Origin of the sequence: Pseudomonas sp. BF-R-30 (assembly GCF_019956175.1) — a bacterium.
In the GTDB taxonomy this organism is placed as follows: domain Bacteria; phylum Pseudomonadota; class Gammaproteobacteria; order Pseudomonadales; family Pseudomonadaceae; genus Aquipseudomonas; species Aquipseudomonas jessenii.
On sequence record NZ_JAHBDE010000004.1, the window covers coordinates 111911 to 168414 of the forward strand.

54 protein-coding genes (2 of these 54 running past the window's edge) are annotated in these 56504 nt (G+C 61.0%); 31 read left to right on the top strand and 23 right to left on the bottom strand.

What is annotated here, in order from left to right:
* The 4 genes from KGB20_RS03110 to KGB20_RS03130 form a co-directional block, all read left to right on the top strand.
* On the top strand, positions 1-158 hold the final stretch of the coding sequence (locus tag KGB20_RS03110) for an LrgB family protein (protein ID WP_057713153.1). It extends 559 nt beyond the left edge of the window; only the last 158 of its 717 coding nucleotides appear in the window; its start codon lies off the left edge, out of view; its stop codon occupies positions 156-158.
* 10 nt (positions 159-168) lie between these two features.
* Positions 169-759, top strand: coding sequence for an LON peptidase substrate-binding domain-containing protein (locus KGB20_RS03115; protein ID WP_046041675.1), 591 nt, complete (start codon positions 169-171; stop codon positions 757-759).
* Between the two features lie 203 nt (positions 760-962).
* Positions 963-1331 (top strand): hypothetical protein, encoded by a 369-nt coding sequence (locus KGB20_RS03120; protein WP_154910635.1) that lies wholly within the window; start codon positions 963-965, stop codon positions 1329-1331.
* A gap of 491 nt (positions 1332-1822) precedes the next feature.
* Positions 1823-1984 (top strand): hypothetical protein, encoded by a 162-nt coding sequence (locus tag KGB20_RS03130; protein ID WP_191628334.1) that lies wholly within the window; start codon positions 1823-1825, stop codon positions 1982-1984.
* A 90-nt stretch (positions 1985-2074) separates the two neighbouring features.
* Here KGB20_RS03130 and KGB20_RS03135 read toward each other — a convergent pair whose 3' ends face one another.
* Together KGB20_RS03135 and KGB20_RS03140 are read right to left on the bottom strand one after the other, a co-directional pair.
* Entirely contained in the window at positions 2075-3391 is a 1317-nt protein-coding gene (locus KGB20_RS03135; protein WP_150814343.1) for a bifunctional DedA family/phosphatase PAP2 family protein, read from the bottom strand.
* Between the two features lie 158 nt (positions 3392-3549).
* Complete coding sequence (locus KGB20_RS03140) at positions 3550-4248, bottom strand: DNA-3-methyladenine glycosylase (RefSeq protein WP_150814341.1); 699 nt, start codon at positions 4246-4248, stop codon at positions 3550-3552.
* A gap of 189 nt (positions 4249-4437) precedes the next feature.
* Between KGB20_RS03140 and KGB20_RS03145 the strand changes: the two genes are divergently transcribed.
* The 13 genes from KGB20_RS03145 (at position 4438) to KGB20_RS03205 (ending at position 17020) form a co-directional block, all read left to right on the top strand.
* A complete protein-coding gene (locus KGB20_RS03145; protein WP_102670774.1) occupies positions 4438-5709 on the top strand; it encodes a glutamate-5-semialdehyde dehydrogenase in 1272 nt (423 codons plus the stop codon).
* A gap of 1 nt (position 5710) precedes the next feature.
* Positions 5711-6400 carry a nicotinate-nucleotide adenylyltransferase gene (gene nadD, locus KGB20_RS03150; RefSeq protein ID WP_150814340.1) on the top strand — a complete coding sequence of 230 codons (690 nt, stop codon included), beginning with the start codon at positions 5711-5713 and terminating at the stop codon, positions 6398-6400.
* Positions 6401-6473: 73 nt separating this feature from the next.
* Positions 6474-6968 carry a ribosome silencing factor gene (gene rsfS / locus KGB20_RS03155; protein WP_007975896.1) on the top strand — a complete coding sequence of 165 codons (495 nt, stop codon included), beginning with the start codon at positions 6474-6476 and terminating at the stop codon, positions 6966-6968.
* Between the two features lie 9 nt (positions 6969-6977).
* Positions 6978-7445: a 23S rRNA (pseudouridine(1915)-N(3))-methyltransferase RlmH gene (gene rlmH, locus KGB20_RS03160; protein WP_008052376.1), complete on the top strand. Its 468-nt coding sequence runs from the start codon at positions 6978-6980 to the stop codon at positions 7443-7445.
* Between the two features lie 10 nt (positions 7446-7455).
* On the top strand, positions 7456-9351 hold the full coding sequence (mrdA, locus tag KGB20_RS03165) for a penicillin-binding protein 2 (RefSeq protein WP_102670775.1): 1896 nt from the start codon (positions 7456-7458) through the stop codon (positions 9349-9351).
* Between the two features lie 31 nt (positions 9352-9382).
* Entirely contained in the window at positions 9383-10486 is a 1104-nt protein-coding gene (gene rodA / locus KGB20_RS03170; RefSeq protein ID WP_173677931.1) for a rod shape-determining protein RodA, read from the top strand.
* 17 nt (positions 10487-10503) lie between these two features.
* A complete protein-coding gene (gene mltB / locus KGB20_RS03175; protein WP_223532014.1) occupies positions 10504-11514 on the top strand; it encodes a lytic murein transglycosylase B in 1011 nt (336 codons plus the stop codon).
* Positions 11514-12524, top strand: coding sequence for a septal ring lytic transglycosylase RlpA family protein (locus KGB20_RS03180; protein ID WP_057713159.1), 1011 nt, complete (start codon positions 11514-11516; stop codon positions 12522-12524). The genes mltB and KGB20_RS03180 overlap by 1 nt, the downstream gene beginning before the upstream one ends.
* 184 nt (positions 12525-12708) lie before the next feature.
* Positions 12709-13866, top strand: a complete 1158-nt coding sequence (locus tag KGB20_RS03185) for a D-alanyl-D-alanine carboxypeptidase family protein (protein ID WP_056728857.1) — start codon at positions 12709-12711, stop codon at positions 13864-13866.
* An 83-nt stretch (positions 13867-13949) separates the two neighbouring features.
* On the top strand, positions 13950-14225 hold the full coding sequence (locus KGB20_RS03190) for a DUF493 domain-containing protein (protein ID WP_008052383.1): 276 nt from the start codon (positions 13950-13952) through the stop codon (positions 14223-14225).
* Entirely contained in the window at positions 14225-14872 is a 648-nt protein-coding gene (gene lipB / locus KGB20_RS03195) for a lipoyl(octanoyl) transferase LipB (RefSeq protein ID WP_150814338.1), read from the top strand. Before KGB20_RS03190 ends, lipB begins: the two co-directional genes overlap by 1 nt.
* 25 nt (positions 14873-14897) lie before the next feature.
* Entirely contained in the window at positions 14898-15896 is a 999-nt protein-coding gene (lipA, locus tag KGB20_RS03200; RefSeq protein WP_162130289.1) for a lipoyl synthase, read from the top strand.
* Between the two features lie 173 nt (positions 15897-16069).
* A complete protein-coding gene (locus tag KGB20_RS03205) occupies positions 16070-17020 on the top strand; it encodes an LD-carboxypeptidase (protein WP_057713161.1) in 951 nt (316 codons plus the stop codon).
* 117 nt (positions 17021-17137) lie between these two features.
* Here the strand turns inward: KGB20_RS03205 and KGB20_RS03210 are convergent, their stop codons facing one another.
* The 5 genes from KGB20_RS03210 to leuS form a co-directional block, all read right to left on the bottom strand.
* Positions 17138-18460 carry a lytic murein transglycosylase gene (locus KGB20_RS03210; protein ID WP_154910637.1) on the bottom strand — a complete coding sequence of 441 codons (1323 nt, stop codon included), beginning with the start codon at positions 18458-18460 and terminating at the stop codon, positions 17138-17140.
* A 61-nt stretch (positions 18461-18521) separates the two neighbouring features.
* Positions 18522-18686 carry an alternative ribosome rescue factor ArfA gene (gene arfA, locus KGB20_RS03215; protein WP_003228536.1) on the bottom strand — a complete coding sequence of 55 codons (165 nt, stop codon included), beginning with the start codon at positions 18684-18686 and terminating at the stop codon, positions 18522-18524.
* 209 nt (positions 18687-18895) lie between these two features.
* Positions 18896-19933 (bottom strand): DNA polymerase III subunit delta, encoded by a 1038-nt coding sequence (gene holA, locus KGB20_RS03220; RefSeq protein ID WP_150814337.1) that lies wholly within the window; start codon positions 19931-19933, stop codon positions 18896-18898.
* 39 nt (positions 19934-19972) lie between these two features.
* A complete protein-coding gene (gene lptE / locus KGB20_RS03225) occupies positions 19973-20578 on the bottom strand; it encodes an LPS assembly lipoprotein LptE (protein WP_150814336.1) in 606 nt (201 codons plus the stop codon).
* 87 nt (positions 20579-20665) lie between these two features.
* On the bottom strand, positions 20666-23272 hold the full coding sequence (gene leuS, locus KGB20_RS03230) for a leucine--tRNA ligase (RefSeq protein WP_150814335.1): 2607 nt from the start codon (positions 23270-23272) through the stop codon (positions 20666-20668).
* Positions 23273-23552: 280 nt separating this feature from the next.
* Here leuS and KGB20_RS03235 point away from each other — a divergent pair, with 280 nt between their 5' ends.
* A complete protein-coding gene (locus tag KGB20_RS03235; RefSeq protein ID WP_057713165.1) occupies positions 23553-23873 on the top strand; it encodes a hypothetical protein in 321 nt (106 codons plus the stop codon).
* Positions 23874-23977: 104 nt separating this feature from the next.
* A complete protein-coding gene (locus KGB20_RS03240) occupies positions 23978-24736 on the top strand; it encodes a YdcF family protein (protein WP_154910638.1) in 759 nt (252 codons plus the stop codon).
* A gap of 139 nt (positions 24737-24875) precedes the next feature.
* On the opposite strand, the gene lnt is transcribed toward KGB20_RS03240, so the two are convergent.
* From lnt to miaB, 5 genes are all read right to left on the bottom strand, one after another.
* Positions 24876-26399, bottom strand: coding sequence for an apolipoprotein N-acyltransferase (gene lnt / locus KGB20_RS03245; protein WP_154910639.1), 1524 nt, complete (start codon positions 26397-26399; stop codon positions 24876-24878).
* Positions 26400-26407: 8 nt separating this feature from the next.
* The gene (locus tag KGB20_RS03250) at positions 26408-27247 is read right to left on the bottom strand and encodes an HlyC/CorC family transporter (RefSeq protein WP_046028710.1); all 840 of its coding nucleotides are present in this window, start codon (positions 27245-27247) and stop codon (positions 26408-26410) included.
* Between the two features lie 5 nt (positions 27248-27252).
* Positions 27253-27747: an rRNA maturation RNase YbeY gene (ybeY, locus tag KGB20_RS03255; RefSeq protein WP_154862122.1), complete on the bottom strand. Its 495-nt coding sequence runs from the start codon at positions 27745-27747 to the stop codon at positions 27253-27255.
* Positions 27740-28747: a PhoH family protein gene (locus KGB20_RS03260; protein ID WP_008022966.1), complete on the bottom strand. Its 1008-nt coding sequence runs from the start codon at positions 28745-28747 to the stop codon at positions 27740-27742. Before KGB20_RS03260 ends, ybeY begins: the two co-directional genes overlap by 8 nt.
* Positions 28748-28975: 228 nt before the next feature.
* The gene (gene miaB, locus KGB20_RS03265; RefSeq protein WP_015096961.1) at positions 28976-30304 is read right to left on the bottom strand and encodes a tRNA (N6-isopentenyl adenosine(37)-C2)-methylthiotransferase MiaB; all 1329 of its coding nucleotides are present in this window, start codon (positions 30302-30304) and stop codon (positions 28976-28978) included.
* Between the two features lie 134 nt (positions 30305-30438).
* Between miaB and KGB20_RS03270 the strand changes: the two genes are divergently transcribed.
* Positions 30439-30768, top strand: coding sequence for a DUF1820 family protein (locus tag KGB20_RS03270; protein ID WP_008052403.1), 330 nt, complete (start codon positions 30439-30441; stop codon positions 30766-30768).
* A gap of 171 nt (positions 30769-30939) precedes the next feature.
* Here the strand turns inward: KGB20_RS03270 and KGB20_RS03275 are convergent, their stop codons facing one another.
* From KGB20_RS03275 to KGB20_RS03290, 4 genes are all read right to left on the bottom strand, one after another.
* Positions 30940-31494 carry a tetratricopeptide repeat protein gene (locus tag KGB20_RS03275; RefSeq protein WP_057713169.1) on the bottom strand — a complete coding sequence of 185 codons (555 nt, stop codon included), beginning with the start codon at positions 31492-31494 and terminating at the stop codon, positions 30940-30942.
* Between the two features lie 224 nt (positions 31495-31718).
* A complete protein-coding gene (gene hemL / locus KGB20_RS03280) occupies positions 31719-33002 on the bottom strand; it encodes a glutamate-1-semialdehyde 2,1-aminomutase (RefSeq protein WP_056728829.1) in 1284 nt (427 codons plus the stop codon).
* 10 nt (positions 33003-33012) lie between these two features.
* On the bottom strand, positions 33013-33636 hold the full coding sequence (gene thiE, locus KGB20_RS03285) for a thiamine phosphate synthase (protein ID WP_150814330.1): 624 nt from the start codon (positions 33634-33636) through the stop codon (positions 33013-33015).
* A gap of 31 nt (positions 33637-33667) precedes the next feature.
* Positions 33668-34465, bottom strand: a complete 798-nt coding sequence (locus KGB20_RS03290; RefSeq protein ID WP_057713171.1) for a hydroxymethylpyrimidine/phosphomethylpyrimidine kinase — start codon at positions 34463-34465, stop codon at positions 33668-33670.
* A 315-nt stretch (positions 34466-34780) separates the two neighbouring features.
* Here KGB20_RS03290 and KGB20_RS03295 point away from each other — a divergent pair, with 315 nt between their 5' ends.
* From KGB20_RS03295 to KGB20_RS03310, 4 genes are all read left to right on the top strand, one after another.
* Complete coding sequence (locus KGB20_RS03295; protein WP_154910640.1) at positions 34781-37165, top strand: hybrid sensor histidine kinase/response regulator; 2385 nt, start codon at positions 34781-34783, stop codon at positions 37163-37165.
* 74 nt (positions 37166-37239) lie between these two features.
* Positions 37240-38889, top strand: coding sequence for an acyl-CoA dehydrogenase family protein (locus tag KGB20_RS03300; protein WP_150814328.1), 1650 nt, complete (start codon positions 37240-37242; stop codon positions 38887-38889).
* Positions 38890-39051: 162 nt separating this feature from the next.
* The gene (gene amn / locus KGB20_RS03305) at positions 39052-40551 is read left to right on the top strand and encodes an AMP nucleosidase (RefSeq protein WP_173677927.1); all 1500 of its coding nucleotides are present in this window, start codon (positions 39052-39054) and stop codon (positions 40549-40551) included.
* A gap of 72 nt (positions 40552-40623) precedes the next feature.
* Positions 40624-41259: a pseudouridine synthase gene (locus KGB20_RS03310; RefSeq protein ID WP_150814326.1), complete on the top strand. Its 636-nt coding sequence runs from the start codon at positions 40624-40626 to the stop codon at positions 41257-41259.
* Here KGB20_RS03310 and KGB20_RS03315 read toward each other — a convergent pair.
* Both KGB20_RS03315 and KGB20_RS03320 read right to left on the bottom strand, forming a co-directional pair.
* Positions 41254-41463, bottom strand: coding sequence for a DUF2788 domain-containing protein (locus KGB20_RS03315; RefSeq protein ID WP_154910641.1), 210 nt, complete (start codon positions 41461-41463; stop codon positions 41254-41256). The two genes, KGB20_RS03310 and KGB20_RS03315, sit on opposite strands and share 6 nt — an antisense overlap.
* 213 nt (positions 41464-41676) lie before the next feature.
* Positions 41677-42156: an Lrp/AsnC family transcriptional regulator gene (locus tag KGB20_RS03320; RefSeq protein WP_007937367.1), complete on the bottom strand. Its 480-nt coding sequence runs from the start codon at positions 42154-42156 to the stop codon at positions 41677-41679.
* A gap of 437 nt (positions 42157-42593) precedes the next feature.
* Here KGB20_RS03320 and KGB20_RS03325 point away from each other — a divergent pair, with 437 nt between their 5' ends.
* Positions 42594-43637: a DUF6515 family protein gene (locus tag KGB20_RS03325; RefSeq protein ID WP_150814325.1), complete on the top strand. Its 1044-nt coding sequence runs from the start codon at positions 42594-42596 to the stop codon at positions 43635-43637.
* Here the strand turns inward: KGB20_RS03325 and KGB20_RS03330 are convergent.
* The gene (locus tag KGB20_RS03330) at positions 43631-44527 is read right to left on the bottom strand and encodes a cation diffusion facilitator family transporter (RefSeq protein ID WP_057713176.1); all 897 of its coding nucleotides are present in this window, start codon (positions 44525-44527) and stop codon (positions 43631-43633) included. The genes KGB20_RS03325 and KGB20_RS03330 overlap by 7 nt on opposite strands.
* 42 nt (positions 44528-44569) lie before the next feature.
* Positions 44570-44989 (bottom strand): hypothetical protein, encoded by a 420-nt coding sequence (locus KGB20_RS03335; RefSeq protein ID WP_057713177.1) that lies wholly within the window; start codon positions 44987-44989, stop codon positions 44570-44572.
* A 109-nt stretch (positions 44990-45098) separates the two neighbouring features.
* Here KGB20_RS03335 and hrpB point away from each other — a divergent pair, with 109 nt between their 5' ends.
* Entirely contained in the window at positions 45099-47615 is a 2517-nt protein-coding gene (gene hrpB / locus KGB20_RS03340; RefSeq protein ID WP_154910642.1) for an ATP-dependent helicase HrpB, read from the top strand.
* A gap of 127 nt (positions 47616-47742) precedes the next feature.
* Here the strand turns inward: hrpB and KGB20_RS03345 are convergent, their stop codons facing one another.
* Entirely contained in the window at positions 47743-48663 is a 921-nt protein-coding gene (locus KGB20_RS03345) for a LysR family transcriptional regulator (RefSeq protein WP_057713179.1), read from the bottom strand.
* A 227-nt stretch (positions 48664-48890) separates the two neighbouring features.
* Between KGB20_RS03345 and KGB20_RS03350 the strand changes: the two genes are divergently transcribed.
* The 5 genes from KGB20_RS03350 (at position 48891) to KGB20_RS03370 (ending at position 54782) form a co-directional block, all read left to right on the top strand.
* A complete protein-coding gene (locus KGB20_RS03350) occupies positions 48891-50381 on the top strand; it encodes an aldehyde dehydrogenase (RefSeq protein WP_154910643.1) in 1491 nt (496 codons plus the stop codon).
* A 21-nt stretch (positions 50382-50402) separates the two neighbouring features.
* Entirely contained in the window at positions 50403-51773 is a 1371-nt protein-coding gene (locus KGB20_RS03355; RefSeq protein ID WP_150814314.1) for an aspartate aminotransferase family protein, read from the top strand.
* Between the two features lie 389 nt (positions 51774-52162).
* Complete coding sequence (locus KGB20_RS03360) at positions 52163-53149, top strand: ABC transporter substrate-binding protein (RefSeq protein WP_057713182.1); 987 nt, start codon at positions 52163-52165, stop codon at positions 53147-53149.
* A gap of 8 nt (positions 53150-53157) precedes the next feature.
* On the top strand, positions 53158-53961 hold the full coding sequence (locus KGB20_RS03365) for an ABC transporter permease (protein ID WP_007990681.1): 804 nt from the start codon (positions 53158-53160) through the stop codon (positions 53959-53961).
* Positions 53949-54782, top strand: coding sequence for an ABC transporter ATP-binding protein (locus tag KGB20_RS03370; RefSeq protein ID WP_150813532.1), 834 nt, complete (start codon positions 53949-53951; stop codon positions 54780-54782). Before KGB20_RS03365 ends, KGB20_RS03370 begins: the two co-directional genes overlap by 13 nt.
* Before the next feature lie 129 nt (positions 54783-54911).
* Here the strand turns inward: KGB20_RS03370 and KGB20_RS03375 are convergent, their stop codons facing one another.
* Together KGB20_RS03375 and KGB20_RS03380 are read right to left on the bottom strand one after the other, a co-directional pair.
* Positions 54912-55991: an endonuclease/exonuclease/phosphatase family protein gene (locus tag KGB20_RS03375; protein WP_154910644.1), complete on the bottom strand. Its 1080-nt coding sequence runs from the start codon at positions 55989-55991 to the stop codon at positions 54912-54914.
* A 66-nt stretch (positions 55992-56057) separates the two neighbouring features.
* On the bottom strand, positions 56058-56504 hold the 3' portion of the coding sequence (locus KGB20_RS03380) for a YciC family protein (RefSeq protein ID WP_057713185.1). It continues 228 nt past the right edge of the window; the window shows 447 of its 675 coding nt (coding positions 229-675); the start codon falls outside the window, past its right edge — the gene reads right to left on this strand; its stop codon occupies positions 56058-56060.

Consider the following 56504-nt stretch of genomic DNA (forward strand, 5'->3'; position numbering starts at 1 on the left):
CCAGGGGTATGGCACTGGGCATGACGGCCCACGCGGTCGGCACTGCAGTGGCGATGCAGGAAAGTGAAGAGTGCGGCGCCTTCGCGGCGCTGGCGATGAGCCTGATGGGTGTGGCCACGGCGGTGCTCCTGCCGTTGGCGGTGTCGATGGTGGTGTAAGGAAATGTCTATGAGTCTGCCGCTTTTTCCGCTCAATACAGTGCTGTTTCCAGGCTGCATCCTCGACTTGCAGATCTTCGAGGCGCGCTATCTGGACATGATCGGCCGCTGCATGAAGCAGGGCGGCGGGTTCGGCGTGGTGTGCATCCTCGAGGGTGAGGAAGTCGGGATCGCCCCGGCGGGTTACGCCTTGGTCGGGTGTGAGGCGCTGATCACCGATTTCAAGCAACAGGACAACGGCCTGCTGGGGATTCGGGTTCAGGGCGGACGGCGTTTCCATGTATTACGAACGGAAGTCCAGCGCGATCAGTTGACCGTCGCCGAGGTCGAGTGGCTGGAAGACGAACCCGAGCAACCCTTGCAGGACGAAGATGCCGACCTGGTTGCGTTGCTCAAGGCCTTGGCTGAGCACCCGATGGTCGAAGCGTTGAACATGGGTACTGAGGCGACCGGGCAACAATCACTGGCCAATCAATTGGCGTACCTGTTGCCTTTCGCGGAACTGGACAAGATTGATCTGCTGCAACTTGATGATCCGCAGCAACGACTGGATGCGATTCAGGCGTTGCTGGATGAGTTGCAGGGGGAGTTGTTTGCCTGAGTGATTTTGGCGAACTTCCGATGGCTTGGCTGTATGTTGTTTTTAATGGCATTGTTTTTGAAGTTTATTGTAGGTTCGCTGGCTGAGTCTGTATTTATTTCTAATAACTAAAAGTGATGGCTTGTATTGAGTGTTCACGCAGTGGCGATTATATTTTCTGCGTCTGCATGAGGCGGGCGTTACATATATAAGGAGCTGTTATTATGAAAAATTTTACTGGTGCTGAGCGTGCTTTGTGGGAGTTGTGTTTTTCTCGAATCATGGTCAACTATGTTTCTGCGCAATCACCGCAGGGCGAAGTTCAGTTTGCCGCGGACTCTGCATTCAATGCGGCCAATGCGTTGATCCTGGTGCGCCGTTCGGGCCTGAATGGTGATCGTGATAATTATGAGCAGCGGCTTTGGGATAGTTATGTAGGGGACGCTATGATCAAGTTTTCGACAGAGGTTCGTTGGAAACTTGAAGACTATGTTGTCATTGCCGGCCGCGTTGCCAAAAATGCCGACACAGCCGTTGCGAAGTATCGCGGCACGGAAGGTTCGGAACTGCCAAGCTTTCCATTCGGGAGCTAAGTCGTAATATGGTTTTCTGGTAGTTGATGGTAAAGCGATTCCTTGAATGACGTGTTGTGGGCTGATGTTCCATTTGCGTCAAGGGACGAATGCAGGCTTCAAAAACTCCATAACACCCTGTGGGAGCAAGCTTGCCCGCGAAGAGGCTCTTTCGGTCGATACTGATATCGCCTGACTCTCCGCCTTCGCGGGCAAGCCCCCCCCCCATACACAGGATTCGTTTTTACTTCAGGTCCGACTCAGTCAGCTCAACACAAAGTAATCGCGATCTTCGAACGGGCTAGTTCGACCTGCTGCAACTCGATGATCCGCAGCAGCGACGGAATGCGATTCAGGCGTTACTGGATGAGTTGCAGGGGGAGTTGTTTACCTGAGCAGCATTTGGCAAACATTGCACACGATTGCCAGCATTGCTGGGTGCCGGTGTTTTGATTAATTTGGGATTGCCCGCATGAAGCGGGTTACTTCAAAATATCAAAAGGATTTCAATGATGACTATTTTCTCCAATGAGCGCGCGGCATGGGAAGCGGCCGCTGTAGGTTACATGCTCAAACATGCAAGTATGGGGCAATCCTTCGAGGATACTGCAATTGCAGCAGGCCGGCTCGCTGATGCACTGATTCTGGAAATGCGTAAACGTCAACGTGCCTGATTACAATTAGCTGAACGCGTTCAAAAAGAACCCCGTCATATTGGTCGGGGTTCTTTTTTTATGAGCGGTCGAGATAAATCTGCACTCTTTTTAGTAGGCATATCGCAACATCGTATGGGGCAAATGCCGCAATACGAAGAAGCCGAACAGGGCCACCAACGCCGGTAGCAGCAGCCACCAGACCTTGGGCGGCATTGCGTTCAGTGGTGCCTGACGTTGATTCAGCCAGAGGCTGGCTGCGCAGACGCAGGCCGCCAGCATTGCACCCGCCAATACATCCGTCGGCCAATGCGCGCCGAGGTAAACCCTGGAGAGGGCAATCGCCAAGGCTGGTATGCAACCCAGTAGTAACCAGGTCAATCGCATCCGTGGCGGTTGTCCACGCCCGGCAAGTACGGCGAGGGTTAGAAACAGCGCGAAAGAACCCGAGGCGTGACCACTTGGCATGCTGTAACTGGTCAGTGGATCGCTCAGGACTTCCGGACGTACGCGAGCGAAGAAGTGTTTGGTCGCGGTGTTGGCCAGTGCTGTGCAGAGCAAGGTGCTGGAGGCGAAGATCGCTTGCGGCCATTGCCTGGCGATCACCAGTAGCACTACGAGCAAAGCACTGAACGCCAGCATGTTGCGGAATTCGCCGATCAGTGTGAAGACTACGGCTACTTCATCGAGCATCGGATTGCGATGCTCTTGCACCAGTGTCATCACGCCCTGATCGAGCGCGCTCAGATGAGAATAGCCGATAAACAACCCTGCCAGAATCAGAAAACTCATGCCGGTGATGAACATCGTGGCATTGCGATGCCGGCGCAGGCTACTGGTTGCGCTCAAACCGACCATCACAGCAATGCTGCCGACAACAACCCCGGCCTGGAGCCAGAAGCCTTCGGGCAATGGCAAGCGGATTGCCGCGCCCGTGGCCCAGCCAGGCATCAGATAAGCCAACGACCAACCCGCGCCAGCCAACAGGCTGACAGCGAAGAAACGCGGGAAAGGCATGTCGCACATTCCGGCCACCATCGGCAGCATTGGCCGCAAGGGGCCGATAAAGCGCCCAACCAGCAGGCTGGCGATGCCGTAGCGCTGGAAGTATGACTCGGCTCCGGCGATCCATTCCGGATGATGGCGCAAGCCCGGCAGGCGCCGGATGTTCTGATGGAAGTGCCGTCCCAGAAAATACGAAATGACGTCGCCCAGCACCCCGGCGATGAAACCCAGCAAGAGCGTCTCACTGAGCGTCAGCGCGCCACTGCCTGCCAGTACCGCCACGGCGAACAGCAGCACCGTGCCGGGAACGATCAGTCCGGCAATCGCCAGGCATTCCACAAAGGCCACGATGAACACCGCTGCCGCCAGCCATTGCGGGTTGGCCGCCAACCATCCGGTCACGCTATCGAGCCATGGGCCCATAAAAACCACTCCATCAAATGTTCAATTTTCTACTTGTAGGCGCGAGCCTGCTCGCGATAGCGCACTTTGAGTCAACGGCGATGTTGATTGTGCTGACCTCATCGCGAGCAGGCTCGCTCCTACAGAAGATTCCTTCAGTTTCAAAATCCGGATCGGTCTCAGGACAGTACAAAATAATCGCGACCTTCGACCTGTCCCCGTCGTAGCGGGTTGCGCGTGCAATAAGCCGCGTAGGTCGCATCGACGAAGCGGTACATCAGGTGTTCATCGCGCCCGTGGGGAATGCCCAGACGCGTGGTCTGGATGATGTGGGCGGGCGTCTGCCCGACGTGTTCTACCAGCAGCACTTCATGGTCGAAGCGTTTGGCGTCCCATACCGGCACTTTCAGGCCCAGCGCCTTGCAGAGCAGGGTTTGCCCGGCACAGAGTTTTTGTGACGGGCGAGGGTGGCCCTGGGAATCGGGATTGTTCAGTAGCATCTGCGCCAGGCTGGCCGGCCCGCTCAATTGATCGACCCACGGGTAGGCGGATTTGATCAGTACCGCGTTTCCCGGCCCTTGAGCACTGAAGTTCAGTGAGTCGCCGCCCCGAGCGTAATACATATAGATGTGGCCGCCATCCAGAAACAAAGCCTTACGCTTTTCTGTGTAGCCGAGGGATGCGTGGCTGCCCTTTTCCGCGCAGTAGTAGGCCTCGGTCTCGATAATTCGGGCGCTGAGCCACAGGTCGCCCACTCGATGGCGAATGACTTTGCCCAGTAAATCCCGGGCCAGAACTTGCGCGTCACGGTCGAAAAACGCGTCCGGGAGGCCCGTGGGCAGGCTCGCGGCGGACGCTCGAACAGTCAGATTGGACATGATGACCGGCATTTGTCAGGGCTGAATGAGTCGTGATGATAACAATTTGCAGCTTAATCCCGGCTGAACATCGGCAATTTGCCCTCCATTTCGACCATCCGCCCGTCACCGCTGTTAGTCGGTGGGCGCGACAGCTATAATCTGTCGCTTTACTCTTTACCAAGACCTAATCAAAGACCACGCCAGACCATGACTGAGTCCGTTCTTGACTACATGACCCGCCTGGGTCGCGCTGCCCGCGAAGCTTCCCGCGTGATCGGCCGTGCCAGTACCGCGCAGAAAAACCGCGCCCTGCAGGCCGCCGCCAACGCGCTGGACGCTGCCCGAGCCGAGCTGACGGCGGCCAATGAACAGGATTTGGCTGCCGGTCGCGCCAATGGTCTTGAGCCGGCCCTGCTTGAGCGCCTGGCTCTGACCCCGGCGCGTATCGACGGCATGATCGTCGGCCTGCGTCAGGTGGCAGCCCTGCCGGACCCGGTCGGCGCAATCCGTGACATGAGCTTCCGTCCGTCCGGTATTCAGGTTGGCAAGATGCGCGTGCCACTGGGCGTGATCGGAATCATCTACGAGTCGCGACCGAACGTGACCATCGATGCGGCCAGTCTGTGCCTGAAGTCCGGTAACGCGACCATCTTGCGTGGCGGTTCCGAGGCCATTCATTCCAATCGTGCCATCGCCGCCTGCATTCAGCGTGGCCTGGCCGAGGCCGATCTGCCGGCCGCGGTGGTGCAAGTGGTCGAAACCACCGATCGCGCTGCCGTCGGCGCGCTGATCACCATGCCTGAATACGTTGATGTCATCGTGCCGCGCGGCGGTCGTGGCCTGATCGAGCGCGTCAGCCGTGATGCCCGTGTCCCGGTGATCAAGCACCTGGACGGCATCTGCCACGTTTACGTGAGTGAACACGCCGATCTGGCCAAGGCACAGCGCATCGCGTTCAATGCCAAGACTTACCGTTATGGCATCTGCGGCGCCATGGAAACGCTGCTGGTCGATCAAACCGTCGCCAGGGAGTTCCTGCCGGCGATGGCGGCACAGTTCCGCGAAAAAGGCGTCGAGCTGCGCGGTTGCGAGCGTACCCGGGCAATCATCGATGCCGTGGCCGCTACCGAAGAAGACTGGAGCACCGAGTACCTGGCGGCGATTTTGTCGATCCGTGTGGTCGACGGACTGGGACAGGCCATCGAGCACATCAATCATTACGGTTCCCATCACACCGATTCGATTGTCAGCGAACACCAGGGCGACACCCGGCGTTTCGTGGCTGAAGTCGACTCCTCGTCGGTGATGATCAATACCCCGACATGCTTCGCAGATGGCTTCGAATACGGATTGGGTGCCGAGATCGGCATTTCTACTGATAAGCTGCACGCCCGCGGCCCGGTGGGCCTCGAGGGACTGACCTGCGAGAAGTACATCGTGGTCGGCGACGGGCAGTTGCGCGGACAGGAGCCGGTCTGACTTGGGCGAATTCGACCCGTCAGCCCCGGTCACCGTCAGCGAGCCAGCCCCTCGCCGCATTGGTGTCCTGGGCGGAACGTTCGACCCGGTGCACATCGGCCATTTGCGCGGTGCGCTGGAAGTCGCCGAAACACTTGCGCTCGATGAGTTGCGCCTGACACCCAGTGCCAGGCCGCCCCATCGGGACAAGCCGCAGGTGTCGGCAAAAGACCGTCTGGCGATGGTCGAGTGCGCGGTGGCCGGTGTGGCGCCGTTGGTGGTGGACGCCCGCGAATTGCAGCGGGACAAACCGTCCTACACCATTGATACCCTGGAACTGATGCGCGCCGAACTGGCCGTATCCGACCAGGTTTTTCTGCTTTTGGGCTGGGACGCTTTTTGCGGCCTGCCCACTTGGCACCGCTGGGAAGAGTTGCTCCAGCATTGCCATATCCTGGTGTTGCAACGCCCGGATGCCGACAGCGAACCGCCGGATGCCTTGCGCAACCTGCTGGCAGCGCGCTCGGTGAGCGACCCGCTGGCCCTCAAAGGGCCGAGCGGACAGATTGCATTCGTCTGGCAGACACCGCTCGCGGTATCCGCCACCCAGATCCGTCAACTGCTGGCCAGCGGTAAGTCGGTACGTTTCCTGGTGCCCGACGCGGTCCTGGCCTACATCGATGCGCACGGACTCTACCGTGCGTCGAACTGAATAGGAGTGCCTCAAGGCACGTGGCAACAACGTGTATTGAAGCGCCCGAACAAACGAGCAAAACGAGTTTTATATGACGAGCAACAACGAAAGCAAAGTAAAACGCAAAGGCACATTCAAGAGTGCCCCGCTGCCGGAAAAGGTCCTCGCCGCCGAGCCGCCTAAAGGCGACGAGCTGGTCAAGATCGCCGTAGCCGCCCTTGAAGACGTCAAGGCCCAGGATGTGCTGGTGATTGATGTTCGCGACAAGCAGAGCATCACTGACTACATGATCATCGCCACCGGTACCTCCAACCGCCAGATCGGCGCGATGCTGGACAAGGTTCGCGAGGCCGTCAAAGCCCTGGGCATCAAGCCGCTGGGTGAAGAAGGCAAGGGCGACAGCGACTGGGTGCTGTTGGACATGGACGACGTGATCGTTCACATGATGACCTCCAACGCCCGTCAGTTCTACGACCTTGAGCGCCTGTGGAAAGGTGCCGAGCAGAGCCGTGCGGCCGATGGCAAGCACCACAGCCCTGAAGTTGGTCACGAGCACTTCAACAAGCTCAACAAAGACCAGGAATAAGGGACCGCCGTGCGACTGCGACTGATCGCCGTCGGTTCACGCATGCCCAAGTGGGTGGAAGAAGGCTGGCATGAATATGCCAAGCGTCTTCCGTCCGAGCTGGCGCTGGAACTGGTGGAAATTCCGCTCAATACCCGTGGCAAGAACGCCGACGTGGCCCGTTTCATCCGTCAGGAAGGCGAAGCCATGCTGGCCAAGGTCGGGCCGAACGAGCGGATTGTCACTCTCGAAGTCCATGGCAAGCCCTGGAGTACCGAGCAACTGGCGGTCGAGCTCGATCGCTGGCGGCTGGACTCGCGCACTGTCAACTTCATGGTCGGTGGCCCCGAAGGGCTGGCGCCGGAAGTCTGTGCCCGGGCTGACCAGCGCTGGTCGTTGTCGCCGCTGACCTTGCCGCACCCGCTGGTGCGGATCCTGATCGGCGAACAGATGTACCGTGCCTGGACCGTGCTGTCCGGTCACCCTTACCACAAGTAGTTCTGCCCTCATGTCCCAGCCGATCCGCATCAAGGACCACGAAAAAGACGCCCGTCTGGTGCGTGGTCGCGTCGTGTTCGGGGCCATTGCAGTGGTGGCGCTGATTGCGGTGCTGATCGCGCGTCTGTATTTCCTGCAGGTGATCCAGTACGAGTACCACTCGACCCTGTCGGAAAACAACCGCGTCCACGTGCAGCCGATTCCGCCGACTCGCGGGCTGATTTTCGACCGCAACGGCGTGGTGATTGCCGATAACCGGCCGAGTTTCAGCCTGAGCATGACCCGCGAGCGTTCCGGCGACTGGCAGCAGGTGCTCGACGTGATCGTCGAAGTGCTGGAACTGACGCCCGAAGACCGGGTGATCTTCGAGAAGCGCATGCGTCAGGGGCGCCGGCCGTTCGAGCCGGTGCCGATCCTGTTTGAGCTGAGCGAAGAGCAGATCGCCCGGATCGCCGTTAACCAGTTCCGCCTGCCGGGCGTGGAAGTGGTCGCGCAGTTGGTTCGTCACTATCCCCAGGGGGCGCACTTTGCTCACTCGGTGGGCTACATGGGGCGGATCAACGAGAAAGAGCTCAAGTCGCTGGACCCGGTCAATTACAGCGGCACCCACCACATCGGCAAAACCGGCATCGAGCGTTTCTACGAGCCTGAATTGCACGGCCAGGTGGGTTACGAGGAAGTCGAGACCAACGCCAGGGGCCGCGTACTGCGCGTGCTCAAGCGTACCGATCCGATTCCCGGCAAGGACATCGTCCTGAGCCTGGACATCAAATTGCAGGAAGCCGCCGAAGCAGCGCTCGGTGGTCGTCGTGGCGCGGTAGTAGCGCTGGACCCGAAAACCGGCGAAGTGCTGGCGATGGTCAGCCAACCGAGTTTCGACCCGAACCTGTTCGTCACCGGCATCAGCTTCAAGGCCTATTCCGAGCTGCGCGACTCCATCGACCGGCCGCTGTTCAACCGCGTGCTGCGTGGCCTGTACCCGCCGGGTTCGACCATCAAGCCCGCGGTGGCGATTGCCGGTCTGGACGCGGGCGTGGTGACGGCGTCGTCGCGAGTGTTCGACCCGGGTTACTACATGCTGCCCAACTACGATCACAAATATCGTAACTGGAATCGCACCGGTGACGGTTTTGTCGATCTCGATACGGCGATCATGCGTTCCAACGACACCTACTTCTATGACCTGGCCCACAAGCTGGGGATCGATCGGCTGTCGGCATACATGACCAAATTCGGCATCGGCCAGAAAGTCTCCCTGGACATGTTCGAAGAGTCGCCGGGGTTGATGCCGTCCCGCGAATGGAAACGTGCGACCCGCCGGCAGGCGTGGTTCCCGGGTGAAACGCTGATTCTGGGGATCGGCCAGGGCTATATGCAGTCGACCCCGTTGCAACTGGCCCAGGCCACCGCCCTGGTCGCCAACAAAGGCGTTTGGAACCGTCCGCACCTGGCCAAGACCATCGAGGGCGTGAAACCGGTGGATGAGAATCCGATGCCGGACATCATCCTGCGCGACCCCTCGGACTGGGCCAAGGTCAACCACGGCATGCAGCAGGTTATGCATGGTGCCCGTGGTACGGCGCGCAAAGCCTCTATCGGCGCGCAATACCGGATCGCTGGCAAGTCGGGTACGGCCCAGGTGGTCGCGATCAAGCAGGGTGAGAAGTATGACCGCTCCAAGGTTCAGGAGCGCCATCGCGACCACGCCCTGTTCGTCGGTTTTGCGCCGGCCGACGACCCGAAAATCGTGGTGTCGGTGATGGTCGAGAACGGCGAGTCCGGCTCCGGCGTCGCCGCGCCAGTGGTGCGCCAAATCATGGATGCCTGGCTCCTGGACCAGGACGGTCGGTTGAAGCCCGAATACGCCAGCCCTATCAGTGCAGAGGCTACCGCCCGTGATGAATAACTTCGATCGCATGCTCTCCAGTGAGGATGTGATGCGTCGCCGTGCGACGCTGCTGCAACGCCTGCACATCGACGGCCCGTTGCTGATCCTGCTGCTGACCCTGGCGGCCGGCAGCCTGTTCGTACTCTATTCGGCCAGTGGCAAAAGCTGGGATCTGCTGGCCAAACAAGCCACTTCTTTCGGCATCGGCCTGGTGTCGATGATCGTCATCGCCCAGTTCGAGCCACGCTTCATGGCCCGCTGGGTCCCGGTGGGTTATGTGATCGGCGTGCTGTTGCTGGTAGTCGTCGACATCATGGGTCACAACGCCATGGGCGCTACCCGCTGGATCAACATTCCCGGGGTGATCCGCTTCCAGCCTTCGGAGTTCATGAAGATCCTGATGCCGGCGACCATCGCCTGGTACCTGTCCAAGCGCACCTTGCCGCCGCAACTCAAGCATGTGGGGGTGAGTCTGTTCCTGATCGGCTTGCCATTCATCCTGATCGTGCGTCAGCCCGACCTCGGCACTTCATTGCTGATTCTGGCGGGGGGCGCCTTCGTGCTGTTCATGGGGGGGCTGCGCTGGCGCTGGATCCTCAGCGTGCTCGCTGCCGCCGTGCCGGTGTCCGTGGCCATGTGGTATTTCGTTATGCACGACTACCAGAAGCAGCGCGTCCTCACGTTCCTCGACCCGGAAAGTGACCCGCTAGGCACCGGCTGGAACATCATCCAGTCCAAGGCCGCCATCGGCTCCGGTGGTGTGTTCGGCAAGGGCTGGTTGCTGGGCACCCAGTCGCACCTGGACTTCCTGCCGGAAAGCCATACCGACTTCATTATTGCCGTATTGGGTGAAGAGTTCGGCCTGGTGGGGATCTGCGCGCTGTTGCTGATCTACCTGCTGTTGATCGGCCGCGGCCTGGTGATTACCGCCCAGGCCCAGACATTGTTCGGCAAGTTGCTCGCGGGCAGCCTGACCATGACGTTTTTTGTTTATGTTTTCGTCAACATCGGTATGGTCAGTGGCCTGTTGCCGGTGGTGGGGGTGCCGTTGCCGTTCATTAGCTACGGAGGAACTTCGCTGGTGACGCTACTGTCAGCGTTTGGGGTTTTGATGTCGATCCATACCCATCGCAAGTGGATCGCGCAGGTTTGAATAAGGTGAAATTTTCGATGCGAGTAATGCGTGGCTGGGCGACTCGATACGCGCCATGGGTCAGCCTGGTAAGCATCCTTGGCACCATGCAGGAAGCGTTGGCCGGCGACTACGAAGGCTCACCCCAGGTGGCCGAATTCGTCGGTGAAATGACCCGCGACTACGGTTTCGCCGGTGAACAATTGATGGGTGTGTTCCGTGAAGCCGAGCGCAAGCAGTCGATTCTGGACGCCATCTCCAAACCTGCCGAACGGGTCAAGCAGTGGAGCGAGTATCGCCCGATGTTCATCACCGATGCGCGCATAGCCCGGGGTGTGGATTTCTGGCGCCAGCACGAAGCGGTGTTGGCTCGTGCCGAGCAGGAGTACGGCGTGCCGGCCCAGGTGATTGTCTCGATCATCGGTGTTGAAACCTTTTTCGGCCGTAATACCGGAAATTTCCGGGTGATCGATGCCTTGTCGACCCTGGGTTTCGACTATCCTCCCCGTGCCGAGTTTTTCCGCAAGGAGTTGCGTGAGTTCCTGCTACTGGCCCGCGAAGAGCAGGTCGATCCGTTGACGCTCAAAGGCTCCTACGCTGGCGCAATGGGATTGCCGCAGTTCATGCCGAGCAGTTTCCGCGCTTATGCAGTGGATTTCGACGGTGATGGCCATATCAACATCTGGACCAATCCGGATGATGCCATTGGCAGTGTCGCCAGTTACTTCAAGCGCCATGGCTGGGTCGCCGGCGAACCGGTAGTCAGCCGCGCCGATGTCCGCGGCGATCAGGTCGACGAAGGTTTTACCACCGGTATCGAACCGACGAAAACCGTAGGGGAGTTGCGAGCCCTGGGGTGGTCAAGTCATGATGCGCTGCGCGATGATATGCCGGTTACTGCTTTCCGCCTGGAAGGCGACAATGGCTCCGAGTACTGGATGGGCCTGAAGAATTTTTACGCGATCACGCGATATAACCGCAGCGTGATGTACGCCATGGCCGTACATCAACTGTCTGAACAGCTGGTCCAAGCACGGGGCGTCAAGTAATGCGGGCATTGCCTATCAATAAACCCCTGAAGCTGATGGCATTCGCCGCGTTGGCAATGCTGGTCGCCAGTTGTTCGACCAGCCGTGCGCCGGCCCAGAAGACCAGCAGCACCGCTGTGCGCACGACGCCGGGGCTGGACATCAACCGCGCCCACAAGGATGGCGCGCCATGGTGGGATGTCGATGTTTCGCGTATCCCGGACGCCACGCCGACCCTGCACACCGGCCCGTACAAGGCCGCTCCTTACTCGGTACTGGGCAAAACCTACTTTCCGCTGCAGGAGTCAAAGACCTACGTGCAGTCGGGCACGGCGTCCTGGTACGGCACCAAGTTCCACGGCCAGAACACCGCCAACGGCGAAGTCTATGACCTGTACGGCATGAGCGCTGCCCACAAGACTCTGCCACTGCCAAGTTACGTCCGGGTCACCAACCTGGACAACAACAAGTCGGTGATCCTGCGCGTCAACGATCGCGGGCCGTTCTATTCGGACCGCATCATCGATTTGTCCTACGCTGCCGCCAAGAAGCTCGGTTACGCCGAAACCGGCACCGCGCGGGTCAAGGTCGAAGGCATCGATCCGCAGCAATGGTGGGCCGCCAAGGGCCGTCCGGCACCATTAATGCTCAACGAACCGAAAGTCGCGCAGAATAGCGCCCCGGTGATCACGGCTTCGGCCGGCACCGTCGAGCAATGGACGCCGCCGCCGCAGCAACACGCCGCCGCGGTGGTGCCCGTGCAGCTCGATGCAAAAAAAAACGCTTCTGTAGCAGCCTCTGGCCAGTATCTGCAGGTGGGCGCGTTCGCCAACCCGGACGCTGCAGAACTCCTGAGATCGAAGCTCAGCGGGATGGTGAGCGCTCCGGTGTTCATCAGCTCGATCGTGCGCAATCAGCAGACCCTGCATCGGGTTCGCATGGGCCCGATCGGATCGCCGGGTGAAATCCAGCAAGTGCAGAACAGTGTGCGCCTGGCCAATCTCGGTTCGCCGAGTGTGGTCACGGAGTAACACGTAGAGCTTGATTGACGGTTCGTCTGCGGTATTGGGGGGCGAACCAGGTTGTTGACTCGTTGAAGAACAAAAGCCCGGCAAGGGTGACTGAGTGAGCAACTGAACACGCGATGACTCGTTAGAAAGTCATTTGATTAGTTTTGCCCTTGGGCAAGTTTCCATTAGCGATTTCGAGAGACGGATGAACATCACCACCTTTGCCAAACGCCTGTTCCTGCTAGTCCCGCTGCTTCTCTCACCCGCCGCGTTCGCGGTCGAGATGATGCCTTCGCCACCACAACTGGCCGCCAAGGCCTATGTGCTCATGGATGCCAGCAGCGGCAACGTGCTGGTCGAGAACAACGGTGACCAGCGTCTGCCGCCGGCCAGCCTGACCAAGCTGATGACCGCGTACATCGCGACTCTGGAAATCCGTCGTGGCCAGATCGGCGAAAACGATCCGGTGACCGTCAGCGAAAACGCCTGGCGTACCGGCGGTTCGCGGATGTTCATCAAGGTCGGCTCGCAGGTGACTGTCAGCGACCTGTTGCACGGCATCATCATCCAGTCGGGCAACGACGCCAGCGTTGCGCTCTCCGAGCACATCGCCGGCAGCGAAGACGCGTTCGCCGACATGATGAACAAAACCGTTGGCGACCTGGGCATGACCAACAGCCACTTCATGAACCCGACCGGTCTGCCGAACCCTGAGCACTACTCGTCGGCTCACGACATGGCCGTACTGGCTCGCGCGATCATCCACGAAGACCCGGCTCACTACGCGATCTACTCGCAGAAAGAGTTCTTCTGGAACGGCATCAAGCAACCGAACCGCAACCTGCTGCTGTGGCGCGACAAGACCGTCGACGGTCTGAAAACCGGTCACACCGACGAAGCCGGCTATTGCATGGTGTCTTCGGCCGTACGTGATGGCATGCGTCTGATCGCCGTGGTCTTCGGCACCAACAGCGAAGTGGCCCGTGCCGCCGAAACCCAGAAGCTGCTGACCTACGGTTTCCGTTTCTTCGAAACCCAGACCTTCTATCAGAAGGGCACCGAGCTGGCTCAGGCTCCGGTCTGGAAAGGCTCCACCAACCAGGTCAAGGCTGGCCTGGCGCAAGACCTGACCATGACCTTGCCAAAAGGCCAGCTGAAGAAGCTCGCTGCCAGCATGACCATGAACCCGCAACTGATCGCGCCAATCGCCAAGGGCGACGTGATCGGTAAAGTCGAAGTCAAACTGGACGACAAGGTGGTGCACAGCGCCGATCTGATCGCTCTGGATGGCGTCGAAGAGGGTGGTATCTTCCGCCGCATGTGGGATAGCATCCGTCTATTCTTCTACGGCTTGTTCAACTGATAGTGTGCACCTGCATGGCCCTGCGCTGATCCGGCGCGGGGCTTTGCCGTCGCCACGGCTTACGCTTACGAGGCCGTTACGCCATGACCGATACCGAAGTAAAGGCGCCAAAGATCGAGTTCCCTGCCAATGATTACCCGGTTAAGGTGATCAGCGACACCGGCGTGGGTAACAAGGACAGAATCATCGACATCGTCCGCAAATATGCAACGATCAACGATGAGCGTGTTGATGAGCGCCAGAGCAGCAACGGCAAATACACCACCATTCAGTTGCACATCGTCGCGACCGACCAGGATCAGCTGTACAACATCAACAGCGAACTGCGGGCAACCGGTTTCGTGCACATGGTGCTGTGATGTCCGGGGTGCTGGGCTTTCGCGAGCTCGGCCAGATGGCTTACGAGCCGGTCTGGCATGCCATGCAACGCTTCACCAACGAACGCGGCAACCATGCCGCCGACGAGATCTGGCTGGTGGAACACCCTGCGGTGTTCACCCAGGGCCAGGCCGGCAAGGCCGAGCATCTGCTGCTTCCCGGTGATATTCCGGTGGTGCAGGTCGACCGTGGTGGTCAGGTGACCTACCACGGCCCTGGCCAACTGGTGGCTTATCTGCTGCTGGACGTGCGCAAGCTCGGGTTTGGCGTGCGCGATCTGGTCAGCCGGATGGAGCAATGCCTGATCGAGCTGCTGGCCAGTTACGGTGTCACCGCCGTGGCCAAGCCCGATGCGCCGGGTGTCTACGTCGACGGGGCGAAAATCGCCTCCCTGGGTCTTCGGATCCGCCACGGCTGTTCCTTTCATGGCCTGGCCTTGAACGTGGACATGAACCTGGAACCGTTTCGACGGATTAATCCCTGCGGCTACGCCGGGCTGGCGATGACCCAGCTGAGCGACCACGCAGGATCGATTGAATTTGCCGAGGTAAGTGCCCGGCTGCGCGCGCAGCTCGTCAAACACCTCGACTATGCTGAGCAGACGACCCTGACGGGCGGAATCGACTGATATGACTACTGATGCAGTGCAAACCATGATCCCGACGCTCGATGTCACCGAGCGCCCGGCCCCGCGTCCCAAGGTTGAAGCCGGCGTCAAGCTGCGCGGCGCCGAAAAGGTTGCACGCATCCCGGTGAAGATCATTCCGACCACCGAACTGCCGAAGAAGCCGGACTGGATTCGCGTCCGCATCCCGGTTTCGCCGGAAGTCGACCGCATCAAGGCCCTGCTGCGCAAACACAAGCTGCACAGCGTGTGCGAAGAGGCGTCCTGCCCGAACCTGGGCGAGTGCTTCTCCGGCGGCACCGCGACCTTCATGATCATGGGTGACATCTGCACCCGTCGCTGCCCGTTCTGCGACGTCGGCCACGGCCGTCCGAAGCCGCTGGACGTCAACGAGCCGGAAAGCCTGGCCATTGCCATCGCCGACCTGCGCCTGAAGTACGTGGTGATCACTTCGGTGGACCGCGACGACCTGCGTGACGGCGGTGCCCAGCACTTTGCCGACTGTATCCGCGAAATCCGCAAGCTGTCGCCGAACGTGCAGCTCGAAACCCTGGTCCCGGACTACCGTGGCCGCATGGACATCGCGCTGGAAATCACCGCCGCCGAGCCGCCGGATGTGTTCAACCACAACCTGGAAACCGTGCCACGTCTGTACAAGGCTGCACGCCCAGGTTCGGACTATCAGTGGTCGCTGACCCTGCTGCAACGCTTCAAGCAGATGATGCCGCACATTCCGACCAAGTCCGGCCTGATGCTGGGTCTGGGCGAGACCGACGAAGAAGTCATCGAAGTCATGAAGCGCATGCGCGAGCACGACATCGACATGCTGACCCTGGGCCAGTACCTGCAACCGTCCCGCAGCCACTTGCCGGTCCAGCGCTTCGTGCACCCGGACACCTTCGCCTGGTTCGCCGAGGAAGGTTACAAGATGGGCTTCAAGAACGTCGCTTCCGGTCCATTGGTTCGCTCCTCGTACCACGCCGACGAGCAGGCGAAGCTGGTCAAGGCCGAGCTGATGTCGTCCTGATCGACTGTGAAGCATAAAACGCCCGCAAGGTTTCAAAGCCTTGCGGGCGTTTTTTTGCCTGGCCTACGACAACGGCTGCCTTTTCCTGCAACCTGCGGGGCAACGGTTCCTCTTCTGTTTGTCCCCGTTCCTGACTACTGTGTGCTGATGTTTTCACGCAGGGAGATTCACGGATGACCGCTCGACCGACCCTCACCCTTTGCCCTCATGCTCCCGTCCCGGCACTGCCGTCGGAAGGCATGATCGGCGTTATCGCACCCGCCGGTCCCGCGCCGCTGGACACCGACAAGGCGGTGCAATGGATGCGTGCCCGGGGTTATTCACTGAAAGTGTTTCCCGGGGTCTACGAAAAAAACGGCTACCTGGCCGGCAGTGACGAGGTGCGACTCGACGATCTGCATGCAGCGTTCGCCGACAGCGAGGTGGATGCGATCATCTGCCTGCGCGGTGGTTATGGCACGCCCCGGCTGCTCGACCGCATCGATTTTGATTTGCTGCGTGACAACGCCAAGCCGTTCGTCGGCTACAGCGACATCACTGCGCTGCATTTGGCGATCAGTCGTTATGCCGGCTTCGTGACCTTTCATGGTCCGTTGCTCAATGCCGACCTGCTGGGTGAGAAGCAAATACCTACCGAGTCTTCGTTTTTCAACATGCTGCGAGGGAAGGTGAGGGCGGGAACAGTGCTGGCGCATCCGGTGGCCTACCCGCTGACCACGATCGAGCCAGGCGTGGCTCACGGGCGCTTGCTCGGTGGCAATCTGGCCATGATCGCCGCGACCATGGGCACGCCCTACGAGATCGACGCCGAGGGCGTCATTCTGTTGATCGAGGATATCAACGAGCCGCTGTATCGCATTGACCGGTTGCTCACCCATCTGCGGCTGGCAGGCACGTTGCACAAGCTGCGCGGCGTGTTGGTCGGGGATGTGGCGGGGGTTGAGGTGGCGGCGCTGGACAGGTTGCTCAAGCAGATCTTCGAGCCATTGAAGATTCCGGTGCTGTCCGGGTGGCGCAGCGGCCATTGCGACCCGAACCTGACGTTACCCATGGGGGCGCTGGTCAGGCTGGATGCCGGAAACAAGGAATTGATGCTGGAGCAGGATGTGGTGGCCAGGCGCTAGATTTTTATCGCCTGTCAGTCAGTCTTCGCGGGCAAGCCCGCTCCCACAGTGTCCGCGTCGTACACAAATCATGTGAACGCCCCTGAACCTGTGGGAGCGGGCTTGCCCGCGATGCTTTTAGCGATTACGCAGTCCTTCGAGCAACTTGTGCGTCGGATACCCATCTGCGGGCCAGCCAAACGACTGTTGGGCGCTGCGGATAGCCTTGCGGGTGTTGGCGCCGATGATCCCGTCGGCGGTGCCGGCGTCATAGTTTTGCGCGCTCAATAGGCTTTGCAGCTCGATCCGCTCGGTACGGCTCAGAGGCAGGTCATCCTTTGGCCACGTACCGCTGATCAAGCCTGCGCCATTGAAGCGTTCGGACAACAGGCTCACGCCCAGGGCATAGGACGACGAATTGTTGTACTTGAGAATCGCACGAAAGTTGTCGAGCACAAGGAACGCGGGGCCGCGGTAGCCAGCCGGCAATAGCAGTGCCGCAGACAGTTGCTCCGAGCCTGCCGGAACCTGGCCAGCGTTGGGCAGCGTAACGCCCAATTGGCGCCACTCGGCAACACTCTTGCGAATCGTGCCATCGGCCAGTACGTAGTTGAAGCCGCTCGGCAGCTGAACTTCAAAGCCCCACGGCTGACCTCTCTGCCAGCCGGAGCTTTGCAGGTAATGCGCGGTCGAGGCCAGGGCATCAGCCGAACTGCTCCAGATATCGCGACGGCCGTCGCCGTCGAAATCAACGGCGTGGGTGTTGTAGGTGGTCGGGATGAACTGGGTCTGGCCCATGGCGCCGGCCCAGGAACCGAGCATCTTTTCGGGTTCGATGTCGCCTTGTTGCAGGATTTGCAGGGCCGCGATCAATTGCGCGTGGGCGAAGCCGGGACGGCGGCCTTCGTAGGCCAGGGTCGCCAGTGAGTTGATCACCGACTTGCTGCCCTGGAACTGGCCAAAATTGCTTTCCATGCCCCACACGGCCACCAGCGCCTGACGATCAACGCCATAACGCTGCTCGATGCCTTGCAGGATGTCGGCGTACTGGTCGAACAGTGACTGGCCTTTGCGTACCCGCAGCGGCGACAACGCGCCATCGAGGTATTCCCACACCGGTTTTGCGAATTCCGGTTGGCTGCGATCGGCACGAATCACACTGGGGTCGAAGCTGACATTGGCGAAAGCGCGATCAAACAGATCGGCGCGGATACCAGCGGCCAGGGCATCCTTGCGGAAACCCGCCTGCCATTCGGCAAATGTCTGGGTAGGCTGGATGTCGAGGTTCTCACCCGTCGGAACCACCGGCGGAACAACCGCCGGGGCGGTAGCGACAGGAAGTGTCTGAAGCGGCTGAGCGTCGGCTGCGGTCGGTTTTTCCGCACAGGCGACAAGCAAAACAAGGCTGGAGGCAGCGATCAATTGGCGTAAGTGCCAACGATGGGGAAGACAAAAGGGCATGCACGGGTCCAGGGAATACGAATCAGGTACAGACCTTAACATGTTGAAGGGGTGTTCTGCTTTACGCAGCCAGAAAGTAAGAAGCCTCCCAGCTGTCAGACTGGAAGGCTTCGCGGCGGTAGCTGCCTTTGCCCTTGGTGGGGCGTTCCTGGCGGCTGCGGAACAATGGCTGGGCGATGATGGATTTGGCCTTGTTGGGGCCATGCTTTGATGGCTTTTTGCTCATGATGGTGCCTCGCAAGTGAGTGGTTTTTGCGGGGCAAATCATCGGCCGAAGTTGAGGGGCTGTCTAGTCCCGGTGGCTGTCGGAAAAAGCGCCGTTCTTTGTAGGAGCGAGCTTGCTCGCGAAGCACTTGAGGGCGCTACGTTAAATCAGAAAGTCTGCGTTATCGTTAACGAACATCGCGAGCAAGCTCGCTCCTACAGGGGGCGGTGTTATTCAGCGGGTAGGGTTAAGCGTTGCCCGGCCATCAACAACGTCAACCGGCTCAGGCTCATCCACGGCGAACCGGCCGCCTGGCCCTTGATCTGTGCGTCGATGCGCTGTGCTTCGAGCAGCAATTGCGCCCAGCGTTGCGCCGAGTAGCGTTGCAGGGCTTTGCTCATCAAGGGTTTTCGTTTGTCCCAGACCGGAGGTTTGGCCTGGCTGAAAGCCTTGTCCAGCGGCGTGCCCTGACTGTATTGCAGCGAAATATTGGCCAGCAGGCGCAACTCTCGGGCCAGGGCCCAGAGAATCACCGGCGGCTCGACGCCTTCACCGCGCAACCCTTCGAGCATGCGCAAGGCATGGGCTGCTTCACCATTGAGAACCGCATCGGTCAGGCCAAAGACGTCGAAGCGCGCACTGTCGGCCACCGCAGCCTGCACGGTCTCAACGGTGATCTGACCCCCTTCGGCCATCAGTTTGAGCTTTTCGATTTCCTGGGCGGCGGCCAGCAAGTTGCCCTCGACCCGTGCCGCAATCAGCTCAACGGCGTCCTGGCTGGCGGAAAGCCCGGCCTGGGACAAGCGTTGGCGGATCCAGCTTGGCAGTTGGGCGACATCGACCGGCCAGATCTGCACGAACTGGGTCTGTTGTCCTTCGACCAGCGCCTTGCCCCACTTGGTTTTCTGAGCGCTGCCATCGAGTTTCGGCAAGCTGATCAGCAGCACGGTGTCGTCGGCCGGGCGCGAGCAGTACTCGATCAGCGCGGCGGCGCCCTTGTCGCCGGGTTTGCCGGACGGCAGGCGCAGTTCCAGCAGGCGCTTTTCGGCGAACAGCGACATGCTGGCGCCGGCTTGCAGCAGCGTCCCCCAGTCGAAACTGGCGTCGGCGGCAAACACCTGGCGTTCATCGAATCCCTGCTGGCGGGCGGCAGCGCGAACAGCGTCGGCCGCCTCCTGGCACAACAACGGGTCATCGCCGCTGATGATATAGACCGGCGCAAGGGCGCCTTGCAGGTGTTTGGCGAGTTGGGCGGGGGCGAGTTTCATAAGAGAGGGCGAACGGGGCGCACAGGCGCCCCGTAAGTCTTACTGCTGTGGCAGTTCGACAGGCGACTGACGCGGGGTATCCGCTTCAGCCTTCTTTGCTGCTTCCAGCGCCGCGGCGTCAGCCTTGGCCTTGGCTTCGGCAGTCTGCTGCAACTGGTCCAGTTGGGTGGGGTTCAGTTGTTCCAGGCGCAGCATCATGCGTTGAACCAACTCCCGGCGGCCTTCTGTGCGGGCCGTTGCGGCTTCCTGGTCGGACCCCACCAGGTTGTTGCCGTCGTGCATATAGATCTTCTGCACTTCAAGCTTGTCGCTCAACAGGGGCAGATCGCCGCGACCACGGATGTCGTAGTTCAACACGGTGGTTATCTGGTACTCGCCGGCACGACCGGCACCTGCGTAGCTGAGGATGCGCTGGCTTTCCTGTTCATTGGTCAGTACCAGCTTGTAAGGAGCGCCGGTATAGACGTTGACGCCGCTGCCAATCAGTACCTGACGCAACTGGGTAACGGTTGGGCCATAAGCGTTACGGGCGCTCAGGTCGAGTTCCTTGATCGCCAGTTCATTGGTGCCGGTGCCGCGCAGCTGGAAACCGCAGGCGCTCAGCAGAACCGCGAGGCCCATCACCAGCAGATTGCGTTTGATCATCTTGTTGCTCCCCTTGAAACCATGTGGGCCGATCAAGCGGCCCGAAAGGTTTTACTCGGCGCCAGGCTCACCTGGCGCCTGATCCAATTAGCTGGCGACGATATTGACCAGTTTCCCGGGCACTACGATCACTTTACGAATGGTCAGACCGTCGACGAAGCGCAGCACGTTCTCGTTGGCACGGGCGGCGGCTTCGACTTCTTCACGGCTGGCACTGGCCGGCATTTCGATGTGGCCACGCAGCTTGCCGTTGACCTGAATCACCAGTTGCAGGCTGTCCTGTACCAAAGCGCTGTCATCCACCACCGGCCAACCGGCGTCGATCACAGGATCGGCGTGACCCAGTTGATTCCACAGCTCGTGGCTGATGTGCGGCGTGATCGGAGCCAGCAGCAGAGTCACGGTTTCCAGGCCTTCGTGAATCAGTGCACGATCCTGGTCGGTGCCTTGCGCGGCTTTTTCCAGTACGTTCATCAGCGTCATCACTTGAGCGATGGCGGTGTTGAACTTGTGGTTCTGGCCGACGTCCTGGCTGGCCTGCTTGATGGCCAGGTGGATCGAGCGACGAACGGCTTTCTGCTCGTCGTTCAGGCTGGCGACGTCCAGTTTGCCCGGCAGGCCCTGAGTGACGTGGGCTTGAGCCAGACGCCAGACGCGCTTGAGGAAACGGTGCGAACCTTCGACGCCGGAGTCGGACCATTCCGCGCTCATGTCAGGTGGCGAGGCGAACATCATGAACAGGCGGCAGGTGTCTGCTCCGAACTGGTCGATCATCGACTGTGGGTCGACGCCGTTGTTCTTCGACTTGGCCATCTTCTCGGTGCCACCGATTTCCACCGGCAAGCCGTCGGCTTTCAACTTGGCGCTGATGACCTTGGCCTTGCTGTCACGCTCAAGCTCGACGTCCGCCGGGTTGAACCAGGTGTAAGCGCCATTGGCTTCGCGGCGGTAGTAAGTCTCGGCGATCACCATGCCCTGGGTCAGCAGGTTCTTGAACGGCTCGTTGGAGCTCACCAGGCCTTCGTCGCGCATCAGCTTGTGGAAGAAGCGCGCGTAGAGCAGGTGAAGAATCGCGTGTTCGATACCGCCGATGTACTGATCCACCGGCAGCCAGTGGTCGGCCGCCGATTTTTCCACCAGGCCGCCTTCAAAGTGCGGCGAGGCGTAGCGGGCGTAGTACCACGAGGACTCGACGAAGGTGTCCATGGTGTCGGTTTCACGCTTGGCAGGCTGGCCGCATTTAGGGCAGCTGCACTCGTAGAACTCGGGCATGCGCGCCAGTGGCGAACCGGCGCCATCGGGTACGACGTCTTCCGGCAGCACGACAGGCAGTTGATCTTCCGGTACCGGCACGTCACCGCAGGTGCCGCAGTGGATGATCGGGATCGGGCAGCCCCAGTAACGCTGACGGCTGATGCCCCAGTCGCGCAGGCGGAATTGGGTACGCGAGGCGCCCAGTTCTTTCTTGATCAGTGCGACTTCGATAGCGTCGAAGGCGCCCGCGAAGTCCAGGCCGTCGAACTCGCCGGAATTGATCAGCGTGCCGTACTCGCCGTAGGCGTCTTGCCATGGCGCCGGGTTGCTGTCGCCGGAGCTGGTGCGAACCACGGATTTGACCGGCAGGTTGTATTTGTGGGCGAATTCGAAATCGCGCTCGTCGTGGGCAGGAACCGCCATGACCGCACCGTCGCCGTAATGCATCAGCACGTAGTTGGCGACCCATACCGGTAGCTTTTCACCGGTCAGTGGGTGCTCAACGAACAGGCCGGTCGGCAGGCCTTTTTTCTCTTGAGTCGCAACGTCGGCTTCCGCAACGCTGCCGCCCTTGCATTCAGCGATGAACGCTTGCAGCTCAGGGTTGTTCTGTGCGGCCAGGGTCGCCAGGTGGTGCTCGGCGGCGACGGCGACGTAGGTCGCGCCCATCAGGGTGTCCGGACGGGTGGTGAAGACTTTCAGCGCGCCCGCTTCGCCGATGGAATCGACGTTGTACGGGAACTGCACTTCCATGCCGCGGGACTTGCCGATCCAGTTGCGCTGCATGGTCTTGACCTGTTCAGGCCAGCCAGTCAGTTCGTCCAGGCTCTCCAGCAGTTCATCCGCGTAGGCGGTGATCTTGAAGTAGTACATCGGGATTTCGCGCTTTTCGATCAGCGCGCCGGAACGCCAGCCGCGACCGTCGATCACCTGTTCGTTGGCCAGAACGGTCTGGTCGACCGGATCCCAGTTCACGGTGCCGCTTTTTTTGTAGATCACGCCTTTTTCGAACAGGCGGGTGAACAGCCATTGTTCCCAGCGGTAGTAATCAGGCTTGCAGGTGGTCACTTCACGCGACCAGTCCACCGCCAGGCCCAGGCTGCGCAGCTGGGATTTCATGTAGGCAATGTTTTCGTAGGTCCACTTGGCGGGCGCTACGTTGTTCTTCATCGCGGCGTTTTCCGCCGGCATGCCGAAGGCGTCCCAACCCATGGGTTGCAGAACGTTCTTGCCTTGCATGCGCTGGTAGCGGGAGATCACGTCGCCGATGGTGTAGTTGCGCACGTGCCCCATGTGTAGCTTGCCGCTGGGGTAAGGGAACATCGACAGGCAGTAGTAAGTCTCCTTGCCTGGCTGTTCACTGACTTCAAAGGACTTTTGCTCGTCCCAGAACGACTGGGCGGCGGCTTCGATTTCACGGGGCTGATATTGTTCGTGCATGGCTACTTTTGAACTGAATAGGGGTGGCCTAATCCTCTTCAATGCAACGCTGGACGGTGAACACGCCGCATTGGCGTTTTCGATGTCCAGCCGAGCTGGAAGTGGAGTTACAGGAAGCGCCGTAGCATACATGACCGCGCTCTACCGAGGGAAACCCTGATTGCTGCCGCGCGTCCCGCAAAACCGCCGCGAGGGCCGTTGGTCGCGGCGCTCAGCCGGTTTGTTCATGGAAGCTAAGCTCTAACTGGGGAGTAGGTCTTATCTTCCAATGAGGTGAGGGATGGTTGAGTCACAGCAAAAAGCTACAAAACCGGAGCTGTACGAAAGGCTGATCGATCGTTTGGCCCTGGCCTTGGAAGCGGCAAGAACTGCTGGCCGGTTGCGCGACGTACGCCCTCTGGAACTGGAACTGCGTGGCCTGAGCTCCGCAGAGTTTGCATTGATCAAGGCGTATCTGGATCGCAGTGAGCGTGAGACGCACGGATGCTTGTCAGAGGCGATAAAGCAACTCGACGCACCACGTTCGGCCAAGATCATCTGGCTCAAGGACAAGGTTCCCGGCAGAGACGCGGTAAAGGTCCGGTCTTTGCAGTTCAAATAAGACGCAGAGCCGTGCTCAATTGTTTTTTGAAGCATAGTTCTTCTGTATTGATTGTCGCATTGCGCTAACCCACTTAGGCTTCGGGCATCTCCAGGAGATGCTCGATGCCTTTTCGTTACTTTGTAAAACAACTTCTTTTGCCCCCCGGCATTCTATTGCTGCTGCTTTTGCTTGCCTGGTGGTTGCGCCGCTCAAGGCCAAGGCTCGCCGGTGTGTGCTTTGCACTGGGGCTGGGTGGCCTTTGGCTGATGAGCCTGCCGGTGGTGGTGCAGTGGAGTGCCAGCCTGCTCGAGCGCGAGCCACCGCTGGCCCGCGACGAATGGGCAGTGCTGGGGCAGCGCGCGGACGCCATCGTCGTCCTTGGTTCCGGACGCGAGCGCGGTGACGTGGCCTGGGGGGCCGACCAGCCCACGGGTGTAGGCCTGGAGCGCCAGCGCTTTGCCGCGCGACTGACCAAGGCTTCCGGCCTGCCGGTACTGACCAGCGGCGGCTTGCATTACGGCACTCCGCCAAGCGAAGCGCAGATGATGGCTGACTCCTTGCGCGACGATTTTGGCGTGACCGTGCGCTGGCAGGAAGGGCACAGCCGCACGACCTGGGAAAATGCGCAGTTCAGCGCCCAGGTGTTGCTGCCACAGGGCATCAAACGTGTGGTGCTCGTGACTCATGCCGGGCATATGCCACGAGCGGTCTGGAGCTTCCGCAAGGCCGGGTTTGAGGTGGTGCCGGCGCCGGTAGGGTTTCTGAGCGGCGACAATGCGCGGCCACTGGGAGGCTGGATGCCGGAATTCAAGGCGATCTGGCAGAACGGGCAGTTGATGAACGAGGCGGTGGGGCAGATCGGTTATTCGTTGTTTTACTGAAGTGATGTCTGGGCTGGTTGATGAGGTGCCTGGGATGCCGCCTTCGCGAGCAAGCCCGCTCCCACACTGGATCTAAGTCGGTCTCTGTATTTGTGTACGACGCCGATCAAATGTGGGAGCGGGCTTGCTCGCGAAGCTTTTAAACGGTTTTAGCCATCCGACTGGCAACCAGCGCCCAGCCAAACAACAACACGCAGAGAATGAGCAATGGCCACGAACGCCATTCCAGGTACGGCGTGAGGTTGTGCATCGGCACCACTTCGCCATACAGGATGCCGCGTTCGAACTGCGGGATCTGATCGGTAATCTGACCGAACGGGTTGATCAGGCCGGAGACGCCGTTGTTGGTGGCGCGGATCATCCAGCGGCCGGCCTCCAGCGCACGCATCTGCGCCATCTGCAGGTGTTGCAGCGGGCCGATGGAGGTGCCGAACCAGGTGTCGTTGCTGATGGTCAGCAACAGGTCGCTGCGGGCGGCGAGGCTGGCGGCGAATTCCGGGTACACCACTTCATAACAGATGTACGGCGCGATCTGATAACCCTTGGCTTGCAGCAGCGGCTGGTCAGATGGTCCGCGGGCAAAGTCCGACATCGGCAGATCGAAGAAGGCGATCAGCCCGCGCAACAGATCCTCCAGCGGAACATATTCACCAAACGGCACCAGTTTTTGCTTGAGGTAGGTGCCGTCGCCTTCGCCGACAACGGTGATGCCATTGAAGAAGCGCTTCTCGTGGTGGACCTCCATGCGGACCGGGACGCCGGTAATCAGCGCCGATTTACGCTCGGCCGCGAAGCTGCCCATCATGTTCAGGTAGCCCTCGGCGGACTCCTTGAGCACCGGGATCGCCGTTTCCGGCCAGATGAGAAGGTCGACTCGCCTGGAGCTGAAACTCATGTCGCGATACAGCGCCAGTTGCGCGTTGAGCTGCGTCGGGTCCCACTTCATGCTTTGTTCGATGTTGCCCTGAATGGCGGCGACGCTCAGTGGCGGGCCCGACGGGCTGGTCCAGGCGTGGTGCTTGAGCGCGATGCCGGCCAGCCACGGGCCGACCAGCAGCAAAACACCGGCTGCGATGAAGCCTTTGCGCCCCGTGCGAACCAGGCGAAAGCCGTTGTAGATCAATGCAGCTGTCAGGGCCAGGGTGAAGGAAATCAGCCACATCCCGCCGACAGGCGCGAGCCCGGCCAACGGGCCATCGAGCTGGCTGTACCCGGAATACAGCCACGGGAAGCCTGTCAGGAACCAGCCGCGGAAGGCTTCCTGGCCGACCCACAGCGCTGCGAAGGCCAGGGCGTCGGCCAGCGGCGCTTCATTTCGGCGTAGCCAGCGCGCCCATATCCAGGCGGGCAGGGCAAAGAACCAGGCAATTGCCGCCGTGAAGAGCAGCATCAGGAAACCGGCCAGCAATACCGAAGCGCCGCCGAAGTGGTGAATGCTGTAGTAGATCCAGCTGGTGCCGGCACCGAACAGGCCGAAACCGAAACACCAGCCGCGCCCTAGTGCCTGACGTGGGCTCAGCTCGCGCAGGCCGGCATAGAACAGGCCGACGGCGAGCAGTGCCAGGGGCCAGATATCGAACGGCGCCAGGGCCAGTGTGGTGATTGCACCGGCCGCCACGGCCAGCAGGTTACCGGGCCAGCCGGGGCGGGTTGTCCAGCGCATTTCAATCCTTAGCGAGCAATGGGCGTCAGGCGAAGCAAGTGAATCCGACGGCTGTCGGCGTTCAGGATGCGGAAACGGTACGGGCCGATTTCAGTGATTTCGTTACGTTTTGGCAAATGCCCGAACGCGCTCATCACCAGGCCGCCAACGGTGTCGAATTCGTCGTCGGAGAACTCGCTGTCGAAAAACTCGTTAAAGTTCTCGATCGGTGTCAGGGCCTTGATCAGGAAATCACCGCTGGGCAGCGGCTTGATGTAGCTGTCTTCTTCGACGTCGTGTTCGTCTTCGATGTCGCCGACGATCTGTTCCAGCACGTCTTCGATGGTCACCAGGCCTGCCACGCCGCCGTACTCGTCAATGACGATGGCCATGTGGTTGTGGTTGGCGCGAAACTCGCGCAGCAGCACGTTAAGGCGCTTGGACTCCGGCACGAAGGTGGCTGGGCGCAGGAGGTCCTTGATGTTGAAGCTGTCGCCGTTCTCCCTGAGGATCAACGGCAGCAAGTCCTTGGCCAGCAACACGCCCATCACGTCATCATGGCTTTCGCCGATCACCGGGTAGCGGGAGTGGGCCGAGTCGACCACGGCAGGCAGGAACTCGCGCGGTGTCTGGGTCGCCTTGATGCTGACCATCTGCGAGCGCGGGACCATGATGTCCCGGACCTGCAAGTCAGCCACCTGGATGGCGCCTTCGACGATGGCCAGTGCTTCACTGTCCAGTAGTTTGTTCTGGTGTGCATCGCGCAGCAGCTCCAGCAGCTCCTGGCGGTTTTTCGGCTCGTGGGCAAAAGCCTGGGTGAGTTTACCCAGCCATGACTTCTGCCCGTTGCTCGATCGATCTTCGCTCATAGCGATTACTCTGAATCCTTTGTTGTTTCGGTAGGGAATGCGTCGGTTTCGTCGTCCGCGTACGGATCGGGAAAGCCCAGTTCTGCAAGCAACGTTCGTTCCAGTGCTTCCATTTCTTCGGCTTCTTCGTCATCAATATGGTCGTAACCAAGCAGATGCAAGCAGCCGTGAATCACCAGGTGCGCCCAATGGGCCTTGAGCTCCTTGCCCTGTTCAGCGGCTTCGCGCTCGACCACGGCCACGCAGATCACCAGATCGCCCAGCAGCGGGATGTCGAGGAACTCATCCGGCACGTCGGCCGGGAATGACAAGACGTTAGTTGCGTAGTCCTTTTGCCGCCAGGTGTGGTTCAGCTCGCGTCCTTCGGCTTCGTCGACCAGACGAATGGTCATCTCCGAGTCGGCGGTGCGCTGGCGCAGGGCCAGTTCGCACCACTGGCGGAACTCGGCCTCGCCGGGGGCGCAGGCTTCGGTAGCGATTTGCAGGTCAAGCTCAAGCATCGCGGCGGCTATCCTTGGCGGCGGCATCATCGGCCGCTTTGGTTTCGAAGCGCTCGTAGGCTTCGACGATGCGCTGTACCAGTGGATGGCGCACGACGTCCTTGGGCTGGAAGTGGGTGAAGCTGATCCCCGGCACATCCTTGAGCACTTCAATCACGTGGTGCAGGCCGGACTTGGTGCCGCGTGGCAGGTCGACCTGGGTGATGTCCCCGGTGATGACGGCCGTGGAGCCGAAGCCGATCCGGGTCAGGAACATCTTCATTTGCTCGACCGTGGTGTTCTGGCTTTCGTCGAGAATGATGAAGCTGTTGTTCAGCGTGCGGCCGCGCATGTAGGCCAGCGGCGCGACTTCGATCACCTGGCGCTCGATCAGCTTGGCGACGTATTCGAAGCCGAGCATTTCGTAGAGCGCGTCGTAGAGCGGGCGCAGGTACGGGTCGATTTTTTGCGACAGGTCGCCGGGCAGGAAGCCGAGTTTTTCACCCGCTTCGACCGCCGGACGAACCAGCAGGATGCGGCGAATCTGCTCGCGCTCCAGTGCATCCACCGCGCAGGCGACAGCCAGGTAGGTCTTGCCGGTACCGGCCGGGCCGATGCCGAAGTTGATATCGTTACCGAGGATTTCCTTCACGTAGCGCAGCTGATTCAAGCCGCGGGGGCGAATCATGCCTTTCTTGGTGCGCAGGGCTACGGACGGTTCGGCGGGGGAGTGGTTGTCCAGCTGCTCGACGGCCGATTCCTGCAGGAACAGGTGCACCATGTCCGGCGACAGCTCGGTACCCTTGGTTTCCCGGTACAGGCGGCGCAGGAGGTTTTCCGCGGAGGTGGTGTGTTTGGGTTCGCCGATCAGCTCGAACTGGTTTCCGCGATTGCGGATCTCGATGGTCAGGCGCTGTTCGATCAAGCGCAAATGCTCGTCGAATTGCCCGCACAGATTGGCGAAGCGGCGAGCTTCAAAAGGCTCGAGGATGAAACGATGTGGTTCTATGGGTGCGTTCAAGGTCGTATTTAGCCGCCCTGGGGCAATGGTGATGAGTTCAAGGATAGCGCCAGTGGCGTGGGCGCGAAAGCTCTTAAATAAGATGCAGGAATTTGGCACTTAAACTGTGGCGAGGGGGCTTGCCCCCGTTCGACTGCGAAGCAGTCGCAAAATCTTGGGACCGCTTCGCGATCCAGCGGGGGCAAGCCCCCTCGCCACAAAAGCTCGCTCCCACAGTGGAATGCAGTGTTACTGGATCAGCGAGCCCCGCAGCGAGTGCGGCTGTGCGGCATCGATGTGCACGTCCGCGAACTGGCCGATCAGGGTCGGATTGTCGCAGCGGAAGTTGACGATACGATTATTCTCGGTCCGGCCTTGGAGCTCGCCCGGGTCTTTTTTCGAGTAATCGGTCACCAGGATTCGCTGGATAGAGCCGACCATTTGTCGGCTGATCTCGAAACCTTGCTGGTTCAAGCGATGCTGCAGGGCATTCAGACGTTCTTTCTTCAGCTCTTCCGGCGTGTCATCGGCCAGATCGGCGGCCGGTGTGCCCGGGCGCTGGCTGTAGACGAACGAGTAGGAAAAGTCGAAGCCGACGTCGGCAATCAGCTTCATGGTTTGCTCGAAGTCTTTCTCGGTCTCGCCGGGGAAGCCGACGATGAAGTCCGAGCTGATGCAGATTCCCGGCACGGCGGCGCGCAGTTTGCGCAGTTTGGATTTGTATTCAAGCGCGGTGTGGTTGCGTTTCATCGCCGCGAGGATGCGGTCCGAGCCCGATTGCACCGGCAAGTGCAGGTGCTTGACCAGCTCCGGCACGTCGGCGTGGGCCTGGATCAGGCTGTCGGAGAACTCCAGCGGGTGCGACGTGGTGTAGCGGATGCGGTCGATGCCATCGACCGCGGCGACCACGCGGATCAGTTCGGCCAGGTCGGCCAGGCGCCCGTCATGGGTGAGGCCGCGATAGCCGTTGACGTTCTGCCCCAGCAGCGTCACTTCCCGCACGCCGTTTTCGGCCAGGTGAATGATCTCGGCAATCACGTCGTCGAACGGCCGGCTGACCTCTTCACCGCGGGTGTAGGGCACCACGCAGAACGTGCAGTACTTGCTGCAACCTTCCATCACCGACACGTAAGCGCTCGGGCCGTCGATGCGGGGCTCGGGCAAGTGGTCGAACTTTTCGATTTCCGGGAACGAGACGTCGACTTGCGGCAGCTTGCTGATGCGCGCGGCGTCGATCATTTCCGGCAGGCGGTGCAGGGTCTGCGGGCCGAAGACAACGTCGACGTACGGCGCGCGATCGCGAATGGCCGCGCCTTCCTGGCTGGCCACGCAACCGCCGACGGCGATTACCATGTCCGGGTTGGCCAGCTTCAGTTCGCGCCAGCGGCCGAGCTGGGAGTAGACACGATCCTGGGCGCGTTCGCGGATCGAGCAGGTGTTGAGCAGGATCACGTCGGCGTCTTCAGCGCGAGCGGTGACTTCCAGGGCCTGATGTTCGCCCAGCAGATCGACCATGCGCGAGCTGTCGTACTCGTTCATCTGACAACCGTGGGTTTCGATGTAAAGCTTCTTGGCCATGGAATAGAGTCATCACGTGATTCAAAGAACCGCGCATTATAGGGAACATGTACCCAGGTTCCTACCGCTGCGCGTCCGATGGCTATGCTATAGTTCGCGCCCTCATTTTTATCCCCCGATGTGTTTCGCCCACCATGACCAAACGTGAAGCTCCAATCTACAAGGTGATTTTCCTCAACCAGGGCCAGGTGTTCGAAATGTACGCCAAGCAGATCTATCAAAGTGATCTGTGGGGCTTTCTGGAAGTGGAAGAGTTCGTCTTTGGCGAGCGCACGCAAGTGGTCGTCGATCCGAGCGAAGAAAAGCTCAAGGCTCAGTTCGAAGGCGTAGTGCGCAGTTTTGTGCCGATGCATTCGATCGTGCGTATCGATGAAGTCGAGCGTATGGGAACACCGAAAATCAGCGAAGCCCGTGGCGCGGTCGGCAATGTCATGCCGTTTCCGATGCCGATGCCTGAGAAGTAGACCTCTGTGGTGTGGTGAGCTTTGTGGCGAGGGGGCTTGCCCCCGTTGGGTCGCGAAGCGGCCCCAAGTCCGGCCACCGCATTCTTCCAGGCATACTGCATGTTTCAATTTTTCGACTGCTGCGCAGCCGAACGGGGGCAAGCCCCCTCGCCACAGGGGACCGAGTCGCTGTCAGGGCAGTGGCGCGAACGGCGTACGCCCATCGGCGCTCTGCAATTCCATCAAGTATTTACGGAAGATTTGCCCGAGCACCTGGGTAGCAAGCTCCAGTTCTTCGCGGGGCATCTTTTCGGTGACTTCGTCGGCGGTGTCCAGGGCCTCTTCGGCGCCGTTGACCGCCGCCATCTTCAGCAGGATGTACGCCTGAACGTTATTGGCCGGCACGCCTTCGCCGTGGAAGAACATGGTGCCGAGTTTGAATTGTGCCTGGGCGTGGCCTTGCAGCGAGGCTTTTTCGAAATAGCTCAGGGCTTGATTGAGGTCGCGCGGCGTGTTTTTGCCTTCGTAGTAGAACTCACCCAACTCGTATTGCGCTTGCGCATCCCCTTCTTCCGACGCTTTCTGGCAGGCGGCGAGCGCCTGTTCCAGGTCTTGCGGCTGGGTATTGAGGGTGCAGCGACCCATCGCTGGGATTAACAACGAGTTGCCGCCTGCTTGTGCGTGCGCGAGCAGGGGCTGAAGAAGCAACAGGCAGCCCAGTGCAAGGGTGCGGCCGGTGCGGTTCATGGGAATCGACTTACCTCTGAAGGGCGCGCGGACCCATCGAGGGATCCAATAAGCGCGCATTATGAAATAAGCAGGGCCAACCTTACAAAGTCTTTACTCGTTTTTCTGCTGCACGGGAAATTTATCGCCCACTTTGCGGGGGATTATTAGCAGATGAGTAGGAAAAATCGTGGGAACGTAGGCGAAAGCTGACGCTGGCAAGGGCCAGCGTCAGCATTTGAACGTTACTTCAAGGCCGCGAAGGCGCGCTCGGCAGCGTCCAGGGTCAGCTTCAGTTCAGCTTCGCCGTGGGCGATCGAAGTGAAACCGGCTTCGAATGCGCTCGGTGCCAGATACACGCCACCTTCGAGCATCAGGTGGAAGAAGCGGCCGAACAGGGCTGCGTCGCTGGCCATGACGTCATCGAAGGTGACGATGTCGTCGGCACCACTGAAGTACAGGCCGAACATGCCGCCGGCCTGGGTGGTCACGAACGGAATGCCGGCCGCATCGGCGCGCTGTTGCAGGCCGTCGAGCAGGCGAGTGGTGTAGTCGGTCAGCTCGGCGTGGAAGCCCGGGCGGCTGATCAGACGCAGGGTGGTCAGGCCGGCGGCCATCGCCAGCGGGTTACCGGACAGCGTACCGGCCTGGTACACCGGGCCCAGCGGGGCGATGCGCTGCATGATTTCGCGCTTGCCGCCGAAGCAGCCGACCGGCATGCCGCCACCGATGATCTTGCCGAAGGTGGTCAGGTCCGGCGTCACGCCGTAGTACGCCTGGGCACCGCCGAGGGCGACACGGAAACCGGTCATCACTTCGTCGAAAATCAGCACCACGCCGTGCTTGTCGCACAGGGTCCGCAGGCCTTCGAGGAAACCTGGAGCAGGCGGTACGCAGTTCATGTTGCCGGCCACTGGCTCGACGATGATGCAGGCCACATCCTGGCCGACTTCGGCGAGCATGGTTTCTACCGCGTCGATGTCGTTGAAGGGCAGTGTCAGGGTGTGTTTGGCGAATGCCGCCGGTACACCGGCCGAGCTCGGTACGCCTTGGGTCAGTGCGCCGGAACCGGCCTTGACCAGCAGGCTGTCGGAGTGACCGTGGTAGCAGCCTTCGAACTTGATGATGCTGTCGCGGCCGGTGAAGCCACGGGCCAGGCGAATGGCGCTCATGGTCGCTTCGGTGCCGGAGCTGACCATGCGCACCATTTCCATCGACGGCACGAGGGAGCAGACCAGGTCGGCCATCTGCGTTTCCATCTCGGTCGGGGCGCCGTAGGACAGGCCGTGCTCAAGCTGTTTGCGCACGGCGTCCAGCACGTCCGGGTGGCTGTGGCCGAGAATCATCGGACCCCAGGAACCGACGTAATCCACATAACGCTTGTCGTCTTCGTCGGTGACGTAGGCGCCTTCGGCGTGCTTGAAGAACAGTGGCGTGCCGCCGACGCTCTTGAACGCGCGAACCGGCGAGTTCACGCCACCGGGAATGTGTTTCTGGGCATTGGCAAACAGCGTTTCGGAACGAGACATGATCGGGCTCTCAGACTTTTAGTAATTCATTGAATGCGCGGGCGCGGCGGGTTACTTCAGCCGTGCTCTCGGCGCCAAACAGGCCATGCACCACGGCCAGCAGGTCGACACCATGGGCCACCAGCGGCGCGGCGTTTTCCAGGGTGATGCCACCGATCGCGCAGATCGGCAGGTGCAGTTTGCTGCGTGCCTGGTCGAGCAGGTCGAGACTGCAGGTCGGGGCGCCGGGTTTGGTGTTGGAATTGAAGAAGCGGCCGAACGCGACGTAGCTGGCGCCTTCTTTGACGGCCTGTTCGGCGAGGTCGAGTTGCGCATGGCAGGTCGAACCGATGATTGCATCGCGACCCAGCAGGGCGCGGGTCGGAGACAATGGACCATCAGTTTGACCCAAGTGCACGCCGACATTCAGGCGTGCGGCCAACTCAGCGTCATCATTGATGATCAACCGGGTGTTGTAGCGTTCGCATAAATCACGCAAGGCTTCGGCTTCGCGCAGACGACGGGCTTCGTCACTGCTCTTGTCGCGGTATTGCAGCAAGGTGACGCCGCCTTCCAGCGCCGCCTCCACGTACTTGAGCAGCTTACCCTCCAGCAAATGGCTGTCGGTAATGGCGTACAGGCCACGTAGTTTCATCGGACAAGCCTCACCGCATTACAAATAGAAGTTACGAGCAGAAATCCAGTGGCAAGCGGCGCGGCACGAACTGGCCTTTGCCCAGTTGCTCGGCATCACGCAGGGTGCGCCATGTGTAGTTAAGCGCGGTCTGCACGGCACTGGCGAGGTTTTCGCCCTGGGCCAGACGACCGGCCAGCGCACTGGCCAGGGTGCAGCCGGAACCGTGATAACTGCCCGGCAAGCGCTGGCAGGTAAAGGTTTCGCGCAGGCCGTCGCGGCTGTACAGGCGATTGTGGATTTCGGTTTCGTCGCCATGACCGCCGGTGATCAGCAGGTGTTTGACGAACGGCAGGAGTTTTTCTGCGCACTCGTCCGCGGTGCCTTCGGGCAGTTCGGCGAGGATGCGGGCTTCGGGAAGGTTGGGGGTCGCAATGATCGAAAGGGGCAGCAGGCGTTCGCGCATGGCGTAGCCGACTTCGTCCTTGCCCAGGCGTCCGCCGCCGCCAGCGCGCAGCACCGGGTCGCAGACCACCGGCAAGTGCGGGTGCGCCGAAAGCAGTTCGACCACGGTGTCGACCATTTCCAGGGAACCGAGCATGCCCAGTTTGACGGCGGCGACTTCGGAGTCGTTGAGCACGGCATTGGCCTGGGCCAGTACCCACTCACGGTCCAGGACGCGGAAGTCAGTGACATTGACGGTGTCTTGCACGGTCAGGGCGGTGACGGCCGGAGCCGCATGGCAACCCTGTGCGAGCAGGGCTTCGATATCTGCCTGCAAGCCGGCGCCACCACTTGGGTCGTGGCCGGAGAGACAGAGGACAACGGGGCGAGAGCTGTAGATATTCATGGTGCGCGAGCTTACCACCAAACAACGTTTTTCGGGTGTAACGACATCCGGTCCGGCCGATAGATTGTGGCGAAGGCGCTCACTGTTCGCAGTGCATTTTTATTATCTGATCAAGTCAACAGCTCTATCTCAATAATATTCGCTGGAACGCCCGTTCTAGAGCCTTCGTAGGAAAAATTTCAATGGTGTTTAATGGCCATCAACGGCTATGCTAGAGTGGATCCAAACCAATAACAGGTGATACCGGTTTTACGTCTGCTCAAAAGGAATGGGGGGGCTTCCTGACAGAACCGGACAGGCCACGCTGGGGCTTCAATGCGCTATTTGCTGATGTTGCTGTTGTGTTTGCCCCTCCTGGCAAACGCCGTCGAGTTCGATGAGTTCACTCAAAGCCTCCCCTTGGGCCGAACCCTGCAGGTCTATGAGGACGCAGGTGGTCAGGCGACCATCGCGGATATCCGTGCGCAATCGGCGGCCGGCAACTTCAAACCGCACCACAAAAATACGCTTAACGCCGGGTACTCGCGTTCGGTGTTCTGGCTGAAAATCGACCTGCATTACCGTCCAGCCAATCCGGCGGCGCAAAGGACCTGGCTGCTGGAACTGGCCTATCCGCCCCTCGATCATCTCGATCTCTATTTGCCCGATGCGGCCGGCAACTATCAGTTGGTCCGGCAGACCGGCGATGCCTTGCCCTTCGCCAGCCGCGAGATTCGTCAGAACAACTATCTGTTCGACCTGACGTTCAAGCCGGACCAGGCCGAAACCATATTCATGCGCTTGCAAAGCGAAGGCTCGATCCAGGCGCCGGTAACCTTGTGGTCGAGCACCGCCTACCTCGAAGAGCAGCCCGTGCGCCTCTACGTACTGGGGCTGATCTACGGCGTACTGCTGGGGATGCTGGTCTACAACCTGTTCATCTACCTCAGCGTGCGCGACACCAGTTACCTCTACTACATCTTTTATATCGCCTCGTTCGGCTTGTATCAGCTGTCGGTAAACGGTGCGGCCGTGCAGTATTTCTGGCCGGACAATCCGTGGTGGGCCAACGCTGCGACGCCGTTTTTCATCGGCTGTGCGGGGCTGTTCGGCAGTCAGTTCGCCCGCAGTTTCCTGCAGATGGCTACCCACAGTCGCTGGCTTGACCGCTTGTTGCTGGCGCTGGTTGCCTTCAGTGCGCTGGTGATCGGCCTGTCATTGATGACCAGCTATGCCTTGGCCTTGCGCCTGGCCACGGCCCTGGCGCTGACATTCACCGTGGTGATTTTTGCCGCCGGGATCTTTGCCTGGCTGCGGGGCCTGCGGGTGGCGCGGTATTTCATCATTGCCTGGTCGGCGTTTTTACTCGGTGGCATCGTCAATACGCTGATGGTGCTTGGATACCTGCCGAACGTGTTCCTGACCATGTATTCCAGTCAGATCGGCTCGGCCATCGAAGTGGCGTTGCTGTCCCTGGCGCTGGCCGACCGCATCAACGCCATGCGCGAGCAGCAGGCTCAAACCCTGTTCGACGCCAGCCAGAAGCTTGAAGTCCTCAACCAGCAACTGGCTCACAGTAACAAGCTCAAGGACGAGTTCCTTGCCACCCTGACCCACGAATTGCGCACGCCCATGAATGGTGTGATCGGTTCACTGGAGCTGATGCAGACGGTCGAGATGGACCCGGAACTCGAGTACTACCAGCAGACGGCTTCGGGGTCGGCGCGGGACATGATGCGCATGGTCAACGGCATCCTCACCCTCACCGAATTGCAGGCCGGCAAACTCAAGGCCTCGGCCGACACCTTCAGCTTGCGTGGCGTGGTCGAGGCACTGCGCACGCAGTTCGAGGGCAACGCATCGAGCAAGTCGCTGGACTTCAAGGTCGATGTCGCGCCAGGTGTGCCGGATCGCTTGCTCGGCGACAACGTCAAGATCGCGCAGTGCCTGGAATGCCTGCTGGATAACGCCATCAAGTTCACAAAGGTCGGCGGTCTGGCGCTGCGGGTGACCGGCAAGACCATCGAGCCCGACCGGCTGGCGTTGACCTTTGCGGTGATCGACACGGGCATTGGTTTCACCGATTTAGGGGAGGCCACGATGTATCAACGGTTCTTCCAGCTCGATGGCTCGATGACCCGTGAATACGGTGGCCTGGGGGTTGGCTTGGCGATTTGCCGACAGTTGGTCGAATTGCTCGGTGGGCGGCTGACTCATCGCTCCGAGCCAGGGCGCGGCAGTCGGTTTCAGCTGGATGTGGAAGTCGGGCTGCCGGAGGTCGAACGTCCGGTGACACCGTTGATGACCCGGGATTTTCCGCGCCTGCGCTTGCCTCAGGATTGTGCCGTGCTGTTGGTGGATGACAACGGCATCAGCCAGTTGGTGATGCGCGGCATGTTGCTCAAGCTGGGCTTTCGCGTACGTACGGCCAACAGCGTCGATGTCGCGCTCGATCTGTTGCAGCGCGAAGTGTTTGACGCGGTGCTGGTCGATTGTCAGTTGCCGCTGCCGGACGGTGAGTCGGTGTGCTGCCGGATCCGCGCTTTACCCGGTTATGCCGAGCTGCCGTTGTTCATGATCGCTCTGGGCGGTGACCGAGAACGTTGCCCGACCGGCGCAGTGATTGATCACTTGAGCAAACCGGTGAAATTCGAAGACTTGCAGGCCGCGCTTTACCGCCGTGTGCTCTGCCCGAAACAGGGCGAAAGCGCCGACAGTTAGGCGTATATGACACTTTGATCGGCCGAGGGGCGGTGCTTAACTGAAGTCCCTTGGCCGACCAAAGGAGCCCTGTCATGAACCTGCATCAGTTCGCCGAAACCCACGAAGTCACCAACCAGCCACCGTCACTGGACGGCGCCAACCTGTACCGCATTGACTTGCCGTTGCAGGAATGGTCGCGGCGCTTCGGGGCCGGTTGGGCCGAATCGCGGATCGACGCCTATGGCGCGCTGGCCGGTGGCCCGTTGATGGAAGCCGGGTTCCTGGCCAATCAGAACAAGCCGGTGTTCAACAGCCATGACCGGTTTGGTCATCGCATTGATCTGGTGGAGTTTCATCCGGCCTATCATCAATTAATGCGCACGGCGGTCGAACACGGCCTGACCTCGCTGCCCTGGGCGCACCCGCAGGACGGCGCCCATGTCGCCCGCGCGGCCATGACCTATTTGCATAGCCAGGCCGAGGCCGGCAGTGGATGCCCGCTGACCATGACCTTCGCCAGCGTTCCGGCCATGCGCCTGCAACCGGACCTGGCGAAAAAGTGGCTGCCGAAAATCCTCGCCACCGAATACGACCCGCGCAATGTCGGCATGGTCCACAAGGCTGGAGTCACCATCGGCATGGCCATGACCGAGAAGCAGGGGGGTACCGACGTGCGGGCCAATACCACCAAGGCCTATCCGGTCGGCGCCAGCGGTCCGGGCCAGGCCTATGAACTTGTGGGGCACAAGTGGTTTTGCTCGGCGCCGATGTGTGACGCCTTCCTGACACTGGCGCAGACCGACAAGGGCCTGACCTGTTTCCTGTTGCCGCGCCATCGTCCGGACGACACGCGCAATCAGTTCTATATCCAGCGCTTGAAGAACAAGCTCGGCAACTGCTCCAACGCTTCCAGCGAAGTGGAGTTCCGTGGAGCACTGGCGTGGATGGTCGGTGAAGAGGGCCGTGGCGTTCCGACGATCATCGAGATGGTCGCCATGACCCGCTTCGATTGCATGGTCGGTTCCAGTTCGCTGATGCGCCAGGCGCTGACTCAGGCCAGCCATCACTGCGCTCACCGATCGGTTGGCGGCAAACTGCTCAGCGAACAGCCGTTGATGCAGAACGTGCTGGCGGATCTGGCGCTGGAAAGCGAAGCGGCCCTGGCGTTGAGCCTGCGCATGGGCCGGGCGCTGGATCATCTGGATGATTCGCAGGAAGCCAAATTCGCCCGCCTGGTGACGGCGGTGGGCAAGTACTGGATCTGCAAACGGGCGCCGGCGATGATCAACGAAGCGGCCGAATGCATGGGCGGCGCGGGTTATGTCGAAGACAGCATCCTGCCGCGGCTTTACCGCGAGGCGCCGGTGAATTCGACCTGGGAAGGCTCCGGTAATGTGCAGTGCCTCGACGTGCTGCGTGCCCTGTCGAAAGAACCAGGCGTGCTCGATGCGCTGTTCAGCGAGTTGGGCGATGGCCATGGCGACAAGCGCCTGGCTGCGCACATCCATCAATTGCAGGCGGCCTTCAAGGACACCAGCGACATCCAGTACCGCGCCCGGCAACTGACTGAAGACATTGCCCTGGGGCTGCAGGCGAAGCTGTTGCTGGAAGCCGGGAATGCGGTGGTCAGTGATGCGTTTATTGCCAGTCGCCTGGATGGCGGCGGCCGAGTGTATGGCGCGTTACCACGAGGGCTGGACGTGGAAGCGATTGTCGCGCGCTCGACTCCGCAGGGCTTCTGATCACCACTTGGCCCCATGTGGGAGCGGGCTTGCTCGCGAATGCGGTTTCACATTCAACATTGATGTGGCTGAAAGACCGCTATCGCGAGCAAGCTCGCTCCCACAGTTGTTCTCTGTACTCAGTCAATGCCACTGTTCCCGTGAAGCGACGATGCAGGCAAGATGAAGGTCTGCAAGTCAGAACACAGGATGCTGATCGTGACCGAAGCTTTTATTGTCGTTCAAACCGCCGAGCAAGCCGTGGATCGGCTTGCGCTCTTGCACAATCGTGCAACCACCGCGTTGAGCCAGGCGCTCAAGCGCTACCTCAAGGATCGCGTCGAGCCCGATGCCGAACAGCGCTCGATGTTCCGCTATCCCGAATTGCGCCTGACCTATCACTGCCAGGGCGAAGTCCCGCAGACCACCCGTGCCTACGCCAAGGTCCAGCTGCCGGGCACCTACAGCGTCACCGTCACCCATCCCTCGGCTTTCCGTAAATACCTGCTGGAACAGCTGGTTCCGCTGATGCACGACTTCACCGTGACCGTGGAAGTCGGAGTCAGCCAGCAGAACATCCCGTATCCGTATGTGGTCGAGCAGGGCGATGAGCTGGCGGGCTCCGGCGTCACCGCCGCCGTACTGGCGCGGGTGTTCCCGAGTACCGACCTGTCGGCGGCGACCGACGGCATTGCCGACGGTCTGTACGATTGGGAAAACACCGATCCGCTGCCCCTGGCGCTGTTCGATGCCGCGCGGGTGGATTTCTCCCTGCGCCGACTGGTGCATTACACCGGCAGCGACTGGCGGCATGTGCAGCCGTGGATTCTGCTGACCAACTATCACCGCTACGTCGACCAGTTCATCGTCCATGGTCTGGAGCAACTGCGCAACGACCCGCGTTTCGTGCGCATGGTGCTGCCGGGCAACGTGATCATCGAAAAGAGCATGGATCACGGCGAAGCCTCGGCGATTGCCGCCGGGGTGGTCTGGCACCGCTACCAGATGCCGGCCTATCACCTGATCGCCAGCGATGGCCACGGCGTAACCCTGGTCAACATCGGTGTCGGCCCGTCCAACGCCAAGAACATCACCGACCACCTGGCCGTGCTGCGCCCGCACTGCTGGCTGATGATCGGTCACTGCGGCGGCCTGCGTCAGTCGCAGACCATTGGCGACTACGTGCTGGCCCACGCCTACATGCGTCGCGACGGGATTCTCGACCGGGTGGTGCCGCCGAACATACCAATTCCGGCGTTGGCCGAAGTGCAGCTCGCGCTTCAGCAAGCGGCGGCCAACGTCACCGGCGAGAAGGGCGACGAACTGAAGAAACGCCTGCGTACCGGCACCGTGCTGACCTACGACGACCGTAACTGGGAGCTGCGCTGGGCGCAGGAGCGGCCGCTGATCAACCTGTCCCGCGCCGTGGCGGTGGACATGGAAAGCGGCACCATTGCCGCGCAGGGTTATCGCTTGCGGGTGCCGTACGGCACGTTGCTGTGCGTCTCGGACAAGCCGCTGCACAGCGAAATCAAGTTGCCGGGCTCGGCCAACGCTTTCTATGAGCGCGCGGTCAGCCAGCACCTGAAGATCGGTATCGAGGCGGTGGATCTGTTGCGCACCGAACTCAACTCGCTGCACTCGCGCAAACTGCGCAGCTTCGACGAGCCGCCGTTCCGCTAACGGTTTGTCATGGTCATTTGGCGGTCAGGGCACTAGCATTAGCAGCCCTGACCGTTAGATGTTGTTTTGCCCATGTCGCGTCCATCTCGTCCACCTTCCCGTCGCCCCGGCGCGAAGCCATCCCCATCAGCCCCGCGCCGTGTCGCCAAGGCACCACCAGCCGAGCCGAAGCTGATCCTGTTCAACAAACCTTTCGATGTGCTGACGCAATTCAGCGACGGCGAAGGGCGCGCGACCCTCAAGGATTACATCGATGTACCGGGCATCTATCCGGCCGGACGGTTGGACCGCGACAGCGAAGGCTTGTTGCTGCTGACCAACGACGGCCAGCTACAGGCGCGGATCGCCGACCCGAAACACAAGCTGGCCAAGACCTATTGGGTGCAGGTCGAGGGCGAGCCGAACACCGAACAGTTGCAGCGCTTGCGCGACGGCGTCGAATTGAATGACGGCATGACCTTGCCCGCCGAGGTACGGCAACTGGACGAGCCTGAGCTGTGGCCGCGCAATCCGCCGGTTCGCTTCCGTAAAAGCGTGCCGACCAGCTGGCTGGAGTTGGTGATTCGCGAAGGGCGCAACCGGCAGGTGCGGCGCATGACCGCTGCGGTCGGGTTGCCGACCTTGCGCCTGGTGCGAGTCAGGATCGGCGACTGGACGATCGAAGGGCTCGATCAGGGACAGTGGAAAGAAGTACCGGCGCGCTTATAAAGTGCCGGATTCGATCAGGCCGATGACCACACTTTTGATCACGAATGCAGCAACACCAAGGCCGAGCACGAAGAACAGAATGAACGAGCCAAAGCGCCCGGCCTTGGACTTCTTCGCCAGATCCCAGACGATGAAACCCATGAAAATGATCAGGATCGTGACCAGTCCGGTCAACATCCACTCTTCGAATACTGCAGGATCCATCGAACATCTCCAGCACAGGCGAGGCTAAAAGGGCGCGGCGAGTATACGCCGCACTGGCTTCGTGCAGTATTGACCTGCGTCGGTGTGTCGCAGTCATTCGTCGCCTGTGCCGGCCCCATCGCGAGCAAGTTCGCTCCCACAAAGTTTTGTGTTGAGCGCAGTATCGTGATCCATACAAAACCTGTGGGAGCGAGCTTGCTCGCGATGGCGTCCTCAGCTGCGCAGATGAGTCAAAGGCAGTTCGGTGCTGTTCAACACCTGATTCAACACAAAACTCGATCGCACGCTGGTCACGCCTTCAATCCGCGTCAGATGCCCCAGCAGCAGTTTCTGGTAGTGATCCATGTCCGGCACCACGACCTTGAGCTGATAGTCGGCATCCATCCCGGTCACCAGGCTGCATTCGAGCACTTGGGGCAGGGTGCGGATGGCCGCTTCGAAATTCTCGAAACGCTCCGGCGTGTGACGGTCCATGCCGATCAGCACGTAGGCGGTCAGGCTCAGGCCCAGCATCTTGCGGTCGAGCAGGGCGACCTGGCGGGAAATGTAGCCGTCGTCTTCCAGTTGCTTGACCCGCCGCGAGCACGGCGAAGGCGAAAGGCCGATGCGCTCGGCCAGCTCCTGGTTGGAGATGCGTGCGTCGCGCTGCAATTCCGCCAGAATACTCAGGTCGTAACGGTCGAGCTTGCTCATCAATCGGTCCTTTGTCGTAACTATTGCGGAGGATTATGTATCTAGGGTTAAAAATTGCGCAAGTGATGTTTAATTCAGCAATCTTCGCAATCCTCTGCCGACGCTCCCGGCCTATTCTTATCACCAGAATCACTGCTCGGACAAACAGTCCAGTGCGGCTCGCCGAATCAGGCCCGCCGCGGTCGCCACCCCCACCGGGGATGTGCCGGCCCCCGAGCTACACACTGTCCAGAAGACGGCGTGAGGTGAGCCGACGCCACAAGTGTCGAGCCAGGACGAAGTTCTCCAAGGGGAGGCCGACGGGTCTCCCCTTTTTCTTGCGTGGAATTTGACCCGCTGGCCTCAATAAATAAGTTGTGTGACAGATAACCTGTCGCAGAACCGGCCAGCGCTTTCCCAGTCTTAAGTACAGGCCCTTACCCGCAATGAGGTAAAGCATGAAATCGCGCATCTGGCGTTTGGCCGGTGTTGGTTTGTTGTGCGTCAGTGTCTCGGTGCAAACGATGGCCGATGAGCCGCAAAACCGTGGCCATGATGGCGGGCAACGCGGCCAGGGTGGGCATCAGGGCGATAACCAGGGCCGTGGTGGCGGTGACCAGCCGCATCCGCAAAACGGCCAGCAGCAGAATCAGCCCCGGGCGCAGAACAAGGACAACCGCCAGAAAGAGCACGGCGGCCAGAATCAACGTCAGGACAATGACCAGAGGCAGAGCCGTCCAGCACCGGATTTCAACAGCCAGGTGCGCTCGCCGCCGCCACCGCCGCAGATGCCGGCCACTGACATGCCAATCCAGCCCCGGCCCGACACCGTGCGCCAGACCCAGGAGCCGCAGCGCGGTTACTACCAGGACCAGCCACGTCGCAACGATGACAAACAGCGCTGGAGTGGTTACACCGTCGCACCGTCCTATGACAATCACGGGCAGGGGCGCCCGAGTGGGCGCGGTAACGGCTGGGGGCCTGGCCCCAGGTATCGTCCCGGTCATGTGATCGACCGCTTTCCCGAGCGCGACTACCGTGTGCCTTACCGTGGCATGGATTACTTCTATTCCGGTGGCTACTGGTATCGCCCGCTGGGCCCGCGTTACGTGGTGGTGCAGCCACCGCGCGGGATTCGTGTCAGGTACCTGCCCGATTACGCCGAGCAGGTATGGATCGGCGGGGCGCTGCTGTTCCTGGCGGCCGGTTCCTATTACGCCTATCAGCAAAGCACTCAGGATTACGTCGTGGTCGAACCGCCGGTTGGCCAACCGCAACCACCCGCTGGCAACAGCGGTTATGACGTGGAGGCGTATCCAGCCAACGGGCAGTCGCCGGAGCAGGTCAGTCGGGACGGTTACGAGTGTTATCAATACGCGGTGCAGCAGAGTGGTTTCGATCCACGAACCGCCACCTACCAGCCAGACCCGTCGGTGGTGCAAGCCTACCGACAGGCCCAGGGTAACTGCCTGAGCAGTCGCGGTTATCAGGTGACTTACTGATCCCGCGCGGCTTTCACCACTTCCTGAGGGTCGGCGTGCACCAGCACTTCGGCCCGCGGGTAGGCGGTGTGAATGGCGGCGGCAGCCTGATCGCTGATGCCATGGGCAACGGATAACGTCAGCTCCCCCGGCAGCTCCAGATGCAACTGCACAAACCACTGGTTGCCGGAGATCCGCGTGCGCAGGTCATGGGCACCCAATACGCCGGGGACGCTGCACGCCAATTCCAGCATGTGCTGGCTGACCTCCGGCGGCAGTTCTTCATCCATCAACACCGCGAAGCTCTCCCTGGCGATCTGCACCGCGCTCCACAGAATGTAGACGGCGATTCCCAGGCCGAACCAGGGGTCGACCTGATGCAGTCCAAACCCGGCCAACACCAGCGCGATCAGAATGCTGCCGTTGAGCAGCATGTCCGAGCGGTAGTGCAGGGAGTCGGCGCGCACCGCGTTGGAGCCGGTGGCCTTGACCACCCGATGTTGAAACATCAACAACGCCAGGGTCAGCACGAGGGAAAACACAATCACGCCGATACTGATCCACGGCGCGCCCACGGGCTCGGGATGCTTCAACCGATCGTAGGCCTGCAACGCGATCAGTACCGCACTGCCGCCGATGAACAACGCCTGGGCCATGCCCGCCAATGACTCGGCCTTGCCGTGCCCGTAGCGATGATCATTGTCGGCCGGGCGCAGGGCGTAATGCACCGCCAGCAGGTTGAGCAATGACGTGACGCCGTCGAGTGTCGAGTCGGTGAGCCCGGCGAGCATGCTCACCGAGCCGCTCAACCACCAGGCGATGGCTTTGGCGACGATCAGGATGCATGCCACCGCCACCGAGGCACGGGTCGCCAGCCGCAGCAGGCGGGCGTGTTCGGAGCTGGAGGTCATAGGGGCCATCGTTCCTTGAAGAGTCCTTTCGCGCGTAGGGATTTACGCGGCGGGTTGCAGGCCGAACATCGCCAGTTGCTGGGCGTTGCCTTTGCTCTGGATCAGGCGTGGATCGTCCAGCGGGAAGCTGCGACCCAGTTCGCTTTCCAGAATAGTCTGCAACTTGCGGTTATCGACTTTGCCGTCGGCGCCGATGGCTTCCTTGAGTTTTTCCGGTGCAACTTGTGCGGTCTCTCCCGGTGCGTAGTAAATCGCGCCGGTGGCGAAGTCCACGGCAAACGCAATCAGGCCGGGGATGATGTAGAACAGCAGGCCCACGGCGTCGAGCGCGGCAATGGCCGGGTCGATCTTGCCTTCGATCTGGCCACGGCGATCCGGGTAGAAGATCGAACCGCAGGCGGTCACTTGAGTCAGCAAGGTTGCGACCAGAACACCGCCAATCAGGCGAAAGGGAGCACGCATATGAAACCTCCTGGGTAATCTCGAAACGAAACGTCGTCGGTATGAATTAAGACCCTGACGAACGCCTTGCAGTTCGCCGTTATACTCGCCGCTCTGTTTGGGAGCCAGCATGATTTCTTTGCCGATCGATGAAGTTTTACCCGCCCTGCGTGAAGCCCTCGCTACACGCCACGAAGCCGTGCTCGAAGCGCCGCCCGGCGCAGGTAAAACCACCCGCGTGCCTTTGGCCTTGCTCAACGAACCGTGGCTGGCCGGGCAGACCATCCTGATGCTTGAACCCCGCCGGTTGGCGGCGCGGGCGGCGGCGGAGCGGCTGGCCAGTGAACTGGGGGAGAAGGTCGGCGAAACCGTGGGCTATCGCATTCGGCTCGACAGCAAGGTCGGTCCCAACACCCGCATTGAAGTGGTCACCGAAGGCATCCTCACCCGGCGTTTGCAGGACGACCCCGCGCTTGAGGGCGTGGGCCTGCTGATCTTCGACGAATTTCATGAACGCAGTCTCGACGCGGATCTGGCACTGGCCCTGAGCCTCAATGGCCGGGAACTGTTCCGTGACGATCAGCCGCTGAAAATCCTCTTGATGTCCGCCACGCTGGAAGGCGAACGCTTGGCCGGGTTGCTCGACGACGCGCCGATCCTGCGCAGCGAAGGGCGCATGTTCCCGGTGGCGATGCGCTGGGGCCGACCGTTCCAGTCCGGTGAATTCATCGAGCCGCGCTTGGTACAAACCATTCTTGAAGCCTTGAACGACGAAACCGGCAGTGTGTTGGTGTTCCTGCCGGGGCAGGCGGAAATCCGGCGCGTGCATCAGCAACTGGCCGATGCCTTGGGCGAAAACACTCAGGTTCTACTGTGCCCATTGCACGGTGAACTGGACCTCGCCGCGCAACGGGCAGCCATCGATCCGGCACCGACGGGCAAGCGCAAAGTGGTGCTGGCCACCAACATCGCCGAAACCAGCCTGACCATCAATGGCGTGCGCGTGGTGATCGATGCCGGGCTGGCTAGGGTGCCGCGTTTCGACCCCGGCAGCGGCATGACCCGTCTCGACACCCAGCGCATTTCCAAGGCCAGCGCCACCCAGCGCGCGGGCCGGGCCGGGCGCCTGGAGCCGGGCGTGTGTTATCGCTTGTGGTCCCAGGATCAGCACGAGCAACTGGCGGCCTATGGCAGTGCGGAAATTCTTTCGGCGGACCTCGCCGGGCTGGCCTTGCAACTGGGACGTTGGGGCGTAAAACCCGAACAGTTGGTGTGGCTCGACGTGCCACCTGCGGCTGCCTATGCACAGGCTCAAGATTTGCTGGAACGCCTCGGAGCGTTGGATGGCGAAACGCTGACCCGTCACGGTCAGGCCATGGCCGAACTGCCGGCGCATCCGCGCATCGCGCATTTGCTGTTGCGCGGCCAGGCGCTGGGACTGGCGGACATGGCCTGCGACGTCGCGGCACTGCTCGGCGAGCGCGATATCTTGCGCGGCGCCGGGGCGGACTTGCACAGCCGACTGGTATTGCTGTCTGGCGAAGAACGCGCCGCACGGGGTGCCCAGGGTGGGGTGCAGCGCGCACGGCAACTGGCGCGGCAGTATCGTGGTTACCTTCGGGGCAAAGCAGCGGAGCCGGTCAGCGATCCAGATCACCCGCGCTGGCTCGGCGCGTTGCTGGCGCTGGCCTATCCCGACCGGGTCGCTCAGCAACGGCGCGCCGGTGGTGCGGAATATCGCTTGGCCAACGGACGTGCCGCACTGTTCGCCGAGGCCGACAGCCTGATGAAGCAGCCGTGGCTGGTGATCGCCGATCTGGGCAGTCGCCAGGGCCAGCGTGAGGAGCGGATTTATCTGGCGACGGACTTCGATCCGGCACTCTTCGATTCAGTGCTGGCCGAGCAGGTTCGCTGCGTCGATCAACTGGATTGGGATGAACGCGAAGGCGTACTGCGGGCCGAGCGTCAGCGCAAGGTTGGTGAGCTGATCCTCAGTCGTGAACCGCTGACCGGTCTCGATGAAACCGCCCGCAGCCAGGCGCTGGTCAACCTGGTGCGGCGCAAAGGGCTGGAACTGTTGCCGTGGACACCGGAGTTGCGTCAGTGGCAGGCGCGGGTCGCCTTGTTGCGGCAACTGGACCTCGCCGCCAAGGGCGAGAGCGAGTGGCCGGATGTCAGCGACGTGGCATTGCTCAAGAGTTTGGAGCACTGGCTGATGCCGTATCTGGGCAAGGTTTCGCGGCTCAGTCACTTCGCCAACCTGGATCTGTCGAGCATCGTCCACAACCTGCTGCCGTGGCCGCTGCCACAACGCTTGGACGAGCTGGCGCCCCATCATTTGAGCGTGCCGTCAGGCTCCTCGATTCGTCTGGATTACAGCGAACAGCCGCCGATTCTCGCGGTGCGCTTGCAGGAGCTGTTCGGCCTGGCCGAGACCCCGCGCATTGCCGGGGGGCGGCAGGTGGTCAAACTGCATCTGTTGTCCCCGGCGCGGCGACCGGTGCAGGTGACTCAGGACCTGGCCAACTTCTGGCGCAGCACCTACGCCGAGGTTAAGAAGGATCTGAAGGGGCGCTATCCGAAGCATTATTGGCCGGATGATCCGCTGGTGGCCGAAGCAACTGCGCGGATCAAACCCCGTAAATAACGGTTAACACCGGACTCTGTGGCGAGGGGGCTTGCCCCCGTTGGACTGCGCAGCAGGCCCTGCTTTTCAGATGAAGAGTTGGGGCCGCTGCGCGACCCAGCGGGGGCAAGCCCCCTCACCACAGAAGTTACTGCGATCTTTCGGATTTGGCGGTCAGCTGTTCGCGGCAGTAGTCCGCAAACAACTGCGCCGGTTTGGTCAGTTGCCCGCGTTTGAGCCACGCCGCCACCAGTCCCGAACCGGTGACGTCTTCAGCGATGTCCACGCACACCACTTTCTGCCCGTCGTAGGTGCACTCCGAATGCGGTTTGGTCACCAGGATCGAGAATCCGAACCCTTGGCCAACCATGCCCCGCACCATCTCGATCGAAGGCGAGCTGAAGGCGATGCGCGGGGTCAGGCCCAGCTCATCGAACAGGCTGACGAAGTAGGTCCGGCTCGGCTGCACGTCCAGAAGAATCATTGGCTCCAGGCACAGGTCCCGCAGCGACACCTGTGCCTGCTGGGCAAAACGGTGATCGGCGGGCAGCAGCGCGTAAGGTCGTTGCGCCGGCATCAGCGGTTCGGTCTCGATGGTGCCGTCCAGATCGTGCTCGTAAAGGATCGCCAGGTCGAAAGCGCCGGAGGTCAGGCCCTGCACCAGCTCTTGTTGCTCGCCGTCGCGGATGCGGATTTCCACCCCCGGGTACAACGCCGAAAATCCGGCGATCAATTGCGGCAGGTACAGCGGTGCGACGGTTTCGAAGCAGCCGATATCGATCTGCCCGGAGACCACATCGTTGTCGGCCAGGGCGTTCTGTTCGAACTCCTTGGCCATGCGCAGCAGTTCCTGGGCCTTGCGGTAGAAGCGTGCACCACTGGGGGTCAATGACACGCCCTGTGCATGGTGACGAATCAGCAGTTGCACGCCGAAACTGTCTTCCAGCCCTTTGATGGCCGTGGAGATCGAGGGCTGGGCGATGTACAGCTTGCGCGAGGCCTCGGCCACGCTGCCGCACTCGACGGTGGTGATGAAGTATTTCAGTTGACGCAGATTGTAGGCAGCCACAGCGAACCTCGGGGGGAGAACGGATCAGGCATCCTGGCAATTTGCGCGCCACCCCTATCCGCTCGGGTAGCGATTTGTTGTGGTTGAACAATAACCACATGCTGCGCCAGAAGGGAGATCGGCTACGTAGTTTTTTCTTGGCCTGCGAACACATTTTTACTGGTTTTCCACCGCTTGGGCCTGAGCGACTATCCAATACACAAGAATGTCCTCTGGAGCATCTGAACGTGTTCGAGCTTGAGTATTGGCAACGCAAGGCCGCTTCCCTGCGGTTTCCCGACCAGGTCGTGATCGACGGCCAGCGCCGCCCGGCGCAGTCGGGGCAGACTTTCGCCGCGATCAACCCCGCCACCGGCCAATGCCTGGCCAACGTTGCCGCCTGTGGCGAAGAAGACGTGAACTCGGCGGTACACAATGCGCGGCAGGTTTTCGAGGCAGGCACCTGGGCTGCGCGCTCTCCGACCGAACGCAAGCAAGTACTGTTGCGCCTGGCCGATTTGATCCTCGAAAACCGTGAAGAACTGGCGCTGCTCGACTCGCTGAACATGGGCAAGCCCGTCGCGGATGCCTACAACATCGACGTGCCGGGTGCCGCGGGAGTGTTCCGCTGGTACGCCGAAAGCCTCGACAAACTCTACGATCAGGTCGCGCCGAGTGCGCAGAACGTGCTGGCAACCATTACTCGCGAAGCCTTGGGCGTGGTGGCTGCGGTGGTGCCGTGGAATTTCCCTCTGGACATGGCGGCGTGGAAACTCGCCCCAGCCCTGGCCGCCGGTAACTCGGTGATCCTCAAGCCGGCCGAACAGTCGCCGTTTTCCGCCCTGCGCCTGGCTGAGCTGGCGCTGGAAGCCGGTGTACCTGCGGGTGTGCTGAACGTGCTGCCGGGGCTCGGCGAGCAGACCGGCAAGGCCCTCGGCCTGCACCCGGACGTCGATTGCCTGGTGTTCACCGGCTCCACCGAGGTCGGCAAATATTTCATGCAGTACTCGGCGCAATCGAACCTCAAGCAGGTGTGGCTGGAGTGCGGCGGCAAGAGCGCCAACCTGGTGTTTGCCGATTGTCAGGATCTGGACCTGGCGGCCGAGAAAGCCGCGTTCGGTATCTTCTTCAATCAGGGCGAAGTCTGCTCGGCCAACTCGCGGTTGCTGGTGCAGCGCTCGATCCATGACGAGTTTGTCGAACGCCTCAAAGCCCAGGCCGAACGCTGGTTGCCGGGCGATCCACTGGACCCGTCGAGCGCCGCCGGGGCCATCGTCGACAGCCGTCAGACCGCGCGCATCATGAAGTTCATCCAGCAGGCCGAACAGCAAGGCGCGACCAGGATCTGTGGCGGTCGACAGTCGATCTTCAACGGCTCGGACAACTTCATCCAGCCGACGATTTTTACCGGCGTGACGCCGGACATGCCGCTGTTTCGCGATGAAGTATTCGGCCCGGTGCTGGCGATTACGGCATTCGACGATGAAGCCCACGCCTTGCAACTGGCCAACGACAGCGTCTACGGTCTGGCGGCCTCGCTGTGGACCGACGACCTCAACCGCGCTCACCGTGTGGCGCGACAATTGCGCGCCGGTACAGTGTCGGTCAACAGCGTCGATGCGCTGGACGTGACCGTGCCTTTTGGCGGTGGCAAGCAGTCGGGTTTCGGCCGCGATCTGTCCCTGCATTCATTCGATAAATACACCCAGTTGAAGACCACCTGGTTTCAATTGCGCTGATAACAAAACGGAGAACTGGCGATGACCACACCACGTGATACCCGCGACTACCAGGCCGCCGACGCTGCGCACCACATCCATGCGTTCGTCGATCAGAAAGCCCTCAACGATGAGGGGCCACGGGTGATGGTCCGTGGCGAGCGCCTGCACCTGTGGGACAACGATGGCCGACGTTACCTCGACGGCATGTCCGGGTTGTGGTGCACCAACCTCGGTTACGGGCGCAAGGACCTGGCCGCCGCGGCGAGCCGGCAGCTGGAACAGCTGCCGTACTACAACATGTTTTTCCACACCACCCACCCGCAGGTGATCGAGCTGTCCGAGCTGCTGTTCAGCCTGCTGCCGGCTCACTACAGCCACGCGATCTACACCAACTCCGGCTCTGAAGCCAACGAGGTGTTGATCCGCACGGTGCGTCGTTACTGGCAGGTGCTCGGCAAACCCGAGAAGAAAATCATGATCGGCCGCTGGAACGGTTACCACGGTTCGACCCTGGCCGCGACGGCGCTGGGCGGCATGAAGTTCATGCACGAAATGGGCGGCATGATTCCGGACATCGAGCACATCGACGAGCCGTACTTCTTCGCCCACGAAGGCAACCTGACTCCGGCAGAATTCGGTCTGCGCGCGGCGCAGCAACTGGAAGCGAAGATCCTCGAACTGGGTGCTGACAAGGTCGCGGGCTTTATTGCCGAACCGTTCCAGGGCGCCGGCGGCATGATATTCCCGCCGGAAAGCTACTGGCCGGAAATCCAGCGCATCTGCCGCAAGTACGATGTACTGCTGTGCGCCGATGAGGTGATCGGTGGCTTCGGTCGTACCGGCGAATGGTTCGCCCACGAGTACTTCGGTTTCGAGCCGGACACCCTGTCCATCGCCAAGGGCCTGACCTCGGGCTACATCCCCATGGGCGGCTTGATCCTGTCGAAGAAAATGGCCTCGGTGCTGGTGGAGCAGGGCGGTGTGTTTGCCCACGGCCTGACCTATTCCGGGCACCCGGTGGCGGCGGCGGTGGCGATTGCCAACCTCAAGGCCTTGCGCGATGAAGGCGTGGTGACGCGGGTCAAGGACGACATCGGCCCGTACCTGCAGCAGTGTCTGCGCGAAGTGTTCGGCAAGCACCCGCTGGTGGGTGACATCCAGGGCACCGGCATGGTTGCGGCGCTGCAACTGGCCGAAGACAAAACCAGCCGCAAGCGTTTTGCCAACGAAAACGACATTGCGTGGCGCTGCCGTACGATCGGTTTTGAAGAGGGCGTGATCATTCGCTCGACCTTGGGCCGGATGATCATGGCGCCGGCGTTGATTGCCAGCCGTGAGGAGATTGATGAGCTGATCGGCAAGACCCTGAAAGCGGTGGATCGTACGGCGCAGGAGTACGGCCGGATTTGATCTTGTAGCGTTCTCTCGGGCCTCTTCGCGAGCAAGCCCGCTCCCACAGGATTTGTGTCTGCCGCAAGTTTTGGGCACTACACATAACCTGTGGGAGCGGGCTTGCTCGCGAATGCGATGGCCCATTCAACACATTCTTCACCTCTTGCACCCACCTCGGGCATCCCCGCCCACAGCGCCCTTTCGCGGTGCGCGCTAACGAGTTTTTTCATCGTTCGCATCCACATATTTCCTCATTTTCCTAATCCCGCCCTTGGGCCAACATCGATCTCGCCAGCCCACCGAATGCTGCCCGCCGAAGGGTCCCCGAGAGACCACAGGTTGCAGCCGATTCAGGGCTCGCCGTACTGCCCATGACAAAACTAAATCAACAGCTTTGGGAGTGCTCCATGATCAAGTCCTTGCTTACCCGCGTTGCCCATCCACTGGCGGTCACCGCCATCGCCGCGACGGTCGCCACCAGCGCCCAGGCCGGCACCCTGTCCATCGGTCATACCACCTGGGTCGGCTACGGCACCCTGTACCTGGCCAAGGACCTTGGCTACTTCAAGGAAAACGGTTTGACCGTCGAATTGCCGGTGGTCGAGGAAGCGGCGATGTACATGGCCGCACAAGCTTCCGGCGAGTTGTCCGGCTCGGCGTCGACCATCGACGAGGTGCTCAAGTACCGTCCGCAATTCTGCTTCAAGGCCGTGGCCGCGCTGGACGACAGCCATGGTGGCGACGGCGTGCTGGTGGGCAAGGACGTCAAGAGCCTGCAGGAACTCAAGGGCAAGGCCGTTGCGGTCAACGAAGGTTCGACCTCGCAGTTCTGGTTGTCCTATCTGCTGAAAAAACACGGCATGAGCATGAGCGACATCACCGTGCAGAACATGACGGCCGACGACGCCGCCACCGCGTTCATCGCCGGTCGCGTACCGGCCGCCGTGACCTGGGAGCCGCACCTGTCGATGGTTCGCGACAAGAAGCAGGGCAAGGTGCTGATCGACAGCAGCAGCACACCGGGGGTGATCGTCGATGTGGTCGCACTGAACTGCAGCGTGATCGAAAAGCAGCCTGAAGACGTCAAGGCCCTGGTGGCCGGTTTGTATAAAGCTGTGCAGTACACCAAGGATCATCCACAGGAAGCCTACAAAATCATGGCCAAGGGTGTCGGCGGTTACCTGGCCGATCCGAAGGAAATGGAAGCGGCCGCACAGGGCGTGCGTTTCTACGATCAGGCCATGAGCGAAAAACTGCTGGGTTCGCCGGGTAAACCGGGTGACAGCGCACCGCTGATCAAGCTGGCCAACGAGACCGCCAGCGAGCTGCAAGGCAAGCCCTACAACGTCAGCAATGACGACCTGATCGACAACCGCTTCGTCACCCCGCTCTAGGAGGCTGCATGTTCAAGCGCAATTCATGGCTGAGCCGCTGCATCACGCCCAAGACCGGATTGCCGGTCTCGGTGATCTGGAGCGCGAGCGGCCTGGCCTGGGTGCTGTTGGTCGGCCTGTGGGCCGGGTTGTCCTACGGCGGCGTGGTGCCGGGCATGTTCCTGCCGACGCCGGGCGCGGTGGTCGAGGCCGCCGTGCGGTTAGGCCGCGACGGCACCCTTGGCCAACATGTGTGGGCCAGTGTCGAAGTGGTGATGGTCGGTTTCATCGTGTCGTCCCTGGTGGCGGTGCCCCTGGGCTTGTTGATGGGCAGCTTTCGCATCGTCCAGGCCTTCCTTGAGCCGCTGGTGAATTTCATTCGCTACCTGCCGGTGACCTCGTTCGTGCCGCTGTTCATCCTGTGGATCGGCATCGGTCTGGAGCAGCGGGTGTCGGTGATCATTTTCGGCGTCTTCTTCCAGCAACTGGTGATGATCGCGGACGTGTCCAAAGGCATCTCCAAGGACCTGATCAACGCCTCCTACACCCTTGGCTCGAACCGTCGTGACGCGGTGCTGCATGTGATTGCCCCGGCGTCCTTGCCGGGCGTGCTCGACACCCTGCGGGTGACCATGGGCTGGGCCTGGACTTACCTGGTGGTGGCTGAACTGGTGGCCGCATCCAGTGGCCTGGGTTACCTGAGCCTCAAGGCCATGCGTGGCTTCCAGGTGGATGTGATTTTCCTCGCCATCGCGATCATCGGCCTGCTGGGCCTGGTCACCGATCAACTGTTCCGTTTCCTTCGTCTGAGGATCACCGCATGGGCTCAGTAACCGCCGCCACTCATCGTTTTGTTGCCCCCCAGGCCGCCCCGGTGAACGCGCCACGGCTGAAGGTGGACAAGGTCAGCCTGAGTTACAAGAAACCCGATGGCGGAACCTTTACCGCGTTACAGGAGGTGTCGTTCGAAGTGCCGGACCAGCAATTCGCTGTGCTGGTTGGGCCTTCGGGCTGCGGCAAGTCGAGCCTGCTGTATCTCACCGCCGGCCTGGCCGAACCGACCTCGGGTGAGATTTACGTCGGCGGTCAGCAGGTCGAAGGCCCCGGCGCGGACCGCGGCATGGTGTTCCAGAGCTACACGCTGTTCCCGTGGCTGACGGTGCGCCAGAACGTCGAGTTCGGCCTCAAGCGGCGTGGCATGCCGGCGGCGCAACGCAAGGACATCGTCGATTACTACGTGAACGAAGTGGGCCTGAGCGGCTTTGCCGACAACTACGCCAAACAGTTGTCCGGCGGGATGATGCAACGTGTCGCCATTGCCCGTGCACTGGCCAATGACCCGCAGATCCTGCTGATGGACGAACCCTTCGGCGCTCTCGACAGCCAGACGCGCCTGCAAATGCAGCAGCTGTTGCTGCGGGTGTGGGGCAACAGCAAGAAGACTGTGTTGTTCGTGACCCACGACATCGACGAGGCGATTCTGCTGGGCGACCGGGTGTATGTGATGGGTGCCAGGCCGGGGCGGATCAAGCAGATTCTGGATGTGCCGATCGAGCGTCCACGCAACCTGGACATGGTCATGGAGCGCTCGTTCATCGAGATGAAGCGCGAGATCTTCGGGCTGCTGCATGATGATCTGGAAGAGGTGCATTAAGTCAGGTTTGCACAGACCTTGTGGGAGCGGGCTTGCTCGCGAAAGCGGTGTATCAGACAACATTGATGTCGGATGTACTGGCCTCTTCGCGAGCAAGCCCGCTCCCACAGGTATTGTGTTGCCTCGGTATCAGGGCGCAACCGGCAACAGAAACCGCGCAATCACCGGCAGGTGATCGGAGATGCGCAATGTATCGTCCTGCCGCACCATCGCCTCCACCCGTTTGATCCGCGGGCTGTAGAACAGGTAGTCGACGGTCCGGTCCGGGCCGTTCAGTCCGGGATCGTTCGGGTAGTGGGTCAGCCAGCGCTTGCGGTCGATACCACTGGCTTCGTTGTTGGTCGGGATCATCGGGTACTTGTCCCACAGCAGGTGTAACAGGCTGTCGGCGGAGTAGGGCGCGCGTTGAGCATCGGGCAGGCGCTGATACTGGCCCAGCGGCAGCAGGTTGAAATCCCCACCGATCAACCACGGCGTGCCACGGCTTTCGAGTTTATCGAGGGCCCTGGCCACGGCGTTCACCTGGTTTTGCAAGGTGTTGTCGGCTCGATCGGCGCGCTCCAGATGGGTATTGAGCACCGCTATTTGCCCGCCATCACTCAATGGCAAGTAGCTCACCAGCAAGGCGTTTCTGGGTTTGAATTGGCGGCTGACCGGATTGCCCGAGGCAACTGGCAGTTGCAGCCGTTCGGCATGTTCGATCCGATAACGGCTCAGGGTTGCCAGTTGCCGGCCGACACTGCCGAAGATATGCGGATTCGGCACGAAGTCGGCTTTCCAGTCGAACGCGCTGGTGCCACACGGATACAAGTCGGCGAGCCGCTCCTGCAGCAGCTTGAACTGGTGCTGGTAATCGCTGGCCTTGGCGCCGTCGTCCAGTTCCTGCAGCAGCACGATGTCCGGTTGTTCGTCACGAATCACCCGCGCCACTTCGTCAAGGCTGAAAGCCATGTCTTCCGCTGTGGGACGTTCGTCGGTGCCCGCGGCCAGGTCATTCCAGAATACGTAGCGCTTGCCGGCCAGGTACTGGACGTTCCAGGTCATCACCTTCAACGCCTGCCCGGGGACCAGGGAGGGGGCCTGGGCACTGCAACTGACGGGCAACACTTCTTTGGCGTCGGGGCGCCAGGTCAGGCTGTAGATCATCGCGGCGATCAGGCCGATCACGATCAGCAGGCCCGGCAGGAAGTAGCGCAGTAGACGGGTCATGGCTCGGCTTATTAGCGTTACAGGATTGTTCCCGAGCATACCCGAGAGCGAGGGGCGCGCCCAAGGTCAGAGCGAGTTGTCATTTCTTTCAGGCAACGGGTTGATCAGCATGAACAGTCGGAACAGCACCACGCTGGTAAACAGCTGCAGGAAACTGTGGGCGCTGTCGATCAGCATGGATACCACCGGGTTCTGAGGTTCGGGGTACGCTGCCAGCGTCACGCCTTTGAGCAGCCACAACGGCCCCATCACACACAGAATGCACAGCAGGATGCGCAAGAAATGCCCTTGGGTCATGCGCAGGCTTTCCTTCATGGCCGCCAGTGGCGCCAGGCCGCGCAACACCAGCAGGTATTCGCCAAACGCCAGGGTCACCATCAGGTAGATACCCGGCAGGAAATACAGCGACAGGCCCAGCAGAATCAGCACGGTATTGAGCGCGGTCAGCAGGGCGAAGCGTGGCCACAGGCTCGCCGCCATCGCCAGCAGGTCGCGGTTGCGCGGCGACTCGCC

What these genes read in the sequence shown, in the direction of transcription:
- KGB20_RS03250 (WP_046028710.1), bottom strand. Translation starts at nt 27,247, where the DNA reads ATGAGCGAAGATCGATCGAGCAACGGGCAGAAGTCATGGCTGGGTAAA.
- thiE (WP_150814330.1), bottom strand. Translation starts at nt 33,636, where the DNA reads ATGAAACTACGTGGCCTGTACGCCATTACCGACAGCCATTTGCTGGAG.
- KGB20_RS03355 (WP_150814314.1), top strand. Translation starts at nt 50,403, where the DNA reads ATGACCACACCACGTGATACCCGCGACTACCAGGCCGCCGACGCTGCG.
- KGB20_RS03135 (WP_150814343.1), bottom strand. Translation starts at nt 3,391, where the DNA reads ATGGGCCCATGGCTCGATAGCGTGACCGGATGGTTGGCGGCCAACCCG.
- KGB20_RS03140 (WP_150814341.1), bottom strand. Translation starts at nt 4,248, where the DNA reads ATGTCCAATCTGACTGTTCGAGCGTCCGCCGCGAGCCTGCCCACGGGC.
- rsfS (WP_007975896.1), top strand. Translation starts at nt 6,474, where the DNA reads ATGACGAGCAACAACGAAAGCAAAGTAAAACGCAAAGGCACATTCAAG.
- lipB (WP_150814338.1), top strand. Translation starts at nt 14,225, where the DNA reads ATGTCCGGGGTGCTGGGCTTTCGCGAGCTCGGCCAGATGGCTTACGAG.
- KGB20_RS03185 (WP_056728857.1), top strand. Translation starts at nt 12,709, where the DNA reads ATGAACATCACCACCTTTGCCAAACGCCTGTTCCTGCTAGTCCCGCTG.
- lptE (WP_150814336.1), bottom strand. Translation starts at nt 20,578, where the DNA reads ATGATCAAACGCAATCTGCTGGTGATGGGCCTCGCGGTTCTGCTGAGC.
- KGB20_RS03375 (WP_154910644.1), bottom strand. Translation starts at nt 55,991, where the DNA reads ATGACCCGTCTACTGCGCTACTTCCTGCCGGGCCTGCTGATCGTGATC.
- KGB20_RS03315 (WP_154910641.1), bottom strand. Translation starts at nt 41,463, where the DNA reads ATGGATCCTGCAGTATTCGAAGAGTGGATGTTGACCGGACTGGTCACG.
- leuS (WP_150814335.1), bottom strand. Translation starts at nt 23,272, where the DNA reads ATGCACGAACAATATCAGCCCCGTGAAATCGAAGCCGCCGCCCAGTCG.
- KGB20_RS03130 (WP_191628334.1), top strand. Translation starts at nt 1,823, where the DNA reads ATGACTATTTTCTCCAATGAGCGCGCGGCATGGGAAGCGGCCGCTGTA.
- KGB20_RS03270 (WP_008052403.1), top strand. Translation starts at nt 30,439, where the DNA reads ATGACCAAACGTGAAGCTCCAATCTACAAGGTGATTTTCCTCAACCAG.
- amn (WP_173677927.1), top strand. Translation starts at nt 39,052, where the DNA reads ATGAAGGTCTGCAAGTCAGAACACAGGATGCTGATCGTGACCGAAGCT.
- KGB20_RS03360 (WP_057713182.1), top strand. Translation starts at nt 52,163, where the DNA reads ATGATCAAGTCCTTGCTTACCCGCGTTGCCCATCCACTGGCGGTCACC.
- KGB20_RS03290 (WP_057713171.1), bottom strand. Translation starts at nt 34,465, where the DNA reads ATGAATATCTACAGCTCTCGCCCCGTTGTCCTCTGTCTCTCCGGCCAC.
- KGB20_RS03365 (WP_007990681.1), top strand. Translation starts at nt 53,158, where the DNA reads ATGTTCAAGCGCAATTCATGGCTGAGCCGCTGCATCACGCCCAAGACC.
- KGB20_RS03210 (WP_154910637.1), bottom strand. Translation starts at nt 18,460, where the DNA reads ATGCCCTTTTGTCTTCCCCATCGTTGGCACTTACGCCAATTGATCGCT.
- KGB20_RS03325 (WP_150814325.1), top strand. Translation starts at nt 42,594, where the DNA reads ATGAAATCGCGCATCTGGCGTTTGGCCGGTGTTGGTTTGTTGTGCGTC.
- hrpB (WP_154910642.1), top strand. Translation starts at nt 45,099, where the DNA reads ATGATTTCTTTGCCGATCGATGAAGTTTTACCCGCCCTGCGTGAAGCC.
- KGB20_RS03275 (WP_057713169.1), bottom strand. Translation starts at nt 31,494, where the DNA reads ATGAACCGCACCGGCCGCACCCTTGCACTGGGCTGCCTGTTGCTTCTT.
- KGB20_RS03180 (WP_057713159.1), top strand. Translation starts at nt 11,514, where the DNA reads ATGCGGGCATTGCCTATCAATAAACCCCTGAAGCTGATGGCATTCGCC.
- KGB20_RS03300 (WP_150814328.1), top strand. Translation starts at nt 37,240, where the DNA reads ATGAACCTGCATCAGTTCGCCGAAACCCACGAAGTCACCAACCAGCCA.
- KGB20_RS03295 (WP_154910640.1), top strand. Translation starts at nt 34,781, where the DNA reads ATGCGCTATTTGCTGATGTTGCTGTTGTGTTTGCCCCTCCTGGCAAAC.
- KGB20_RS03190 (WP_008052383.1), top strand. Translation starts at nt 13,950, where the DNA reads ATGACCGATACCGAAGTAAAGGCGCCAAAGATCGAGTTCCCTGCCAAT.
- KGB20_RS03240 (WP_154910638.1), top strand. Translation starts at nt 23,978, where the DNA reads ATGCCTTTTCGTTACTTTGTAAAACAACTTCTTTTGCCCCCCGGCATT.
- ybeY (WP_154862122.1), bottom strand. Translation starts at nt 27,747, where the DNA reads ATGCTTGAGCTTGACCTGCAAATCGCTACCGAAGCCTGCGCCCCCGGC.
- KGB20_RS03370 (WP_150813532.1), top strand. Translation starts at nt 53,949, where the DNA reads ATGGGCTCAGTAACCGCCGCCACTCATCGTTTTGTTGCCCCCCAGGCC.
- mrdA (WP_102670775.1), top strand. Translation starts at nt 7,456, where the DNA reads ATGTCCCAGCCGATCCGCATCAAGGACCACGAAAAAGACGCCCGTCTG.
- KGB20_RS03320 (WP_007937367.1), bottom strand. Translation starts at nt 42,156, where the DNA reads ATGAGCAAGCTCGACCGTTACGACCTGAGTATTCTGGCGGAATTGCAG.
- holA (WP_150814337.1), bottom strand. Translation starts at nt 19,933, where the DNA reads ATGAAACTCGCCCCCGCCCAACTCGCCAAACACCTGCAAGGCGCCCTT.
- hemL (WP_056728829.1), bottom strand. Translation starts at nt 33,002, where the DNA reads ATGTCTCGTTCCGAAACGCTGTTTGCCAATGCCCAGAAACACATTCCC.
- mltB (WP_223532014.1), top strand. Translation starts at nt 10,504, where the DNA reads ATGCGAGTAATGCGTGGCTGGGCGACTCGATACGCGCCATGGGTCAGC.
- rodA (WP_173677931.1), top strand. Translation starts at nt 9,383, where the DNA reads ATGCGTCGCCGTGCGACGCTGCTGCAACGCCTGCACATCGACGGCCCG.
- KGB20_RS03335 (WP_057713177.1), bottom strand. Translation starts at nt 44,989, where the DNA reads ATGCGTGCTCCCTTTCGCCTGATTGGCGGTGTTCTGGTCGCAACCTTG.
- KGB20_RS03145 (WP_102670774.1), top strand. Translation starts at nt 4,438, where the DNA reads ATGACTGAGTCCGTTCTTGACTACATGACCCGCCTGGGTCGCGCTGCC.
- KGB20_RS03310 (WP_150814326.1), top strand. Translation starts at nt 40,624, where the DNA reads ATGTCGCGTCCATCTCGTCCACCTTCCCGTCGCCCCGGCGCGAAGCCA.
- miaB (WP_015096961.1), bottom strand. Translation starts at nt 30,304, where the DNA reads ATGGCCAAGAAGCTTTACATCGAAACCCACGGTTGTCAGATGAACGAG.
- KGB20_RS03120 (WP_154910635.1), top strand. Translation starts at nt 963, where the DNA reads ATGAAAAATTTTACTGGTGCTGAGCGTGCTTTGTGGGAGTTGTGTTTT.
- lipA (WP_162130289.1), top strand. Translation starts at nt 14,898, where the DNA reads ATGATCCCGACGCTCGATGTCACCGAGCGCCCGGCCCCGCGTCCCAAG.
- KGB20_RS03235 (WP_057713165.1), top strand. Translation starts at nt 23,553, where the DNA reads ATGGTTGAGTCACAGCAAAAAGCTACAAAACCGGAGCTGTACGAAAGG.
- KGB20_RS03205 (WP_057713161.1), top strand. Translation starts at nt 16,070, where the DNA reads ATGACCGCTCGACCGACCCTCACCCTTTGCCCTCATGCTCCCGTCCCG.
- arfA (WP_003228536.1), bottom strand. Translation starts at nt 18,686, where the DNA reads ATGAGCAAAAAGCCATCAAAGCATGGCCCCAACAAGGCCAAATCCATC.
- KGB20_RS03115 (WP_046041675.1), top strand. Translation starts at nt 169, where the DNA reads ATGAGTCTGCCGCTTTTTCCGCTCAATACAGTGCTGTTTCCAGGCTGC.
- KGB20_RS03330 (WP_057713176.1), bottom strand. Translation starts at nt 44,527, where the DNA reads ATGACCTCCAGCTCCGAACACGCCCGCCTGCTGCGGCTGGCGACCCGT.
- lnt (WP_154910639.1), bottom strand. Translation starts at nt 26,399, where the DNA reads ATGCGCTGGACAACCCGCCCCGGCTGGCCCGGTAACCTGCTGGCCGTG.